Source organism: Pseudarthrobacter sp. NPDC092424, from assembly GCF_044754925.1.
Classification (GTDB): domain Bacteria; phylum Actinomycetota; class Actinomycetes; order Actinomycetales; family Micrococcaceae; genus Arthrobacter.
The window spans coordinates 114,543-171,534 of sequence record NZ_JBIVQC010000002.1 but is presented as its reverse complement, the minus strand read 5'-3'; the positions used below and the strand labels follow the sequence as shown (position 1 = coordinate 171,534).

The 56,992-nt window shown below is 68.4% G+C and carries 49 protein-coding genes and 6 tRNA genes (2 of these 55 only partly in view); 26 read left to right on the top strand and 29 right to left on the bottom strand.

From position 1 onward, the window contains the following. The 4 genes from fmt to ACIQCN_RS03780 form a co-directional block, all read right to left on the bottom strand. Positions 1 to 359, bottom strand: the start of a protein-coding gene (fmt, locus tag ACIQCN_RS03795) for a methionyl-tRNA formyltransferase (RefSeq protein WP_400604124.1). It extends 562 nt beyond the left edge of the window; 359 of the gene's 921 nt are visible here — the first part of the coding sequence; the start codon lies at positions 357 to 359; its stop codon lies beyond the left edge, outside the window. Next, complete coding sequence (gene def / locus ACIQCN_RS03790) at positions 356 to 961, bottom strand: peptide deformylase (protein ID WP_400604126.1); 606 nt, start codon at positions 959 to 961, stop codon at positions 356 to 358. Before def ends, fmt begins: the two co-directional genes overlap by 4 nt. A gap of 48 nt (positions 962 to 1,009) precedes the next feature. Then, complete coding sequence (locus ACIQCN_RS03785; RefSeq protein WP_400604128.1) at positions 1,010 to 1,870, bottom strand: cytochrome; 861 nt, start codon at positions 1,868 to 1,870, stop codon at positions 1,010 to 1,012. A gap of 118 nt (positions 1,871 to 1,988) precedes the next feature. After that, positions 1,989 to 2,060: transfer RNA gene (locus tag ACIQCN_RS03780), tRNA-Val, on the bottom strand. A gap of 306 nt (positions 2,061 to 2,366) precedes the next feature. Here ACIQCN_RS03780 and ACIQCN_RS03775 point away from each other — a divergent pair. The 6 genes from ACIQCN_RS03775 (at position 2,367) to ACIQCN_RS03750 (ending at position 3,288) form a co-directional block, all read left to right on the top strand. Further along, positions 2,367 to 2,439 (top strand) — tRNA-Gly (locus ACIQCN_RS03775). A gap of 48 nt (positions 2,440 to 2,487) precedes the next feature. After that, positions 2,488 to 2,558 (top strand) — tRNA-Cys (locus ACIQCN_RS03770). Positions 2,559 to 2,600: 42 nt separating this feature from the next. Then, positions 2,601 to 2,672 (top strand) — tRNA-Val (locus ACIQCN_RS03765). A 55-nt stretch (positions 2,673 to 2,727) separates the two neighbouring features. Continuing rightward, a tRNA-Gly gene (locus ACIQCN_RS03760) sits at positions 2,728 to 2,800 on the top strand. A 36-nt stretch (positions 2,801 to 2,836) separates the two neighbouring features. Continuing rightward, positions 2,837 to 2,908: transfer RNA gene (locus ACIQCN_RS03755), tRNA-Val, on the top strand. Positions 2,909 to 3,033: 125 nt separating this feature from the next. Beyond that, a complete protein-coding gene (locus ACIQCN_RS03750) occupies positions 3,034 to 3,288 on the top strand; it encodes an antitoxin (RefSeq protein WP_400609466.1) in 255 nt (84 codons plus the stop codon). A gap of 120 nt (positions 3,289 to 3,408) precedes the next feature. Here the strand turns inward: ACIQCN_RS03750 and zapE are convergent, their stop codons facing one another. Beyond that, a complete protein-coding gene (zapE, locus tag ACIQCN_RS03745) occupies positions 3,409 to 4,452 on the bottom strand; it encodes a cell division protein ZapE (RefSeq protein WP_400609464.1) in 1,044 nt (347 codons plus the stop codon). Between the two features lie 214 nt (positions 4,453 to 4,666). Between zapE and ACIQCN_RS03740 the strand changes: the two genes are divergently transcribed. The 3 genes from ACIQCN_RS03740 to ybaK are packed head-to-tail and all read left to right on the top strand — an operon-like array spanning position 4,667 to position 6,603. Further along, complete coding sequence (locus tag ACIQCN_RS03740; protein ID WP_400604309.1) at positions 4,667 to 5,584, top strand: sulfurtransferase; 918 nt, start codon at positions 4,667 to 4,669, stop codon at positions 5,582 to 5,584. Positions 5,585 to 5,627: 43 nt separating this feature from the next. Beyond that, a complete protein-coding gene (locus tag ACIQCN_RS03735; RefSeq protein ID WP_400604134.1) occupies positions 5,628 to 6,089 on the top strand; it encodes a SufE family protein in 462 nt (153 codons plus the stop codon). 7 nt (positions 6,090 to 6,096) lie between these two features. Continuing rightward, a complete protein-coding gene (ybaK, locus tag ACIQCN_RS03730) occupies positions 6,097 to 6,603 on the top strand; it encodes a Cys-tRNA(Pro) deacylase (RefSeq protein WP_400604135.1) in 507 nt (168 codons plus the stop codon). A gap of 4 nt (positions 6,604 to 6,607) precedes the next feature. Here the strand turns inward: ybaK and ACIQCN_RS03725 are convergent, their stop codons facing one another. Next, positions 6,608 to 7,900, bottom strand: a complete 1,293-nt coding sequence (locus ACIQCN_RS03725) for an alpha/beta hydrolase family protein (RefSeq protein ID WP_400609463.1) — start codon at positions 7,898 to 7,900, stop codon at positions 6,608 to 6,610. A gap of 75 nt (positions 7,901 to 7,975) precedes the next feature. On the opposite strand from ACIQCN_RS03725, the gene ACIQCN_RS03720 reads away from it, so the two are divergent. The 9 genes from ACIQCN_RS03720 to ACIQCN_RS03680 all read left to right on the top strand — a co-directional run bounded on the left by ACIQCN_RS03720 (position 7,976) and on the right by ACIQCN_RS03680 (position 17,936). Further along, a complete protein-coding gene (locus tag ACIQCN_RS03720; protein WP_400604139.1) occupies positions 7,976 to 8,467 on the top strand; it encodes a hypothetical protein in 492 nt (163 codons plus the stop codon). A gap of 14 nt (positions 8,468 to 8,481) precedes the next feature. Then, positions 8,482 to 8,880, top strand: coding sequence for a peptide-methionine (R)-S-oxide reductase MsrB (gene msrB / locus ACIQCN_RS03715; protein ID WP_400604141.1), 399 nt, complete (start codon positions 8,482 to 8,484; stop codon positions 8,878 to 8,880). Positions 8,881 to 9,018: 138 nt separating this feature from the next. Further along, positions 9,019 to 10,386, top strand: coding sequence for a DUF6421 family protein (locus ACIQCN_RS03710; RefSeq protein WP_400609461.1), 1,368 nt, complete (start codon positions 9,019 to 9,021; stop codon positions 10,384 to 10,386). Continuing rightward, positions 10,383 to 11,168 (top strand): SDR family oxidoreductase, encoded by a 786-nt coding sequence (locus ACIQCN_RS03705; RefSeq protein ID WP_400609459.1) that lies wholly within the window; start codon positions 10,383 to 10,385, stop codon positions 11,166 to 11,168. Before ACIQCN_RS03710 ends, ACIQCN_RS03705 begins: the two co-directional genes overlap by 4 nt. A gap of 16 nt (positions 11,169 to 11,184) precedes the next feature. Then, on the top strand, positions 11,185 to 12,300 hold the full coding sequence (locus ACIQCN_RS03700; protein ID WP_400609833.1) for a threonine aldolase family protein: 1,116 nt from the start codon (positions 11,185 to 11,187) through the stop codon (positions 12,298 to 12,300). Between the two features lie 49 nt (positions 12,301 to 12,349). Continuing rightward, complete coding sequence (locus tag ACIQCN_RS03695; RefSeq protein ID WP_400609457.1) at positions 12,350 to 13,021, top strand: DUF3000 domain-containing protein; 672 nt, start codon at positions 12,350 to 12,352, stop codon at positions 13,019 to 13,021. Between the two features lie 50 nt (positions 13,022 to 13,071). After that, positions 13,072 to 14,406 (top strand): HRDC domain-containing protein, encoded by a 1,335-nt coding sequence (locus tag ACIQCN_RS03690; protein WP_400604149.1) that lies wholly within the window; start codon positions 13,072 to 13,074, stop codon positions 14,404 to 14,406. Between the two features lie 126 nt (positions 14,407 to 14,532). Further along, positions 14,533 to 15,786, top strand: coding sequence for a thiolase family protein (locus ACIQCN_RS03685; protein ID WP_400609456.1), 1,254 nt, complete (start codon positions 14,533 to 14,535; stop codon positions 15,784 to 15,786). After that, positions 15,783 to 17,936: a 3-hydroxyacyl-CoA dehydrogenase NAD-binding domain-containing protein gene (locus ACIQCN_RS03680; protein ID WP_400609454.1), complete on the top strand. Its 2,154-nt coding sequence runs from the start codon at positions 15,783 to 15,785 to the stop codon at positions 17,934 to 17,936. Before ACIQCN_RS03685 ends, ACIQCN_RS03680 begins: the two co-directional genes overlap by 4 nt. A gap of 47 nt (positions 17,937 to 17,983) precedes the next feature. Here ACIQCN_RS03680 and ACIQCN_RS03675 read toward each other — a convergent pair whose 3' ends face one another. The 11 genes from ACIQCN_RS03675 to ACIQCN_RS03625 form a co-directional block, all read right to left on the bottom strand. Continuing rightward, entirely contained in the window at positions 17,984 to 19,504 is a 1,521-nt protein-coding gene (locus ACIQCN_RS03675; RefSeq protein ID WP_400609452.1) for an ABC transporter ATP-binding protein, read from the bottom strand. A 1-nt stretch (position 19,505) separates the two neighbouring features. Beyond that, positions 19,506 to 20,249 (bottom strand): energy-coupling factor transporter transmembrane component T, encoded by a 744-nt coding sequence (locus ACIQCN_RS03670; RefSeq protein WP_400604156.1) that lies wholly within the window; start codon positions 20,247 to 20,249, stop codon positions 19,506 to 19,508. 9 nt (positions 20,250 to 20,258) lie between these two features. After that, the gene (locus tag ACIQCN_RS03665) at positions 20,259 to 21,077 is read right to left on the bottom strand and encodes an ECF transporter S component (RefSeq protein ID WP_400604158.1); all 819 of its coding nucleotides are present in this window, start codon (positions 21,075 to 21,077) and stop codon (positions 20,259 to 20,261) included. A 141-nt stretch (positions 21,078 to 21,218) separates the two neighbouring features. Then, positions 21,219 to 22,244: a nucleoside hydrolase gene (locus ACIQCN_RS03660; RefSeq protein WP_400609450.1), complete on the bottom strand. Its 1,026-nt coding sequence runs from the start codon at positions 22,242 to 22,244 to the stop codon at positions 21,219 to 21,221. Between the two features lie 4 nt (positions 22,245 to 22,248). Next, entirely contained in the window at positions 22,249 to 23,226 is a 978-nt protein-coding gene (locus ACIQCN_RS03655) for an aldo/keto reductase (RefSeq protein WP_400609448.1), read from the bottom strand. 9 nt (positions 23,227 to 23,235) lie between these two features. Beyond that, positions 23,236 to 23,796: a hypothetical protein gene (locus ACIQCN_RS03650; protein ID WP_400604162.1), complete on the bottom strand. Its 561-nt coding sequence runs from the start codon at positions 23,794 to 23,796 to the stop codon at positions 23,236 to 23,238. After that, positions 23,793 to 24,410, bottom strand: coding sequence for a DUF402 domain-containing protein (locus ACIQCN_RS03645; protein ID WP_400604164.1), 618 nt, complete (start codon positions 24,408 to 24,410; stop codon positions 23,793 to 23,795). Before ACIQCN_RS03645 ends, ACIQCN_RS03650 begins: the two co-directional genes overlap by 4 nt. After that, a complete protein-coding gene (gene dxs, locus ACIQCN_RS03640) occupies positions 24,407 to 26,380 on the bottom strand; it encodes a 1-deoxy-D-xylulose-5-phosphate synthase (RefSeq protein WP_400604166.1) in 1,974 nt (657 codons plus the stop codon). The genes ACIQCN_RS03645 and dxs overlap by 4 nt, the downstream gene beginning before the upstream one ends. Positions 26,381 to 26,508: 128 nt before the next feature. After that, entirely contained in the window at positions 26,509 to 29,334 is a 2,826-nt protein-coding gene (locus ACIQCN_RS03635; protein WP_400609446.1) for an aconitate hydratase, read from the bottom strand. A gap of 163 nt (positions 29,335 to 29,497) precedes the next feature. Then, entirely contained in the window at positions 29,498 to 30,922 is a 1,425-nt protein-coding gene (locus tag ACIQCN_RS03630; protein WP_400604170.1) for a class I SAM-dependent RNA methyltransferase, read from the bottom strand. Continuing rightward, the gene (locus ACIQCN_RS03625; RefSeq protein ID WP_400604171.1) at positions 30,919 to 32,895 is read right to left on the bottom strand and encodes an APC family permease; all 1,977 of its coding nucleotides are present in this window, start codon (positions 32,893 to 32,895) and stop codon (positions 30,919 to 30,921) included. The genes ACIQCN_RS03630 and ACIQCN_RS03625 overlap by 4 nt, the downstream gene beginning before the upstream one ends. Positions 32,896 to 33,014: 119 nt before the next feature. Here ACIQCN_RS03625 and ACIQCN_RS03620 point away from each other — a divergent pair, with 119 nt between their 5' ends. Both ACIQCN_RS03620 and ACIQCN_RS03615 read left to right on the top strand, forming a co-directional pair. After that, positions 33,015 to 33,689: a potassium channel family protein gene (locus ACIQCN_RS03620; RefSeq protein ID WP_400604173.1), complete on the top strand. Its 675-nt coding sequence runs from the start codon at positions 33,015 to 33,017 to the stop codon at positions 33,687 to 33,689. Continuing rightward, on the top strand, positions 33,686 to 34,423 hold the full coding sequence (locus tag ACIQCN_RS03615; protein ID WP_400604175.1) for a potassium channel family protein: 738 nt from the start codon (positions 33,686 to 33,688) through the stop codon (positions 34,421 to 34,423). The genes ACIQCN_RS03620 and ACIQCN_RS03615 overlap by 4 nt, the downstream gene beginning before the upstream one ends. Here ACIQCN_RS03615 and ACIQCN_RS03610 read toward each other — a convergent pair. The 4 genes from ACIQCN_RS03610 to dut all read right to left on the bottom strand — a co-directional run bounded on the left by ACIQCN_RS03610 (position 34,420) and on the right by dut (position 36,868). Next, complete coding sequence (locus ACIQCN_RS03610) at positions 34,420 to 35,073, bottom strand: DUF3159 domain-containing protein (protein WP_400604313.1); 654 nt, start codon at positions 35,071 to 35,073, stop codon at positions 34,420 to 34,422. The two genes, ACIQCN_RS03615 and ACIQCN_RS03610, sit on opposite strands and share 4 nt — an antisense overlap. Positions 35,074 to 35,168: 95 nt before the next feature. Further along, positions 35,169 to 35,546, bottom strand: coding sequence for a hypothetical protein (locus tag ACIQCN_RS03605; RefSeq protein ID WP_400609444.1), 378 nt, complete (start codon positions 35,544 to 35,546; stop codon positions 35,169 to 35,171). After that, entirely contained in the window at positions 35,539 to 36,252 is a 714-nt protein-coding gene (locus ACIQCN_RS03600; RefSeq protein ID WP_400609442.1) for a DUF3710 domain-containing protein, read from the bottom strand. Before ACIQCN_RS03600 ends, ACIQCN_RS03605 begins: the two co-directional genes overlap by 8 nt. A 91-nt stretch (positions 36,253 to 36,343) precedes the next feature. Continuing rightward, positions 36,344 to 36,868: a dUTP diphosphatase gene (dut, locus tag ACIQCN_RS03595; protein WP_400604180.1), complete on the bottom strand. Its 525-nt coding sequence runs from the start codon at positions 36,866 to 36,868 to the stop codon at positions 36,344 to 36,346. 114 nt (positions 36,869 to 36,982) lie between these two features. On the opposite strand from dut, the gene ACIQCN_RS03590 reads away from it, so the two are divergent. Together ACIQCN_RS03590 and sepH are read left to right on the top strand one after the other, a co-directional pair. Further along, positions 36,983 to 37,471 carry a DUF3093 domain-containing protein gene (locus ACIQCN_RS03590; RefSeq protein WP_400604182.1) on the top strand — a complete coding sequence of 163 codons (489 nt, stop codon included), beginning with the start codon at positions 36,983 to 36,985 and terminating at the stop codon, positions 37,469 to 37,471. A 114-nt stretch (positions 37,472 to 37,585) separates the two neighbouring features. Beyond that, positions 37,586 to 38,932, top strand: coding sequence for a septation protein SepH (gene sepH / locus ACIQCN_RS03585; RefSeq protein WP_400609440.1), 1,347 nt, complete (start codon positions 37,586 to 37,588; stop codon positions 38,930 to 38,932). 13 nt (positions 38,933 to 38,945) lie between these two features. On the opposite strand, the gene ACIQCN_RS03580 is transcribed toward sepH, so the two are convergent. From ACIQCN_RS03580 to ACIQCN_RS03565, 4 genes are read right to left on the bottom strand one after another with little or no spacing between them, the layout of a single operon-like run. Then, on the bottom strand, positions 38,946 to 39,656 hold the full coding sequence (locus tag ACIQCN_RS03580) for a thymidine kinase (protein WP_400604185.1): 711 nt from the start codon (positions 39,654 to 39,656) through the stop codon (positions 38,946 to 38,948). After that, positions 39,649 to 40,881 carry an alkaline phosphatase family protein gene (locus ACIQCN_RS03575; protein ID WP_400609438.1) on the bottom strand — a complete coding sequence of 411 codons (1,233 nt, stop codon included), beginning with the start codon at positions 40,879 to 40,881 and terminating at the stop codon, positions 39,649 to 39,651. Before ACIQCN_RS03575 ends, ACIQCN_RS03580 begins: the two co-directional genes overlap by 8 nt. A gap of 1 nt (position 40,882) precedes the next feature. After that, positions 40,883 to 41,626: a DUF5998 family protein gene (locus ACIQCN_RS03570; protein WP_400604188.1), complete on the bottom strand. Its 744-nt coding sequence runs from the start codon at positions 41,624 to 41,626 to the stop codon at positions 40,883 to 40,885. Between the two features lie 41 nt (positions 41,627 to 41,667). Next, positions 41,668 to 44,352 carry a GNAT family N-acetyltransferase gene (locus ACIQCN_RS03565; RefSeq protein WP_400609436.1) on the bottom strand — a complete coding sequence of 895 codons (2,685 nt, stop codon included), beginning with the start codon at positions 44,350 to 44,352 and terminating at the stop codon, positions 41,668 to 41,670. 76 nt (positions 44,353 to 44,428) lie between these two features. On the opposite strand from ACIQCN_RS03565, the gene ACIQCN_RS03560 reads away from it, so the two are divergent. Together ACIQCN_RS03560 and ACIQCN_RS03555 are read left to right on the top strand one after the other, a co-directional pair. After that, positions 44,429 to 46,930 (top strand): DNA topoisomerase (ATP-hydrolyzing) subunit A, encoded by a 2,502-nt coding sequence (locus tag ACIQCN_RS03560; protein WP_400609435.1) that lies wholly within the window; start codon positions 44,429 to 44,431, stop codon positions 46,928 to 46,930. Positions 46,931 to 46,939: 9 nt separating this feature from the next. Then, a complete protein-coding gene (locus ACIQCN_RS03555) occupies positions 46,940 to 47,458 on the top strand; it encodes a DinB family protein (RefSeq protein ID WP_400604193.1) in 519 nt (172 codons plus the stop codon). Here ACIQCN_RS03555 and cydD read toward each other — a convergent pair whose 3' ends face one another. Genes cydD through ACIQCN_RS03540 form a run of 3 tightly spaced genes read right to left on the bottom strand, consistent with a single transcriptional unit; the run spans position 47,459 to position 53,680 of the window. Beyond that, on the bottom strand, positions 47,459 to 50,992 hold the full coding sequence (cydD, locus tag ACIQCN_RS03550) for a thiol reductant ABC exporter subunit CydD (protein WP_400609433.1): 3,534 nt from the start codon (positions 50,990 to 50,992) through the stop codon (positions 47,459 to 47,461). Position 50,993: 1 nt separating this feature from the next. Then, a complete protein-coding gene (gene cydB / locus ACIQCN_RS03545; RefSeq protein WP_400604197.1) occupies positions 50,994 to 52,043 on the bottom strand; it encodes a cytochrome d ubiquinol oxidase subunit II in 1,050 nt (349 codons plus the stop codon). Between the two features lie 32 nt (positions 52,044 to 52,075). After that, positions 52,076 to 53,680, bottom strand: a complete 1,605-nt coding sequence (locus ACIQCN_RS03540) for a cytochrome ubiquinol oxidase subunit I (RefSeq protein WP_400609431.1) — start codon at positions 53,678 to 53,680, stop codon at positions 52,076 to 52,078. 207 nt (positions 53,681 to 53,887) lie between these two features. Between ACIQCN_RS03540 and ACIQCN_RS03535 the strand changes: the two genes are divergently transcribed. Both ACIQCN_RS03535 and ACIQCN_RS03530 read left to right on the top strand, forming a co-directional pair. After that, positions 53,888 to 54,271 carry a BlaI/MecI/CopY family transcriptional regulator gene (locus ACIQCN_RS03535; RefSeq protein ID WP_400604200.1) on the top strand — a complete coding sequence of 128 codons (384 nt, stop codon included), beginning with the start codon at positions 53,888 to 53,890 and terminating at the stop codon, positions 54,269 to 54,271. A gap of 6 nt (positions 54,272 to 54,277) precedes the next feature. After that, positions 54,278 to 55,255, top strand: a complete 978-nt coding sequence (locus tag ACIQCN_RS03530; protein WP_400609429.1) for a M56 family metallopeptidase — start codon at positions 54,278 to 54,280, stop codon at positions 55,253 to 55,255. Positions 55,256 to 55,264: 9 nt separating this feature from the next. Here ACIQCN_RS03530 and ACIQCN_RS03525 read toward each other — a convergent pair whose 3' ends face one another. Then, a protein-coding gene (locus ACIQCN_RS03525) for a type IIA DNA topoisomerase subunit B (RefSeq protein WP_400604204.1) crosses the window boundary here: on the bottom strand, positions 55,265 to 56,992 show its 3' portion. Its footprint extends 381 nt past the window's final position; the window shows 1,728 of its 2,109 coding nt (coding positions 382–2,109); its start codon lies off the right edge, out of view — the gene reads right to left on this strand; the stop codon is at positions 55,265 to 55,267.

Genomic DNA, 56,992 nt, shown 5'->3' with positions numbered 1-56,992 from the left:
TGGACGGGGGCCGCACCGCGCCAGGACGGCAGAAGGGAGAAGTGCAGGTTGATCCAGCCGTGACGTGGCACGGCCAGGGCAGCGGGCGGGACGAGCCCGCCGTATGCCACGATGGCCGCCACGTCGGGTTCGGCGGCGGCAATGGCCGCCGTCGCTTCGGCGTCCACCCTTGCGGCGCGGATCACCGGGATGTCCAGCTGGGCGGCACGGGCGGCAACGGGCGACGGCGTGAGCACCCGTTTGCGTCCCAGCGGCGCGTCGGGGCGGGTCAGGACGGCTACGACGTCAAAGCCGGCGCCGACCAGGGCGTCCAGGGAAGGGACCGCGACGGCGGGAGTCCCCGCAAAGAGCACCCTCACCCGGCGGCGCCTGCACCAAAAGCGGAGCCCGAGCCGGAGCCGCCAAAGCTGGAACCGCCGAAACTGGATCCGACCGATTTGGCGCGGGCCGACGTCGTGCGTTCCGTCACGGACTCGTAATTGGCGGCGCGGATGGCTCGCAGGGCCGCCTTGCGGTCCTCTCCCTCCAGCCGGTCCGTGTACAGGATGCCGTCCAGGTGGTCGTTTTCGTGTTGGAAGCAGCGGGCCAGCATCCCTTCACCCTCAACAGTGACGGGGTTGCCGTGCACGTCCACACCGGTAACGCGGGTGGAACGGAAGCGCCGCACCGGGAACGCCAGGCCGGGAATGGAGAGGCAGCCTTCGGACTGGTCCGGCTGGTAGTCCTCCGAGTTCTCGAGGACCGGGTTGATGATGTGTCCTTCGACGCCATCGATCCGGTAAGTGAAGACGCGCAGGCTCACGCCCACCTGCGGGGCGGCCAGACCCGCCCCTTCCACGTCCTCCATGGTCTCCGTCATGTCGGCGACCAGCCTGGCCAGCTCGGGCCCGAACTCCGTCACGGGATCGGCGACCGTGCGCAGCACGGGGTCTCCGATGATGCGGATATTCAGAATTGCCATGCGGGTTTTGTCCTCACGGTTGGCGGCAACAAGGGGAATGGCTCCAGTTTAGGCGGTGCGTGCCTGTGCCAGCGGCGGCGGTGCGACGGGCAGCAGCGCCGGGCCGGCACTGAGGGTGTCGGCGGAGAGCTCCCAGACCCGCCGCAGGGCGCAGAACTTCCACCAGTGGTGCTTGAGGACCTCCGGGTTGGCCCGCACCGGGCGCACTTCCGTTTCACCAATGGCGACGGCCAGGAGGACGGGGTCCGCGCCGTGCGCCCATGGTTCCCACGTCCCTTCCCGGGGATCCACCAGGCTTTCCTCGGCCTTCATGCCGGCCACCAACTGCATGACCACCTTGTCGTCCAGGGGCTTGACCTGGCCGTCCCGCGTGGTGCCCTTGGTCTTGTAGTCGATCAGGCAGGTGCGCCCGTTAATCCGGGCCACCAGGTCCAGGGTGCCGGCGTAGCCGACGGCGTCGTTCCACACCGTGATCTCGGGGGCGATGGGCTCCACCCGGTAGAGCTCCCACCATTCGTCGAACCGGACGGCGAAGGCCTCTTCGCCGTTTGCTGCGAGGGCTTCGCGGGCTTCCTTCATGCTGTGCGGACGGCCCAGTGCCCGCAGGGCCACCTGCTCGCAGTAGTTATGGACCCGGTCCCCGCGCTGCGCTGCCTCATCGCGGTAGGCCTCTGCCGCCTTGGCGGCACGGTTCACGGCCTGGCGGATCTTTGCGGGGCTGCCCAGGCAGTCGGCCAGCAGCGGGTCCTTCGCCAGGCTGCTGGCGCCCATGTAGCCGAACCAGCCGTCCAGCCCGTGCGGCTGCTGGCTGATCACGGTGGTGATGGAAGGTACGGAGAACGGGGCGGTGGTGGACCGCGCGTACATCCGGCCGTATTCCGTGGCGTGGGCGAGCAGTGGATCGGTCATGGAAAAGACTCTTTCACAGAGGGCTGACAATCACAGGTCCGGCTGGTTCCCGGGAACGGCCGGACATGAAGAAAGGGTCTGTTTCCGCTGCTGATGAGCGGAAACAGACCCTTGTGCGTGGGCGATACTGGGTTCGAACCAGTGACCTCTTCGGTGTGAACGAAGCGCGCTACCACTGCGCCAATCGCCCCGATGCATTTGAATGCTAGCCCACGTTGCTGCCATTTCAAAAATCGGCCGCCGCGGCCCTGCGCACCCGGACGGCCGCCCCGGCGCCGTCCCCGCCCGGGGCGCCCCCGCCGTCGGAAGCCGCGCTCACGGCGTCGTGAATTACAGGCCTGTAACTTGGCCAAACCCTTGCCGTTACTGGGAAGCAGGGCCATTGGAACTGACGCCGAAGGAGCCGATTTGGAGAATCCCGGAACCTCCTATATTGTTTTTACTCGTTGGAACGCGAGGAAATGCCGGGAACGGCAGCGAATCAAGCCTCAACAATGCGGACGTAGCTCAGCTGGTAGAGCACCACCTTGCCAAGGTGGATGTCGCGAGTTCGAATCTCGTCGTCCGCTCGCAGGACACTGTCACGGCATAGGTTCTTTCGGGACCGACGCTAACACGGTGGGTTGGCCGAGAGGCGAGGCAGCGGCCTGCAAAGCCGTATACACGGGTTCGAATCCCGTACCCACCTCGGTGAAAACCATGGTTTTCCGGAGAGCATCCGGATAAAAATGGGCGATTGGCGCAGCGGTAGCGCGCTTCCCTGACACGGAAGAGGTCACTGGTTCGATCCCAGTATCGCCCACTCGGCAAGTTCACTTGCCTTCAGCAGTTCCCGGCATTGCCGGAATCCACTGCACGCGGACGTAGCTCAGCTGGTAGAGCACCACCTTGCCAAGGTGGATGTCGCGAGTTCGAATCTCGTCGTCCGCTCTCTTGTTTACCCCATAGCACCGGTCTTCCGGTTCCGGGCGATTGGCGCAGCGGTAGCGCGCTTCCCTGACACGGAAGAGGTCACTGGTTCGATCCCAGTATCGCCCACAGATACAGCAGCTCTCCGGAGCTGCTTTTTTGTTTGCCCGCCGTTTCCTTGGCAAGGAGGGCCCCGACGCATAGGATCGAATGCGCAAGGAGCGACCTGGCTCCGGGATTGAAGGGAGGTGCTCGTGGGACTGATTGACGATCTAAAGGGCAAGGCTCAGGGTCTGATCCACGGTAACGAGCAGGCCATCAAGGACGGCATCACCAAAGCCGGTGATTTGGTCGACACCAAGACCGGGGGCAAGTACTCCGGCCACGTCGACAAGGTCCAGGATGGTGCTTCCCGGCTCGTAGACCAGCACGGAAGCCAGGATCCCGCCGCAGTGCAGGATCCGCAGGCGCCTGTTAACCCGGTTCCGCCGGCAGACAGGGCTCCGTAACAGGATTCAGACGGGGTTTTGCCCCTACGCGTCAACGGGGCGCGGGTCCCGCCGGGAGGCGGCGCCCGCGCCTTTGGCACTTAAGGACGACGCCGGCCAAGGGCTGCGCGGTCGGGCGCTTCAGGACGGCTCGTGGTTCTGGCCTTCGCGGGCCAGCGCCGTGAGCCGGGACACGGCGCGGAAGTACTTCTTCATGTAGCCGCCCGTCATCATTTCCTCGGTGAAGAGTTTGTCGAATGGAACACCGCTGGCCAGGATGGGCACGTCCTTGTCGTACAGCCGGTCGGCGAGGACCACGAAGCGCAGGGCCACCGCCTGCTCGGTGATGGTTTCCACGTTGCGCCACACTACGGCGTCGATCCCGTCGATCAGCTGGCGGTAGCGGCTGGGGTGCACGCCGGCAAGGTGGTGGATCAGGGTGCCGAACTCGTCGTGCGCCACGGTCCTGCCGTCAAACTCTGCCTTCATGCGGCCCGGGAGGTCGCTGTCCTTCAGCGGCGCGGGCGCCGCCGGCAGGCCGCGGTGGCGGAAGTCCTCGCCGTCGATCCGGATCACCTCGAACTGGTCGGCAAGGACCTGGATTTCCCGCTGGAAATCGACGGCGGCGAACCGGCCGTCGCCCAGGGAACCGGGCAGGGTGTTGGAGGTGGCAGCCAGCTTCACGCCGGCGTCGGCCAGTTCCCGCATCAGCCGGGACATCAGCACGGTGTCCCCTGGATCGTCGAGTTCAAATTCGTCGATGCACACGAGCTTGTAGCTGCTGAGCGCGTCAACGGTTTTCCGGAAGGACAGTGCACCCACCAGGTTGGTGTATTCCACGAACGTGCCGAACGCCTTGGGGCCCGGAGCAGCGTGCCACAGCGACGCCAGGAGGTGCGTCTTGCCGACGCCGAAGCCGCCGTCCAGGTAGATGCCGGCCCGCCCGGCGTCGTCCTTCTTACCGAACAGCTTCCTGAAGAGGCCGCCGCCCCCGTTGCCGGCTCCCACGCCGCCGGCAAAATGCTCCAGGGCACGGACGGCGGCAGCCTGGCTGGGCTGCTTGGGGTCGGGCCGGTAGCTGGCGAAGGAGACCTGGCCAAACCGCGGCGACGGGTAGAAACCCTTCAGGAGCTCATCCACCGAGACTGCCGGGGTGCGGGCGGCAAGCTGTTCGATCTGTACCAAGGTGGTCCGTTCTGCTGGGGGTTGGTCCCCAGAAAGGATACCGGGAAAGGAGCGGGGGCCCGGCTTTCCGGCGCCGCCGGAGCCGCCCGGCGTGAGGAACGCAACATTTCCTCCTGTTAACGGAATACGGACATCCTCCCGGGTGCTGGCTAGGGTGGGAGCAGTTCCCTGCCCGCCCCGCGGCTGCCCGCGCACCCAATGAAAGGCCATGACCATGCCCTACCCGGTTGAACAGAACGAGAAGTTCGCTGCCTACGCCCATCCGGAGCGCCTGGTGTCCACGGACTGGCTGGCCGCCGCGCTTGAGAGCGGCGCGGTGGAAAACGGCGGACTGGTAGTGGTGGAATCCGACGAGGATGTGCTGCTGTACGAAACCGGCCACATTCCCGGCGCCGTGAAGATCGACTGGCACACCGACCTCAATGACGAAGTGACCCGCGACTACGTGGACGGTGCGGCCTTCGCCGAACTGGCGGCGTCGAAGGGCATTTCCCGGGACAGCACGGTGGTCATTTACGGCGACAAGTCCAACTGGTGGGCGGCCTACGCCCTCTGGGTGTTCACCCTGTTCGGCCACGAGGATGTGCGCCTGCTGGACGGCGGCCGCGACAAGTGGATCGCCGAAGGCCGCGGCCTCACCACGGACAGGCCTTCCCCGGCACGCCGCGACTACCCGGTGGTTGAGCGCAACGATGCCCCCATCCGGGCCTTCAAGGATGACGTCCTGGCGCACCTGGGCAAGCCGCTGATCGATGTCCGCTCCCCTGAGGAATACACGGGCCAGCGCACCCACATGCCCGCCTACCCGGAGGAAGGCGCGCTCCGGGGCGGCCACATTCCCACCGCAGCCTCCATCCCCTGGGCCCGCGCCGCCGCCCCGGACGGCACCTACCGCAGCCGCGACGAGCTCGAGGCCCTCTACCTGGGCGAGGCCGGACTGGCGCCCGGCGACGACGTGGTGGCCTACTGCCGGATCGGCGAACGCTCCAGCCACACCTGGTTTGCGCTCAAGTACCTCCTGGGCTTCGACACCGTCCGCAACTACGACGGTTCGTGGACCGAATGGGGCAACGCCGTCCGCGTACCGATCGTCAAGGGTGCCGAGCGCGGCGCGCTCACCCTGCCGGCCTGAGCGCCCCGGCCCGCCGCAACCAGTTCCGCGTAGAATTGGACCGATGAGTACCCAAGCCCTGCCTTCCGCCCTGGCGGCCATCGTCGACGACTTCCAGGCCGTCTCCGAACCCGAGCGCCTGCAGCTCCTGCTGGAATTTTCCCAGGGGCTCCCGGAGTTGCCCGAGCGGCTCCGGGACCACCCGGAACTGCTCGAACAGGTGGTGGAATGCCAGTCGCCGCTGTTCCTCACCATCGAAGCGGAGAAGAACGACGACGGTTCCTCCCCGGCGGTCAGGCTCTACTTCAAGGCACCCGCCGAGGCGCCCACCACCCGCGGATTTGCCGGGGTGCTCCATGAAGGGCTGGACGGGCTCCCGGCGGAGGACATCCTCGCCGTTCCGGACGACATGCCCGAACTGCTGGGCCTGACGCGGGCCATCACGCCCCTGCGCATGCGCGGGATGACGGCAATGCTGGGCCGCATTAAGCGCAAGGTGGCCGCCATTCCGGCAGCGCACTCCTAGGCGAAGCATGGCACGCAGGAGCGCCAAAACATCTGCACATGGAACCCCGGCAACGGCCGCAGCGGCGGCCGCCGGGGTTCCCTTCGTGCTGCACCCCTACGACCACGACCCCGCGGCGGCCAGTTACGGTGCGGAGGCCGCGGCTGTCCTGGGCATCGACCCCGCACGCGTCTTCAAAACTCTCATGGTCGAGGTGGATGGCCGGCTTGCTGTTGGAATCGTCCCGGTCAGCGGCACCCTGGACCTCAAGGCCTTCGCCGCCGCCATGGGCACCAAGAAGGCGGCGATGGCTGACCCCGCGGCGGCGCAGCGGCGCACCGGCTATGTACTCGGCGGCATTTCGCCGCTGGGCCAGCGGCTCCCCTCCCCGACTGTCCTGGACGCCAGCGCGCTGGCGCTCGAGACCATGCTGGTGTCCGGCGGCCGGCGGGGACTGGACATCGAACTGTCGCCTGCAGACCTGGTCCGCCTCACCAACGCCGTCACGGCGGCGATCAGCTCCATCCAGCTGTGACGGCCTAGCGGGGCTCCCCGCCGGTCGACCCGACAGGCGCCATGACACCGCCCGGGTTTGCCCGGGGCGCCAGCCTGCCCCGCAGCCAGGCCTTGACCAGGCGTTCCCAGCGCTCGGGGTCGACGTTCCACTCCTTGGTATGCCGCGCGCGGTCGAAGGTTTCGAACGTGACCATCTCCGGGTTCCGCTGTGCAAGCAGCGCGGACGGTTCGTACGGCACGTACTCGTCATCCACGCTGTGGATGATCAGGGTGGGCGTGCGGAGTTCCACCGCACGGGACACCCAGTCCATGGCTTTCAGGTCCACCGGAGCGGAGAGTCCGGTGAGCCGGCGCCCCAGCGGGTGCCCCAGCATCAGCTGCCCGTAGCGTCCCACCAGGGAAGGGATACGGTTCAGTTGGGCGTGGTGGGCCAGGACGTTGACCCAGTCGATGACCGGCGCATCCAGCACCATGGCCCGGATCAGGTGCCGGTACCGGGACAGGTCCGCCGTCTGCAGGCAGATCGCTCCGCCCATGGACCAGCCGAAAAGGACGATTTCCTCGGCGCCGTTGGCCAGTGCGTAGGCGATGGCCGCTTCGACATCGCGCCACTCCGTGGAGCCCAGCCCATAGCGCCCGTCATCGGCGGACGGTGCCAGGCCGTCGTTGCGGTAGGACACCACCAGGCTGGTGAGCCCGAGCTCCAGCGCCGGCCCCACGGCGCGCAGCGCCTCCTGCCGGGTGGCGCCGCGGCCGTGCACCATGACGGCCCAGGTGCGCGCGGTCCCGCCGGCCCGCACCAGCCAGGCCGGAGCCTGCCCTCGTTCCACATCGATCAGCACGTCTTCGGCGGGAAGCCCGACGGCGGCCGGGTCCGGGTACAGCGCACCGCTCCACCAGCCCCAGCGGGCGGCCGAGAGGTCCCCGGCGTACACGGCCTCGACCTCGCGCTGCACTGTCCGGTCCGCCGGTGAGTAGGAAACGATGCGGCCGATGCGGGCGTGCCCCTTGCCGTTGTCGAAAAAGAAGCCATACGTCCCGTCCACCGTGGTGTCGTCGGTGGCAGCGAAAATGACCTGCAGGCTGCTTCCGTCACGGATCACGGCCAGGACCTCCTGGTCCGATGCGCGCTGGCGCGCCGGGGTAATCACGCGGCGGGCAAAATACACGGCCAGGGCGGATGATCCCGTGGCCAGGAGCCCGCCAATGCCGCCGCCCGCGATGGCGCCGACAACGGCCCACTTGGTGCGGAGGGACATCCGGCCCGGTTCCGGGACAGGGGCGGGCGCCGGGCGGGATCGCTGCAGGAATGCCATGGCACTATTCTTACCGCCGCGCACGGGGAAGCCCGAATTGGTGCGGCCGGGCAGGCGCGGGACTAGGCTAAGGCCATGAGTGATCCCATCGTCATCCTGACCGAAGAACCGCTGGGGGCGGACGACCGCCTGAACATCGAACGACTGGTGGACGGGACGGACACCCAACTGCTCGTCCTGGTTCCCGCCAACACCGAGCGGCACCTCCTGGTGGACTTCCTGGAAAACCTTTCCATGCTGGAAGTCGCCAAGGCCTTCCGTGACCTGACAGCCCACGCGCCCGATCCCACCACCGAGCGGGCCCACGCTGCCGAGACACTGGCCACCTCCCTCAGCGCCCTGGCCGGCCTTGGTTCAGGCGTGGCCGGAGAGGTAGTAGAAGGCGGGGCAGTGGACGGGCTCGTAGCCAAGGTCCGGGAGACCGGAGCATCCCAGGCGGTAGTGATCACCCGGCCGCACGCGGTAGCTGACACCTTCCACACAGACTGGGCCAACAAGGCGCAGGACCAGTTGGGCCTTCCCGTCCTCCATCTTTATGCCGGCTCGGGATTTATCGGCGACTCGTAGGCGTTGGAACAACCATGGACAGCAAGACAGATGCACAGTGGCGGGAAGAACTGACCCCTGAGGAGTACCACGTCCTCCGGCAGGCGGGCACTGAACGGCCGTTCACGGGGGAATACTGGGACACCCATACCGCCGGGGTGTACCAGTGCCGGGCGTGCGGGGCGGAACTGTTCACCAGCAACGAGAAGTTCGACTCGCACTGCGGCTGGCCATCCTTTTGGGCGCCGCTGGCCGAGGACAAGGTCCGCTACATCCACGACCGCACCCTCGGCATGGACCGGATCGAAGTCCGGTGCACCAACTGCGACTCCCACCTGGGCCACGTGTTCGAAGGCGAAGGGTACGGGACGCCCACAGACCAGCGGTACTGCATCAACTCGGTTTCACTCAGGCTGGTCCCGCGGGAGGACTGATTGCCAAGGGTGGTCCTCAACCTCGCCGGGGCCACCCTAAGCAACAGTCCTTCTTATGCTTACGTCGAATTTTAGTTAGTCATGCTGTTGGCTTGCTACGCTCGCAATCAGAGCACAGCAACAGAAAGGCAGCCGACGATGACCGCAACCCTGACCACCGCAGCTACCCGCATTTCCGCGGACAACAAGGACTGGCTCCGGCTCAAGTCCGCCGCCGCCGCACTGCAGCCGCTGCAGGCGCAGGACGGGTCCGTTCCGGACGCCGGCACCCATGCCGCAGCCGCAGCCCACGTTGGCGTGATCGTTGACAGCATCCGGGCCCTGGCCCCGGCTTTTCCGCACGATGCCGCCTACCTCGAGGCAGCCTGCGCCGACTTCCAGGCCTGGGCAGCCGCGGGCTTCGGCGTCCCCGATTTCCTGGCATCCCTGCTGGCCTTCCAACCGCAGGAGCAGCGCGTCAATGGCCTCCAGCACCTGGTGGTCTTTCCGATGTACACGCAGAACGGCAGCAGCAACCGGCTGGTCGAAGCGGTCCTCATCGAGGTGGTCTGGCCCGAATTCATTGCCGGGCTGGAGGCCGGTGACTACTCCAACAAGCTGTTCGTCCCCATCCGGTTCCTCGACTTCACGGCGGGCTACGACACCAACTCCGCTGTGCTCTTCCCCGAGACGGTGGCCGTGTCCAGCACCCCCACCTTCACCTGGGGCGCCATCTTCGCCGACCGCGAGGCGGCCCGGTTCCGCCGCGTGCTCAAGGCCGCCTCGGCCACAACGCAACTGGAGCTCCCCGGGGATGCCGCGGAAATGCTGGCAGACCAGGACCTCACGGAGTCCGTCTTCGTCATGTGGGACCTCATCCACGACCGGACGCACATGCGCGGTGACCTGCCCTTCGATCCCTTCATGATCAAGCAGCGGATGCCCTACTTCCTGTACTCCCTGGAAGAGCTCCGGTGCGACCTCACCGCGTTCCGTGAGTCGGTGCGGATCGAAAAGGACGAGGAGGCAGCCCCCGAGGCCAGGCGCCACGCCAGGCTGGTCCAGTACGCCATCATCTTCGACCGCATCTTCCGCTTCGCCATCACCGGCAGCCGTGTCCGCAACTACGACGGCCTCGGCGGACAGCTCCTCTTCGCCTGGCTGCACCAGCACCATGTCCTCCACTGGACCGATACCCGGCTCACCATCGACTGGGACGAGGTTGCCGACGCCGTCATCGCCCTGGGGGCCGAAATCGATGACCTGTACTGGCGTTCAATCGACCGGCCCAAGACCGCGCACTGGCTGGCGGCCTACCAGCTGATCGCCGCCACGGTCACCCCGAGTCCGGCATCAGTCTGGGCCAAAGGCCCGGACGCGCTGCCGCTGGCCGGTCCGCCGCGGGGACTGACTGACCAGGTCCTGGATGACGAGTTCCCGCTGTCCATGTTCTACGAAGCACTGGAGAAGAAAATGCGTCCCGTCATCGAGTCCACCGCCGGCATCACGGGCAGGTCCGCCCTGTGAGCAGCCTTCGGGCCGAAGAATCCCCGCTGAACGTCCTGGTCACGGGCGGCAGCGGGGCCTCCGGCGTGGCGGTGGCCCGTGCGCTTAGCGCGGCAGGCTGCCGGGTCTTCACGGTCGGTTCCGACCGGCAGCGGATCGAGGCAGCCGCACACCAGGCGGGCGACGGCGTCACACCCCTGGTGTGCGACCTTGCGGGCCTCGACGACGTCCGGCGGCTGCGGAAGGATGTTTCCACAGCCGCCGGGGCGGTGGACGCTGTTATCCACCTGGTGGGCGGCTGGCGCGGCGCCAAGGGCATTCCGGACCAGTCCGACGACGACTGGGAGTTCCTGGAACGCGGCTCCATAACCACGCTGCGCAATGTGTCCCGGACCTTTTTCGAGGACGTCGCCGCTTCCCCGCGTGGCCGGTTCGCCATCGTGTCCTCCACCATGGCGGAAAAGCCTACAGCCGCCGTGGCCAGCTACGCCGCGGCCAAAGCCGCGGCCGAGGCATGGACCATGGCCATGGCCGACGGTTTCCGACGTGCCGCCGAGTCCGGCGCCGGGGAAGCGGCCGCCGTCGTCCTGGTGGTCAAGGCACTGGTGGATGATGAATTGCGCCGCAGCCACCCGGAACGGTCCTTCCCGGGGGCGACGGACGTCGCCGACCTGGCGGGCGCCGTCGTGCGCCTGTTTGGCCAGCCCGCAGCGGGACTCAACGGGACACGCGTACGCCTGGAACCGTCAGCAGCGGCGCGGCGGGCCCCGCAACCCGCGGCCCCGCCGCAGTACCTACACTGAAAGTGTGAGCAAAACCATGACAACCACTGCCGAAGCCGGCACCGCCCTGCGCCTCCACGACCCGTCGGTGCGCGGATTCGCCTCCGACAACTATTCGGGCGTGCACCCGGAAATCCTCGCGGCGCTGGCAGCCGCCAACGAAGGCCACCAGGTGGCCTACGGGGAAGACCAGTACACCGCACGGCTCCAGGAGGTCATGGAGCAGCACTTCGGCCCTGGCATCGAGTGCTTCCCCGTTTTCAACGGAACCGGTGCCAACGTCTTGTCGCTGCAGTCGCTGCTCCCCCGCTGGGGTGCGGTGGTGTGCGCCGCCACCGCCCACATCAACATGGATGAGAACGGCGCGCCGGAGCGCATCGGCGGCATCAAGCTGCTGCAGGTCCCCACCCCCGACGGAAAACTCACCCCGGAACTGATCGACCGGGAGGCATGGGGCTGGGGCGATGAACACCGCGCCCAGCCGCTGGCCGTGTCCATCACGCAGACCACGGAACTGGGCACCTGCTACACGCCGGAGGAAGTCCGGGCCATCGCCGACCACGTGCACGCCAGGGGCATGAAGCTGCACATGGACGGCGCCCGCCTGGCCAATGCGGCGGCCCACTTGGACCTGCCGCTGCGGGCCTTCACGCGTGACGCCGGGGTGGACATCCTGTCCTTCGGCGGAACCAAGAACGGACTGCTTTTCGGCGAAGTGGTGGTGGCCCTGAACCCTGACGCCGCGCAGGGCCTCGTCTACCTTCGCAAGATGAATATGCAGCTGGCCTCGAAGATGCGCTTCATGTCAGCCCAGTTCATCGCGCTCCTCGAAGGTGATCTCTGGCTCCGGTCAGCGGCGCACGCCAATGCCATGGCCACGAGGCTGCGCGCCGCCGTCGAAGGCGTTCCGGGCGTCCGGCCCACCCAGAAGACCGAATCGAACGGCGTTTTCGCCATAGTGCCGCCGGGCGTTGCGGACAGGCTGCGCGAATCCTTCCGGTTCTACGACTGGGACGAGGCCACCGGCGAGGTGCGCTGGATGTGTTCCTTCGATACCACCGAAGAGGACATCGACGCCTTCGCCGCGGTGATCCGGCGCGAGCTCCAGGGCCGCGGCGCTGCAGACGGCACCCCGGGCAGTACGGCGGGCTGAGCCGACGGCGAGCCTTCCCCGCTTGCCCGGCGGATTTGCGTAATCTGCGATGGTGAACGCACTTGACCAGGTTCCCCCGGCGTTTCTGGACGCCTTGGGAGCCCTCAGGAAAGCCCAAAGCCGCCGGGAGCTCCGGCTTGCGGAAATTCCTGCGCCTGCGCGGCTGGCACCGTTCGCTGTCGCACTGGGCGCAGAGGTCCTCGCCCCGGGTGCGGGAACCCCCGCAGCGGCCGTCCATGGCCCGGCCAGGATGGCGCTTGCGGCCGCTTCTGCCACGGGCGACGATTCAGAATCTGAACTGGCCACTGGACGTTTCATCCTCCTGCACGATCCCGCCGGCTCGGAGGTATGGGACGGCGACTTCCGCATCGTCACCTACATCCGGGCCGAGCTCGAGCCGGACATGGGCAACGATGAAATGCTCGGTTCGGTGGCCTGGACCTGGCTCGTGGAAGCCCTGGAGAGCCACAGGGCCGCCTACCGGGCGGCCGGCGGAACCGCCACCCGCGTGCTCTCGGAAAGCTTTGGCACCCTGGCCGAGCGCCCGGGGACCATCGACATCGAGCTGCGCGCGTCGTGGACACCGGCATCCTCCGACGTCACCGCGCACCTGGAAGCCTGGTGCGACATGGTCTGTACTTTCGCCGGCCTGCCACCCCTGCCTGACGGTGTGACGGCACTCCCCCAGCGCCGCCGGAACCCGGGCACCCGCCCCGGATGACGGGCAGGAACGGAGCCCGGAAGCCGCCGCCGGGTAAACTGGAGGGCACCATGACCCCTGACATTCCGGAAAACACCACGGCCGGCGCTCCGGCTGCTGACACCGCACCCCACATAACCGTTGAGGGCTTCGACAGCCCCATCCCCGCCGTCATCGACCTCGACGCACCCCGCGACGGTGTGCCCCTGGTGATCGAAACCCAAACCGGCCTGGAACGCTGCGCCGCCGCCATCGCCGCCGGCACGGGCCCCGCCGGGGTGGATGCAGAGCGCGCCTCCGGGTTCCGCTACGGCCAGCGGGCCTTCCTGGTCCAGATCCGCAGGGAGGGATCCGGCACGTGGCTGATCGATCCCGAACCCTTTGAGAACCTGGACATCATCAACGATGCCCTCAGCGGCGTCGAGTGGATCCTCCACGCTGCCAGCCAGGACCTCCCGTGCCTCCTGGAGCTGGGCATGTGGCCGGACCGGCTGTTCGACACGGAGCTGGCCGCACGCCTCGCCGGCCTGCCCCGGGTGGGCCTCGCAGCCGTGATCGAACAGCTGCTGGGCTTCGGGCTGGCCAAGGAACATTCCGCGGCCGACTGGTCCACCCGGCCGCTGCCCGAACCGTGGCTGCGCTACGCCGCACTGGACGTTGAAGTGCTCACCGAACTCCGGGAAGAACTCATCGAACTCCTCCAGGCGGACGGAAAGCTGGAGTACGCAGAACAGGAGTTCGCGGCCATCCTGGCGGCCGGGGTGGCACCGCCCCGCGCCGATCCCTGGCGGAAGACGTCCGGGCTGCACCAGATCCGGGACCGCAGACAACTGGCCGCCGTGCGCGAACTGTGGCTCGAACGCGACGCCCTGGCGCAAAAGCGCGATGTGGCCCCCGGCCGGCTCATTCCGGACTCCGCACTGGTCGCGGCGGCCAAGGCGATGCCCACCACGGTGCCGCAACTGCTGGGCACCAAGGGGTTCCACGGCCGTGCGGCCCAGCGCGAGGCGCCCAGATGGCTGCGCTGCATTGCCGCCGCCCGGGACCTGGAGGACCTGCCTCCGCTGCACCTGCCCACCAATGCCCCGCCTCCGCCCCGGGTCTGGGCTGAACGGGATCCGGAAGCCGCAGCCCGCCTGGCCACCGCCCGCCCGCTGTTGCAGGAGAAGGCCGACCAGCTCAACCTGCCGCTGGAGAACCTCCTCACCCCGGACCACCTTCGACGCGTGGCGTGGCGGCCGCCCACGGAGTTGGGAGAGGCGTCCATTGCGGCCGAGCTGCGCAGCCTGGGAGCGCGCGAGTGGCAGGTTGAACTCACTGCACCGCTGATCACCCGGGCCTTCCTCGATCCGCAGCCTTTGCCCCCCAAGGAGCCGAAGAACCCGGAAGCGGCCGCCGGGGCGTAACCCGCGCGGCAACATTGGGACCGCCCTTGCGGGCTAAGTTACTCACGAGTAACATCGGGGTTACTGCCGCCCGCCTGCCGTACCGCTGCATGCACCCGGCGCCTACGTCTCAATGAGGAGTTACACGTGAGCCACCACGGAAGCGGCGCACCACTGCGCACGATCCGGGACGTCGTCTTCGTCGACGGCCTCCGCACCCCCTTCGGCCGCGCCGGTGAGAAAGGAATCTACGCCGGCACCCGCGCAGACGACCTGATCGTCAAATGCCTTCGCGAACTGCTCCGCCGCAACCCGTCACTGCCGCCCGAAAAGGTCGACGAGGTTGCCATAGCCGCCACCACGCAGACCGGCGACCAGGGCCTTACCCTCGGCCGCACCGCGGCACTGCTGGCGGGGCTGCCCCGCACGGTGCCCGGATTCGCCGTCGACCGCATGTGCGCCGGCGCCCTGACAGCGGTCACCTCAACGGCCGGAGGCATCGGCTTCGGCGCCTATGACGTGGTGATTGCCGGCGGCGTGGAACACATGGGCAACCACCCTATGGGCTCCGGGGCGGACCCGAACCCGCGGTTCATGTCCGAACGTCTGGTGGATCCGGCCGCGCTGAACATGGGCAACACGGCCGAAAACCTGCATGACCGGTTCCCCTCCATTACCAAGGAACGCGCAGACGCCTATGCCGTGGCGTCGCAGCAGAAGCTGGCGGCAGCCTACAGCGCCGGCCGGATCCAGCCGGACCTGGTCCCCGTCGCGGCCCGCAAGCCGGGCCAGGGCTGGACCGTCCACAGCGTGGACGAGCCGCCCCGGCCGGACACCACGATGGGAGACCTGGCGTCCCTCCGGACTCCCTTCCGCGCCCACGGCCGGGTCACCGCAGGCAACGCCGCGGGCCTCAACGACGGCGCCACGGCAGCGCTGCTGGCCTCCGCAGACACCGCCATGGCCATGGGCCTGCCGGTGCGGATGCGGCTGGTCAGTTATGCCTACGCCGGCGTCGCGCCGGAAGTCATGGGCATCGGTCCGGTCCCGGCCACGGAGAAGGCACTCAGGAACGCCGGCCTCTCCATCGGGGATATTGGACTGTTCGAGATCAACGAGGCGTTCGCCGTCCAGGTGCTCAGTTTCCTGGAGCACTTCGGCATCGACGACGACGACCCCCGGGTCAACCGGTACGGCGGCGCCATCGCCGTGGGCCACCCGCTGGCATCCTCCGGTGTCCGGCTGATGATCCAGCTGGCCCGCCAGTTCGAGGAAGATCCGTCGGTCCGGTACGGCATCACCACGATGTGTGTTGGACTGGGCATGGGCGCCACCGTCATTTGGGAAAACCCGCACCACCCCGCCTACAGCGGAACCGCCACCGAAGGAGCCATGGCATGAGCGCAGCAGATTTCACCACATTCGCCGGCCTCTTTCCCGGCGAGACGGTCACCCACTCGTACGTCCAGGATATTCAGCTTCCCGCTGCGGCCGGCGGCACCTTCGCCCTTATCACCCTGGACAACGACCTGGACCACACCAAACCCACCACCCTGGGGCCGAACACCCTGGTGGAACTGGGCACGGTCCTGGAGGGACTGCGCGAACGTGCAGCCCGCGGCGAAATTGTCGGCGTCGGCATCACGGGCAAGCCGTACTACCTGGTGGCCGGGGCCGACCTCTCCGCAGTGAAGTCGCTGGAGGAACGCGAACAAGGCCGCCTGATGGCGCAGCTGGGACACGACGCCTACTCAACCCTCGCGAACCTGGGGGTCCCCAGCTTCGCATTCATCAACGGCGCCGCGCTGGGCGGCGGCCTGGAGGTTGCGCTGCAGTCCACCTACCGGACCGTCTCCTCCGGCGCCGGCGCCCTGGCCCTGCCCGAAGCATTCATCGGGTTGGTCCCGGGATGGGGCGGCGTCTATATCCTGCCGCGCCTCATCGGTCCGGAAAACGCGGTGCGGGTAATGATCGAGAACCCGCTCAGCAACAACCGCACCCTCTCCGGCCCCCAGGCCTTTGACCTGGGCATCGCGGACGCCCTGTTCGAGCCCGCGGACTTTTTGGAACAGTCCCTGGCATGGGCCGCGAAGGTCATCTCCGGCGAGGTGGTCCCGGAGAGGGCCAAGGCCGTGGACCCGTTGTCCCCGGAGGTGGCCGCCCGCTGGTCCGCCGCCATTAAGGCCGGCCGTGCCTTCGTTGAGGCCAAGACCTCCAACGCCGCGCCGGCACCGGCCAAGGTGCTGGATGTCATGGAAGCCAGCCGCACCCTGAGCCAGGCCGAATCCGCCGCCCTGGAGTGCGAAACGCTGGCAGACCTCATGCAGACGGACGAATTCAGGTCCACGGTCTATGCCTTCCTGGACCTGGTCCAAAAGCGCGCCAAGCGTCCGGCGGGGGCTCCTGACCGCAAACTCGCCCGCCCGGTCACCAAGATCGGCGTAGTGGGTGCCGGGCTGATGGCCGGCCAGCTGGCGCTCCTGTTCGCCCGCCAGCTTATGGTTCCCGTGGTCCTCACGGACATCGACCAGGAACGCGTGGACAAGGGCGTGGCATATGTCCACGCCGAGGTGGACAAGCTCCTGGCCAGGAAGCGCATCAGCCAGGACGCAGCCAACCGCACCCGCGCACTGGTCACCGGTTCGGTGTCGAAACAGGCCTTCGTGGACGCGGACTTCGTGATCGAGGCCGTCTTCGAGGAACTGGCCGTCAAAAAGCAGGTCTTCGCCGAGCTGGAAGCAATCGTGGCCGAGGACTGCATCCTGGCCACGAACACGTCCTCGCTGTCCGTTACCGCCATGGCAGAGGACCTGCGGCACCCGGAGCGGCTGGTGGGCTTTCACTTCTTCAACCCGGTGGCCGTGATGCCGCTCCTGGAAATCGTCCGCGCCCCGCGCACGGACGACCCCGTCCTGGCCACGGCCTTCGAACTGGCCAAGGCACTGAAGAAGACCGGTGTACTGGTCAAGGACGCGCCGGCTTTTGTGGTCAACAGGATCCTGCTGCGGCTGATGGGTGAGGTCACGGCGGCGTTCGACGAGGGAACCCCCGCCGAGGTGGCGGACAATGCCCTGCGTCCCATGGGCCTGCCGATGACACCGTTCACGCTGCTCGCCATGGTGGGCCTTCCCGTAGCGCAGCACGTCCAGGAGTCCCTGCACGACGCGTTCGGCGACCGCTTCCCGGTCAGCACCAACCTGCAGAAGCTCATCGACAACGGCGTGCGGACCCTGTGGGTGGAGGGCCAGGACGGGACGCGGTCCATTCCGGATTCCACCATGTCCCTGCTGTCCTTGGGCAGCTCCCCGTCCACCGCGGACCAGGTGCTGCGGCGGACCCAGGACGCCTTGGCGGAGGAGATCGGGCTGATGCTCTCCGAAGGAGTGGTGGCCGGTCCGGAGGACATCGACCTATGCATGATCCTGGGCGCCGGCTGGCCCATGTTCCTGGGCGGCATCACTCCATACCTGGACAGGGTGGGCGCCTCGGAACGCGTCAACGGCAAGCGCTTCCTGCCGCCCGGCACCGCATCCCGGCCCGGCGCGGTGTAACCGGGGCCACCCGGCACTGGCGGGGTGGCGTGCCGGCCGGCGGGGACCTAGCTGCCTGCCAGCCGGCCGTCGTCGAGCGCCACGACACGGTGGGCCGCCGTCCGTGCGTAGTCCAGGTCATGCGTGACCAGTACGACGGCGGCGCCCTCCGCCGCAGCGGACCGCACCGCCGCGTCCAGGACGGCCAGGCCATCCGCGTCCAGCGCCACGGTGGGTTCGTCAAGGGCCAGCACCGCCGGCCGGCGGGCCAGGACGGTGGCCAGGGCGAGCAACCGCTGCCGGGACCCGGGGAGCTCGGCCGGGTGGAGATGCGCCGCCGCCAACAGGCCAACGGCCTCCAGCGCGGCGCGGGCGCGCCGGTCCGCTTCCGCGGCCGGGAAAAGCCGCTCCAGGCCGAATCTGACCTCGCGCAGGGCGGACCGTTCGAACAGCTGGTGGCGCGGATGCTGGAACAGGAATCCCACGGACGCCGCCACCTCCCCTACGGGTTTGCCGGTAATGCCGCGCCCCTGCACCAGGACGGTGCCCCGGTCCGGCTGCAGCAGCCCGTTGGCATGGCGCAGCAGCGTGGATTTTCCGGCGCCGTTGGCGCCCGTGACAGCCACGATTTCGCCCGGCCGCACCGTCAGGTCAACGCCGTCAAGGACACGACGTGCCGGACTTTTGGTGCGCGCGCCGGGATAGCTGAACGCCACGGCCCGGAATTCCAGCGCGGCTGCGGACGGCTTCCCGGATTCCGCATGATGGGCAGCGGGGACTGCACGGGGCGCAGAGCCGGGCCTGCCAAACAGCGGCCTGCGGACCGCGGCGGGCAGCAACGCCTCCCCCTGCAGGAATTCATCCCGGTGCCCGCGCGCGGCGGCCGTGCCCGCCGACAGGACAACCCAGTCGGGGGCGGCCAGGACCAGTTCGTCCACCGCCTGGCTGAGGATCACGACGGCGGTGCCCGCCGCTGACAGGTCCCCTACCAGCCGCACCAGTTCTGCAAGGCCCTCGCTGTCCAGCGAGGCGGCCGGCTCGTCCAGCACCAGCACGGGCGGTCCGCTGATCACTGCGCAGCCGATGGCCAGGCGGCGGAGTTGTCCGCCGGAGAGGGTGGCAGGGTCCTGTTCCAGGAGGGCATCCAGGCCCACCAGCGCCGCCGTGCGGTCCACGGCCGCGGCCATTGCTGCCCGCTCCACGCCGGCGTTCTCGAGCCCGAAGGCCAGTTCCTCCGCCACGGTGGCGCGGACGGTGGACACGGCCGCGGCGGCGTCCTGCGGAACGAAGCCCACCAGCCGGCCCCACGCGGCGGGGTCGATCCGCGGGTCTTCGGGGCCGCCGTCGAATTCCAGCACGGTGCCTGCCGCGGCCAGGTGGCCGTGCAACGTGCCGTGGCTGCCGGGGCTGAGCCAGCCGGCAAGGAGCCGGCCCAGGGTGGATTTGCCGCTGCCGGAGGCCCCGATGATCGCCGTGCAGGAGCCTGGCGCAAAGGAAACGTCCACCCCGTTCAGCGCGGGCGTGCCCTCCCCATGGAAGGCAAAGGACCGGATCCCGGCGGCAAGGGCCGGGACGGGAGTGGCATGCATGCTAGCCTCCAGCCGCGGTAGTCCAGAGCCGGGCGGCCACGGCGGCCGCCGCCGCCAGAACCAGGCCGGCGCGCAGGATTCGCTGCCCGTTGGAGTCCGGCACTTCCCGGTAGCTGGTGCGCGGGCCGGTGCTGCTGAAGCCGCGGGCGTCCAGGGCTGCGGCGCGGACGCCGGCTTCCTCGATGAGCGACAGAACCAGTGGTACCGCCTGCAGCCGGAACGCCGGCACCCGGTGCAGCAGCCCCCGGCGGATCACCAGGCCCCGGGCCTCCTGGGCCTGCCGGATCACTGCGGTCCTGGCCGTAATGGCCGGCAGCAGTGTCAGCGTGGAGGCCAGGACAAAAGCAACCCGGCCCCGGACGCCCCGGGCGGACAGGGCAGCCACAAGGTCCGGCATTTTGACGGTGAAGGAAAACAACAGCAGGCACACCACGACGGCGCCCAGCAGGGCAGTCCGCTCCAGCGCGAAGGCCAGGCCCTCGGCGGTGATGAGCACAGGTCCCCAGTGCGCCAAAACGGTACGTCCTTGCGGGAAAAAGAGCCCGTGCACCATCAGCAGCGACACCGCCAGCGGCAGCAGGACGGCTGCCGCCGCGGGAAGGACCCGGCGCGCTGTCCCGCCCCGCAGGGCAAGGGCAGCGCAGCCGGCGGTCACGGCCAGTGAGAGCGGCAGGCTCGCCGCCGCCGTCGTAATGGCCGCGGTGCTGCCGGCCGCTGCCAGTGAGGTCAGCGGGTGAAGGCGCATGCAGGTGGCCTAGGCGTCCTGTCCGGGCACCTTGCCGGCCAGCACGCGGTGGCGGCGCACGAACGGGAACTGCAGGCGGGCCCGGCGTGGCAGCGCGTATGCCAGGACTGCCACGACGGTGAACACGATCGCCTTGTCCATCGGGTCCGAAATCAGGGCCTGCTTGGTGATGGCGGTCAGCAGCGAATCGCCCATGGCGCGGAAGGCACTGACGATGGCACCGGTGGCAACGCCGGAGGTGCCGCCGAATACGAAGGCGGCTACCGGGGCCGAGACCACGCCGGCCAGGATGCCGGTGACGAAGCCGGCCACGGGGGCCAGGTAGAAGCGGCGGAAGAGTCCGTAGCGGGCGGCGAGCCCGGCCAGGCAGCCGATCAGCGCGGCGCCGGCGGCGAAGGGCAGGACCGTGGGGTTGAAGAAGGACCAGACGATGCTGCTGAGCACACCCGTGGCAGCACCGGCGGCGGGGCCGGCGAGGACCGCGATGAGCACGGTGCCTATCGCGTCGAGGTAGAACGGCACCAGGGTGCTGCCCACGAACTGGCCCAGCACGATGTTCAGGACCAGCGCAACCGGGATCAGCACCAGCGTGGAGGTGGGCAGGGTGGGCAGGACGGCGATGATCAGCAGGACGGCCCCGGCCAGGAAACCGGAGAGCGCAATCAGCGCCGAGGCGCTGCCGGGGCCCCCTGTGATATCTGCCGGCTGGTTCAGGACGAGGTAGATGTAGGTGCCGGCGATGGCCACGGCGCCGAGGATCTCGAGCAGGCGGCGCCGGCGGGCGGCGGCGGGTGCCGGGGACGGCAACGTCAGGGAGGGCGATGACATGCGGTTTCCTTTGGGTGCAGGCGCGGGAGGCCCGGAGGTTCCGGGCCCTGGGGAACGCCGCCTATGTCACCTCGGCAGCGGCGGCCGGGCAGCAGTGCCTGGCCGGACCGCCCCCATTCTACCGCCGGCTCCGGCCGCCGCTCAGCCGCGTTCCCGCGCCAGGCGGCCGACCGTTGACACCAGTTCAGCGAAGGCCTGACGGGGATTGTTGCCCGTTACGATCCGGGCGTTCGGCGGGATTCCCCACAGGCCGCGGAAGTCAGCCACCGTTGTGCCGGCCAGGAGCGGCGAATCCGCCTCCACATCCACCGTCGCGGGCCGGGCAGAATACTCCAGGGTGCCGGCTGCCACGCCCGCAGCGAAGAAGTCGTGGACATGGGCCAGGTAGCCCTGGTCGTAGAGCCGGTGGAACTCGAAGTAAAACCGAAGGGCGTCCGACAGGTGGCGGATAACCATGTTGTCCGAGGTGCTGCGCTGCCCTTCGGGTTGCTCCGGCAGGACCAGCTCAGGTACCGAGGCGCCCGCGGCTTCGGCCAGCAGCCGGAGGTGTTCCGGGCGAAGTTCCATGCGCTCCGTGGTGTCCAGGGAGCAGACGACGGGCAGCCTGTCCACGGGCCGGCCGCGGTACGCGGCGTAGACTTCCTTGGCCGCGTGCGGGTCCACGTGGGTGTTCCATTCCGCTGTGGGCGTGGTGTTGCCCTGGTAGTAGAAGGATCCGCCCATGATGACCACCCCCGCGAGCAGTTCCGGCAGGTCCGGCTCCTGCCGCAGGGCCAGGGCGAAGTTGGTCAGCGGCGCGGTGATGAGCGCCGTCAGCTCCCCCGGGCGCGCCCGGGCCTTTTCAATCCAAAGGTCGACGGCGTTTCGCGGCGAGAGCCTTCCCTGCGGTTCCGGCAGGACGGCATGGCCGATGCCCTGCGGCCCATGGGTTTCGGGGGTGGTGAGCAACGGGATGGACAGGGGGGCGCGGGCCCCGATGGCCACCTCCACGTCCGGCCGCCCGCAAAGCTCCAGCAGGGCAAGGGTGTTGCGGGCCACCTGGTCCGCGTCCACGTTGCCGGGCGAGGCCGTGACGGCGGCGAATTCGGTGTCCGGCAGCGCGGCCAGGTACACCAGGGCCAGGGCATCATCGATGCCCGTGTCCACGTCCAGCAGGAAGGCGGCCACCGGGCTAGAAGGGGGCCACTTTGGGAACGGCCGGGAAGATCGTGTCCAGTTCCGCGAGGTCCTCCGCCGACGGTGTCCACCCTGCGGCGGCCGCGTTCTCCCGCACCTGCCCGGGGCTCGTGGCGCCGGCGATGACGCTGGCCACGGACGGCCGGGCCGCGAGCCAGGAGAAGGCCACCTGCACCTCGGTCAGCCCTCGTTCCCGTGCGAACAGGCTGAACCTGCCAAGCTGGTCCCAGTCGGCGTCTTCCACCATGTGGGTCCGGGTGTGGCTGAGGCGGGATCCCTCCGGAGCCCGGCCCGGAGCGTATTTCCCGGTCAGCAGCCCGTTGGCCAGCGGGAAGTACGGCAACACCCCGAGGCCGAATTCCTCCGCGGCCGGTGTGACCTCCAGTTCGGCGCGCCGGTCCAGGAGGTTGTAGTGGTTCTGCGTGGAGATGAAGCGGGTGGTGCCGAGTTCGCGGGCAACGTATTCGGCCTGCGCGATCTGCCAGCCGGCCCGGTTGGAGTGGCCGATGTAGCGGACCTTGCCGCTGCGGACCAGGCCGTCCAGGGCTGCGAGGGTCTCGTCGATGGGCGTGAGCGGATCCGGCGTATGGAACTGGTAAAGGTCGATCCAGTCTGTCGCCAGCCTGCGGAGGGAGGACTCCACGGCCTGGATGATGTACCGCCGCGAACCCCGCGCGCCGTAGTCGGCGCCGTTGGCCCCCTTCATGTCCATGCCGAACTTGGTGGCCAGCACCGCTTCGGCCCGGCGTCCGCCCAGGGCCCTGCCCAGCATCGTTTCGCTCAGGCCAGGCTCGCGGCCGTAGGTGTCAGCGACGTCGAAAAGTGTAATGCCGGCGTCCAGGGCTGCGTGGACCACCGCATCAGTGCCGGCCTGGGATTCGGTGGCCGTGTTGGCACGGCCCAGGTTGTTGCAGCCCAGGCCCACCGCGGAAACAGTAAGTCCGGATTTGCCGACGCGTCGGTACGAGGTCACGGAACCCTCCTAAAGGCTGAAGCTGTTTGCCGGTTTGGCCGAGTGCTTGAGCTTGAACCGGTCCGGCTGCCCGAACGGTGCGGCGCCGATGCTGAGCTTGGTGAAATCCAGGTCCTCGCCGCGGATGCACACCTTGATGGCGTTCACGGCCTTGTTCACCTCCGGAGACAGGCAAAAGATGTTCAGCTTGTAGTCCGTGAATTCCGAACGTTCCACGGTGCCCAGGCCACGCCAGGCCAGGTGGCTGATAAGCGCATCGGTGGCCTTTTCCTGGAGGTAGCGGTCGCGGTCCGTGCCCTCCCGGGTCTTCAGGGCGAACTGGGCAACCACCCAGGACTGCTCCTCGTCCGGGATTTCGGCATAGCCGTCCTCCGCGCACTGTGCCGCGAATGCGTCCAGCAGGCCCTCCGCGGCGCCGGAATCGGGCACGTCGGTCTCTTCGGTCTTGCTCTGGTGGCCCACCACGCCATAGTTCATCACGAACTGGCTGTAGTCCTCATCGAACCAGGCCTCCCGGAAGTGGAGGACACCTTCGTCGTCGCGCCGGTAAACCCTGATGATGCCGCTCATGTGCGTCCTTTGGTAAACCATTCGGCGTCACTGCCGTCGAACGGTGCGTGTTGTGCCTTGACGGCGTGTAAAAGCTGGTCTGCTGCGGCCTCGAGCTGTCCGGCCAGCGCCTGCGGGTAATCCATGGCCACCCGGTGCTCGGCGAATTCGTCCTCATCGTCGATGAAGACGCCGCGGTCCGCGGTGCGCACCACGTCAAGGTCCATGTCGATCACGTGGAATTCCGTGACGTCCCGCCGGATGGGGTGCCATTCGTGGGCGACTGCAAGGTCGATGTAGACGCGGACTCCGCCGGGGTGGGCGTCATCGTAGAACGTCGCCACCCATTGGCCCTCGCGGGGGATCAGCAGCACGGCATCTGACCGCGTGTAGAACGCGGCGCCCGGTCGGGAACAGAACTCGTTGGTGCCCTGGAAGATCCACCAGCCGTGCCGGTCCTCCCCCAGGTAGCGGCCCGGTACCACCCAGTGCGCCTTGCCGTTCCACTTGCGGTTCCGTGCCACCACCAGCTGGCCGGGCCGCAGGCCCTCCGGAACCCGCGTGGCGCCGGGGTGCCCGGGGCCGGCGGGCTCGCCCAGCACCCCGGGGTATTTGAGTTCCGCCTCGCCCCTCACAGGATGGGAAGGCTGCCGGTGGTGGGGTGCTGCTGGCCGGGCAGGGGACGCGCAAAGGGGACCTTTGTTCCCAAAACCTGTGCAACGACGTCGTGCGTAATCTGCTGTGCGGTGACGCCGACGCGCTCCAGGACCTGGCTGCGCGTGCCGTGGTCCAGGAACTCGACGGGGAGGCCCACCTCGTTCAGGGCGGTGTCCACCCCGGCGGCACGCATTTCCTGCCGGATGCGCGACCCCACTCCACCGGCACGCACGCCGTCCTCAATGCAGACCACCAGGCGGTGGTGCGAGGCCAGCGCCACGATGGAACGCCGCACGGGCAGGACCCAGCGGGGGTCGACGACGGTGGTGCTGATGCCCTGAGCGCCCAGCCGGTTGGAGACATCCAGCGCCAGCTCGGACATGGCGCCCACGCTGACGATCAGGACGTCGTTGTCGGTGGAGCCGGCGGGACGGCGGGCCAGCACGTCCACGCCGTCGCTGAGCCGCTCGAGCGCTTCGACTTCTGCGCCGACCGATCCTTTGGAGAAGCGGACCACGGTGGGGGCGTCGTTGATGGCCATCGCCTCGCGGAGCTCTTCCCGAAGCCGGCTGGCGTCACGCGGCGCGGCGAGGTGCAGGCCGGGCACGATCTGGACCATGGCCATGTCCCACATGCCGTGGTGGCTGGCGCCGTCCGGTCCTGTGACGCCGGCCCGGTCCAGGACGATGGTCACGCCGGCCTTGTGCAGCGCGACGTCCATGAGCAGCTGGTCGAAGGCCCGGTTCAGGAAGGTGGCGTAGACGGCCACCACGGGGTGCAGTCCGCCAAATGCCATGCCGGCAGCTGAGGTGAGGGCATGCTGTTCGGCGATGCCGACGTCGATCACCCGGTCCGGGTGGCGGGCGGCGAACTTGTGCAGGCCCACCGGGATGAGCATGGCACCGGTGATGCCGACGACGTCTTCGCGCTCATCTGCGATGTCCGCGATTTCGTCTGCGAAGACGGACGTCCAGGACTGGGCGCCGCCGCTGCCCGTGGGTTCACCGGTTTCGGGGTCGATGATGCCGACGGCATGGAACTGGTCAGCCTCATGGGCGCGGGCCGGAGCGTAGCCGTGGCCCTTCTCGGTCATCGCGTGCACGATGACCGGACCGTTGTAGTTCCGGGCCGTGGACAGGGCATGCTCCATGGCCTGGAGGTTGTGCCCGTCCACGGGGCCAATGTACTTCATGCCGAGGTCCTCGAACATGCCCTGGGGAGCCCACCAGTCCTTGATGCCCTTCTTCATGGCATGCAGGCTGCGGTAGGTGAACTGGCCGACGGGGCCGCCGTTCTGGAGTTTCTTCTTCCACCAGTCCAGGGCCACCTCGTACGCCGGAGCGGCACGGAACGAATCAATGGTGGGGCGCAGCGACGCGAGGTAGTCGGCGAAGCCGCCCACGGTGGGAGCGTAGGAGCGGCCGTTGTCATTGACCACGATCACTACGCGGCGCTTCTTGTCCGCCGCGATGTTGTTGATCGCTTCCCAGGCCATGCCGCCGGTGAGGGCGCCGTCGCCCACAACTGCCACCACGTGCCGGTCGCCCTGGCCGGTGAGCTGGCGGGCGCGGGAGATGCCGTCTGCCCAGGAGAGAGAGGAGGAGGCGTGCGAGCTTTCCACGATGTCGTGCTCCGACTCGGCGCGCGAGGGGTAGCCCGAAAGGCCGCCTTCCTGGCGGAGGGTGCTGAAATCCTGTCGTCCGGTCAGCAGTTTGTGCACATAGGACTGGTGCCCGGTATCAAAGACGATGCTGTCCCGCGGGGAGTCGAATATGCGGTGCACGGCCAGCGTCAGTTCCACCACGCCCAGGTTGGGTCCGAGGTGCCCGCCCGTCTGGGAGACGTTCGTGATCAGGAACTCCCTGATCTCCGAAGCCAGCTGCGACAGCTGTTCTTCGGTCAACTCGTTCAGGTCCTGCGGATTCCGGATGGTGTCCAAGATTCCCAATGACCCCTCCTTCGGGTGGTAGACGTGCCGTTTAACTCTAACGCGTTGATCTGGGTGCAAAGCCGAAGCCCCGGCTGGTCACTGACCGGCCGGGGCTTCGGTGAAATGGTGCCTGCTGGCAGGACCCGCTAGTTGGCGGAGATCTGCCGGAGCACGTACTGCAGGATGCCGCCGTTGCGGTAGTAGTCCGCTTCACCCGGGGTGTCGATGCGCAGGACGGCGTCGAACGAGGTGGCGGAACCGTCTTCGGCGGTTGCCGTGACCTTGAGCGTCTTCGGGGTGGTGCCTTCGTTCAGGGCGGTGACGCCCTCAACGGAGAACGTCTCCGTGCCGCTCAGGCCGAGGCTGGCTGCAGACTCGCCGGCCGGGAACTGCAGCGGCAGGACGCCCATGCCGATGAGGTTGGAGCGGTGGATGCGCTCGTAGCTCTCGGCGATGACGGCCTTGACGCCCAGGAGCGCGGTGCCCTTGGCGGCCCAGTCACGGGACGATCCGGAACCGTACTCCTTGCCGGCCAGGACCACCAGCGGGGTGCCGGCTGCCTGGTAGTTTTGCGCGGCGTCGTAGACGAACGCCTGCGGGCCGCCTTCCTGGGTGAAGTCGCGGGTGTAGCCACCTTCGACGCCGTCCAGGATCTGGTTCTTAATGCGGATGTTCGCGAACGTTCCGCGGATCATCACCTCGTGGTTGCCGCGGCGGGAACCGTAGGAGTTGAAGTCCTTGCGCTCCACACCGTTGGCCAGCAGGTACTGCCCGGCGGGGGTGTCGGACTTGAACGAACCGGCCGGGGAGATGTGGTCGGTGGTTACAGAATCGCCGAGCTTCAGCAGGACGCGGGCACCGGTAATGTCCTTGACCGGTTCGGGCTGCGCCTGCATGCCCTCGAAGTACGGGGGCTTCCGGACGTAGGTGGAGTTCGGATCCCAGGCGAAGGTGTCACCGGCAGGGGTGTCCAGCGCCTTCCAGCGCTCGTCACCCTCGAAAACGCCCTCGTAACCCCTGGTGAACATGTCCTTGTCGATCGAGGAGTCGATGACCTGCTGGACCTCAACCGGGTTGGGCCAGATGTCCTTCAGGAAGACGTCGTTGCCGGCCTCGTCCTTACCGAGCGCATCGGTCTCGAAGTCGAAGTCCATGGATCCGGCCAGGGCGTAGGCGATGACCAGCGGCGGGGAGGCCAGGTAGTTCATCTTGATGTCCGGGTTGATGCGTCCTTCGAAGTTGCGGTTGCCCGAGAGGACGGCCGAAACGGCAAGGTCGTTGGCCTGGATGGCCTCGGAGATCTCGGCTTCCAGCGGCCCGGAGTTGCCGATGCAGGTGGCGCAGCCGTAGCCCACGATGTAGAAGCCCAGCTTCTCCAGGTAGGGGGTCAGGCCGGACTTCTCGTAGTAGTCGGTGACAACCTTCGAGCCCGGGGCGACGGAGGTTTTGACCCACGGCTTGGCGGTCAGGCCCTTCTCGACGGCGTTGCGGGCCAGCACTGCGGCGGCCAGCATGACAGAGGGGTTGGACGTGTTGGTGCAGGACGTGATGGAGGCGATGGTTACCGCTCCGTGGTCCAGCTCGAACTCGCGCCCGTCCGCCATCTTGACCGGCACGGGCTTGGAGATGCGTCCCGCGCCGCCGTGCGCTGCCGAATACTTCGGCGGTTCACGGTCGGTGTCGGAGATATGGGTGGCTCCGGCGGTGAAGGACGGTGCATCGGAAGCGGGGAACGATTCCTCAAGTGACTCGTCCAGGGTGCCGGCGTCCGCTTCGTGGGAAACGTAGTTCTTGAGGTCGTGGCGGAACTCGTCCTTGGCCTCGGTCAGTTCGATGCGGTCCTGCGGGCGCTTGGGGCCGGCGATGGACGGAACAACCGTGGACAGGTCCAGCTCGAGGTACTCGGAGAACTTGATGTCGCGGGAAGGATCGTGCCAGAGGCCCTGTTCCTTGGAGTAGGCCTCGACGAGGGCCACGTTCTGCTCGGACCGGCCGGTGAGGCGCAGGTAGTCCAGGGTGACGTCGTCGATCGGGAACATGGCAGCGGTGGAACCGAATTCCGGGCTCATGTTGCCGATGGTGGCGCGGTTGGCCAGCGGCACAGCGGCGACGCCTTCGCCGTAGAACTCCACGAACTTGCCCACCACACCGTGCTTGCGCAGCATTTCGGTGATGGTCAGCACTACGTCGGTTGCGGTGGCGCCTGCGGGGATGCTGCCGCTGAGCTTGAAGCCCACGACGCGCGGGATCAGCATGGAGACGGGCTGGCCGAGCATGGCCGCCTCGGCTTCGATGCCGCCGACGCCCCAGCCGAGCACGCCCAGGCCGTTGACCATGGTGGTGTGCGAGTCGGTGCCCACGCAGGTGTCGGGGTAGGCGCGGAGGGCGCCGTCCACTTCACGCGTCATGACGGTACGGGCCAGGTATTCGATGTTGACCTGGTGGACGATGCCGGTTCCCGGGGGAACCACCTTGAAGTCGTCGAACGCGGTCTGTCCCCAACGCAGGAACTGGTAGCGCTCCCCGTTGCGCTGGTATTCGATCTCCATGTTGCGCTCCAGTGCGCCGGAGTTGCCGAAGGCGTCGATCTGGACCGAGTGGTCGATAACCATCTCGGCCGGTGCCAGCGGGTTGACCCGCTTGGGGTCGCCGCCCAGTTCCTTGACCGCTTCACGCATGGTCGCCAGGTCCACCACGCAGGGGACGCCGGTGAAGTCCTGCATGATCACGCGGGCCGGCGTGAACTGGATTTCTGTATCGGGCTGGGCGTTGGGATCCCAGCCTGCCAAGGCGCGGACGTGATCGGCAGTGATGTTCGCGCCGTCCTCGGTCCTCAACAGGTTTTCAAGCAATACCTTGAGGCTGAACGGAAGGTTTTCTGCACCTTCAACGGAGTTCAACCGGAAAATTTCGTATTCGGTTCCGGCTACATTAAGTTTGCCTTTTGAACCGAAGCTGTCCACAGTGCTCATCGCAGGACTCCTCTCGCAACAGTTTCATCTTTGTCGCGCGGTTGACCGCCTGCTAGTTAGGACGCCCTAATTAGTTCGGGCCCGAAAATTGCACACGGCCGGCCGTGATTACGGGCGCGACGTGGGACTACTAGGGCCATCGTAGTCGAAAACCATCCCGGCATCATGGCGCCGGAGTCAGCAGCGCCACGGTCTCCAGGTGGTGGGTGTGCGGGTACAGGTCAAAGGCGCGCAGCCCACGCAGCTCCCAGCCCGCCTGCCGGAAGTATCCGACGTCCCGGGCAAATGAGGCCGGGTCGCAGGACACGTAGGCGATGGCCCGCGGCTGCGAGGCCACCAGCTGCCCCACCACGGCCTTGCCCGCTCCCGCCCGGGGCGGATCCAGGACGAGGGCGTCAAAGTTCCGCGGTTTCTGGCGGAGGACCCGCTCCACGCGGCCCTGGACGATATCCACCTGGGGTGCGGCGTGAAGGTTTTTCCGCGCGTCGCGGCTGGTTCCGGGTGACCCTTCAACGGAAAGGACGGAGCCGGTTTCCCCTACTGCGTCCGCCAGCACGGCGGTGAACAGCCCGGCGCCGGCGTAGAGGTCCGCCACCACCGAGCCGGGGTGCAGGAAGCCGCCGCTGCCGAGGAAATCTGTGACCGCACCCACAAGTGTCCCGGGCGCGTCGCGGTGGATCTGCCAAAACCCTGCGCCGGTGACCCGGTAGTCGTGTCCTGCCGCGGATTCCTGCACCCATGTGCGGCCCCTGACCTGGCGCACCTCCTCGGTGGCTGGATCGAACGTTGCCACGGACACGTCCTGCGGAAGGGACGCGGCGACGGCGCTGAGCCGCTTGCCCCTGGTGCCTTGGGCAGGTGCCAGCAGGACCAGCGGCCGGCTCCCGTTGGCGGGCGCCGCCACCTCGACACGTTCGATGCCCTGCAGGTCTACGTCCCACAGCCGCAGCGCGTTGATGGCACTGCCGGCCAGCGGCATCTCCCGCACGGGAACTATGTGGTCGGAGCGGTGGGCATGCATGCCAAGCCGCCCGGACGGGGTCACCGAGAAGCTGGCGCGCGTGCGCCACCCGAGTCCGGCGCCGGCGTCGGACATCCCTTCCTCCCGGTGTGCCCCTCCCACGGCCTCCACGGCGATCCCGCCGTCGGCGGAAAGGTCCGCGCCGGATGGCAGGCGGTCCACGCCGGCCAGCCGCCGCAGCTGCTCGGCCAGCACCTCGGCTTTCAGGCGCCGCTGCCGGGGCAGGGCGATATGGCCGAATTCGGCGCCGCCTACCGGCGGATGCCCGTGGGACCAGGCGCGCCCGGAGTCCGCGGGATGCCAGAAGTGCTCCACGCGGTCCGGCGAGCCCTCCAGGACTTCCACGACGTCGGCGCGCCAGAATTTGGCGTTCTCCGCGGCGTCCGTGAACCGGACTCTGGCCTTTTCGCCCGGGATGCCGTGCCGGACGAACACCACCCGGCCGCCCTCGCGGGCGACGCAGTGCCCGCCGTGGGCCACGGGCCCGATGTCCAGGATGGCTTCACGGTGTTCCCGGGCGGGAGATTCCGGCCGGGCGCCGGCGGGCTGTGGGCTGTGGGAGGTCATTGCACGTCCTGCATGTTCTTGGCTTCTTCGGATGATTTGAGCTGCCAGGGAACGCTGGCCACCATGACGCCGGGTTCAAAGTGCAGCCGGGTCTTGATGCGCAGTGCAGTCTGGTTGTGGACCAGCTGCTCCCACCACTTGCCCACGACATACTCGGGGATATAGACCACGATCAGGTCGCGGGGCGAATCGCGCCGCATCTGTTTGATGTACTCCATGATGGGCGTCACCGTTTCCCGGTACGGGCTGGCGAGTACCGTCAGAGGCACGGGAATCTCCAGCTTTTCCCAGTCAGCCACGGTGCCGGCTGTTTCCTCCGCATCAATGTCCACCGTGATTGCGTCCAGCCTTGAGGGCCGCGAGGCGCGGGCGTAAGCGAGGGCGCGCAGCACAGGCTTGCGCACGTGCGAGACGAGCAGCACCGCGTGCACCCGGGTAGGCAGGGCCCGCGGGGAGGAATCCTCGTCCACGGCCAGTTCCTTGGCCACGTTGTCATAGTGCGCCCGGATGCTCCACATCACCAGGAACAGGCCCAGCATGACGATCAGCGCAATCCACGCGCCCTGCTCGAACTTGGTGACAACGACGATCACCAGGACCAGCGCAGTCATGCCGAAGCCCACGCTGTTAATCGCCCGCGACTTTGCCATGCGCAGCCGGGCGGCCTTGTCCCGGGCCAGCTTGAGCTCCCTGCCCCAGTGCCGGATCATGCCCAGCTGGCTGGCTGTGAAGGAAATGAAGACTCCCACGATGTACAGCTGAATGAGCTTGGTGACGTCGGCGTTGAACACCAGGATCAGGAGCAGCGCTCCGGCGGCAAGGGCAAGCACGCCGTTGCTGAAAGCCAGGCGGTCGCCGCGGGTGCGGAGCTGGCGGGGCAGATAGCCGTCCTGGGCCAGGATGGAGGCCAGGACCGGGAAACCGTTGAAGGCAGTATTGGATGCGAAAACCAGGATGAGGCCGGTGGCGGCAACCACCAGGTAGAACGGGAGGGATCCCGCGCCGAAAATGGTCTGCGCGATCTGGCTGATGGCCGGGTTCTGGATATACCCCTCGGGCAGGGGTTTGCCGTCCAGCAGGAACTCCGTGGCAGGATCCAGGACGATGTGGACCTTGGTGGCGTTGGCCAGGTAGATGACACCGGCGAACATGGCGGCGCTCAGCAGTCCCAGCAGCAGCAGGGTGGTGGCGGCGTTCCTGCTCTTGGGCGGACGGAAGTTGGGCACCCCGTTGCTGATCGCTTCCACTCCCGTCAGCGCCGCGGCGCCCGAGGAAAAGGCGCGCAAAAGCAGGAAGGCCCCCGCCAGGCCCACCAGCCCCTCGTCAAAGCCTGGGGCGGGAACAATGGTGAAGGCGGCCGACGGCGCCTCCCCCAGCGTGCCGGTGGAGGCCTGGAAAAGCCCTACCGCCGTCATGCCCAGGATGGCCACCATGAAGATGTAGGACGGGGCCGCGAAGAGCGTGCCGGCTTCCTTGACGCCGCGCAGGTTTACCAGCGCCAGGCCCGCCACGCCGGCTGCCGCCACGAGAGCCTGCTGGCCGTGGAGCGCCGGAATCGCGGTCGTCACGTAGGAGGCGGCCGAGGCCATGGATACCGCCACTGTCATGACGTAGTCCACCAGCAGCGCGGACGCCACCGTCAGGCCGGCGTACCTGCCCAGGTTCTCGTTGGCAATCTGGTAATCGCCTCCCCCGGAGGGGTAGGCGTGGACGTTTTGGCGGTAGGAGGCCACCACCGTGAGCAGCACCACCATGACGGCCAGGCCCACCCAGGGCGAGAAAGCGACAGCGCTGACGCCGGAGAGTGCCAGGGTCAGGAGGATTTCATCCGGGGCGTAGGCTACGGAGGACCAGGCGTCGGAGGAGAACACCGGGAGTGCGATCCGCTTGGGCAGCAACGTGTGGGTCAGGCGGTCATTCCTGAACGGCCTGCCCACCAGCACCCGCTTGGCGGCATTGAATATTGTCAGCACCCCACAAAGCTAGTCTGATTCCCGGGGGATGTCATGACGGCCCGCCCCGGGCGCGATGAGGGGACGGGCCGGTAGAGTTTCGTGCTGCAGCACGTTGTCGGTGATGAAGAGGAGAAACGGTGGCGCACTTCGTGATCATGGGATGCGGCCGGGTGGGTGCAACCCTGGCGCACACGCTCGAAGATGCCGGCCATTCCGTGGCCATCATCGACCAGGACGACCGGGCCTTCCGCCGGCTCCGGCAGGGCTTCACGGGCCGCAAGGTGACCGGCGTGGGCTTCGACCGCGATACTCTGCGGCAGGCCGGCGTTGACGAGGCCTACGCCTTCGCCGCCGTTTCCAGCGGCGACAACTCGAACATCCTGGCCACCAGGGTGGCGCGCGAAACCTTCCACGTCCCGCACGTGGTAGCCCGGATCTATGATCCCGGCCGGGCCGAAATCTACCAGCGGCTGGGCATTCCCACGGTCGCGGCAGTCCGCTGGAGCGCAGACCAGGTCCTGCGCCGGATCCTGCCCGAACAGCACCTGGCCGGCGACTTCCGCGAACCGTCCGGCCGGCTGGTCCTGGCCGAACTGGACCTGGACGCCGCCTGGGTGGGGCACCGGATCAGCAGCATCGAGGCGGCCGCGGGTATCCGCGTGGCGTATCTGACCCGCTTTGGCGAGGGCATGCTGCCGGACGCCGGAACCGCCTACCAGGACGGCGACACCGTCCATGCCATGCTGCATGTGGACCGCAGCGCCCAGGTTGCCCAGGTCCTGGCCAAAGCACCCGCCAAGGAGTTCCAGTGAAAGTCGTGATTGTTGGCGCCGGCAGCGTCGGCTCGTCCATCGCCAGGGAACTGCTGGCCCACCGCCACGAGATCCTGCTGATCGACCAAAAACCGGAGGTCATCGGCCGCAGCGGGCTGCGCGGCGCACACTGGCTGGTTGGTGATGCCTGCGAACTGAGCACCCTGCAGGGCGCCAAGGTCGAGGAAGCGGACGTAGTGGTTTCCGCCACCGGTGACGACAAGGTCAACCTGGTGGTCTCGCTGCTGGCCAAGACGGAGTTCGGCGTGGGCAGGACCGTGGGGCGGGTGAACAACCCCAAGAATGACTGGATGTTCAACGACTCCTGGGGTGTCGACGTCGCAGTCAACACGCCGCAGCTCATGACCGCACTGGTGGAGGAGGCCGTCGAGATCGGCGACCTTGTCCGCCTCCTCACTTTGCAAACCGGCGTGTCATCGCTGGTGGAGTTCACCGTCCCGCACGATTCGCACGTGATCGGGAAGACGGTAGGCGACATCCGCTGGCCGGAGGATTCCACCCTGGTGGCCATCCTCCGCGACCATGCGCCCATCACCCCTAGCCGGGACGACGTCATCGACGGCGGCGACGAGCTGTTCTTCGTGACCACCATCGCTGCGGAAGACGAGCTGCGGGCGCTGTTGTCAGCGGAACCGGCTGAAGCCGCAGCTCCCGGCACGGCGGTTCAGGCGGCGCCGCAGCAGGCCCTGGAGGATGACGGTTTCGACGGTTAGGCGGCGGCAGGTGCCGGCTTGGTGACCAGCCAGGCCACCCACACGCCCAGGATGTACAGCGGCGCGCCCATGATGAGCCGCGTCGTGGCCAGGGCGGTGAGTCCGTCCGGGCCCATCAGGTAAAGCGGCACCTGCACAGCGAGCCGCAGCGCCAGGACGGCAACGATGATCCAGGTGCCCAGCCGGTAGGCCTTGAGCCGCGCCGGGTCCTTCCGCCAGTCGAGGCCTTCGTTCCGGATGAAGCCGAAAAGCAGCCCTGCGACCGGCCACTTGGCCAGGATCGAAATCACCATCGCCACGATGTAGCCGGCGTTCGTAAAGAAGCCGGGCAGGTAGAAGTCCTCGGCCTTGCCCGTGGTGTTGGCCAGCCACGCCGAAATTCCCACGCCCAGCACACCGGCCAGGGCCTGGGTCAGGGGTCGCCGCTGGATGAGGCGCACCACGGTGAACACCGCGGCGCCTGCCAGGGCCGCCACCAGTGAGGGGGTCAGCTCCCGGGTGACCGTGAAGACCACCAGGAACACCAGGCCAGGCAGGATGCTCTCGGCGATGCCCTGGACACCGCCGGCGCTGCGCAGCACATCCACGCGGCCATCGTGGGTGCGGTGCAGGCCGGCCTTGGCTGCGTAGCCTGCGGCAATGTCCGCCATGGGAGTCCCTTCCTGTTGGTCACCGGCGCCCGTGTGGTTGCCTCCCGATGCGGCATTGCGGCGTTGGCCGGGCGTCGGCCCGGGCTGGGACGGTGTCATTCATTCTCCTGGCGGGACAGTATTTCGTAGCGCGGATTGAACATGGTGGGCAGGCCGCGGCTGTGGGAGAGCATGCCCTCGAGCCGCAGTTCCGTGCCGGGCCCGATCCCGGCGACCCGGCGGCGGCCCAGCCAAACGACCCGAAGCCGGCCGTGCTCCCCGCCCGGCCGGGCTGGCCTGCCGGTCCTGCCGGCTGCGGTGTCCGTCACGATGGCGGTGAACGCCGGGGCTTCACCCGACGGAACGTACGTCACCGACTCGATCCGGCCGCGGCACAGCACCCGGCCCTTGGCCGGCAGCCGGTTCGGGGACAGGCAGCCGGCGTCGCCGTCCGGCGGCGCGGCTCCCCGTCCGGTGCCCATCGGGTCAGCCAATCTGTGTGGTTTCCGGACCGCGCTCGGGCTCCTGCAGGGCAGGAGCGGCGGCCGGAGGTGTTGCGGTTGCGTCCTTGGGAAGCCGAAGCTGCAGCAGGTCACGCGGCGGCATGGGGTTGTCGCCCCGGACTACCACCACTTGGCGGAACAGCGCCTCGAGCGGTTCCGCAGCGGGGCGTTCCAGTGCAGCGGCACCGCCCAGGACACCGCGGAGGAACCAGCGGGGGCCGTCTACGCCGACGAAGCGGGCCACGCGGTAGCCCTGGCTGCCGTCGGCGGCCGCTGCGGGCAGCCTGGCGATGAGCTCGGTGCCGAATGGCCCCTCGATTTCTTCGACCTGTCCGCCCTGCGCGCCGACGGACTGGCCGATCTGGCCACGGATCTCATCCCAGAGCCCCTCGGTCTTGGGCGCGGCGAAGGCCTGCAGCTGGAGGCTGGAGCCATTGAGGTCAAGGGTCACGGCCACCACGCGCTGGGTTGCTTCCTCGACTTCGAGGCGCAGCTGCAGGCCTTCGGAGGGTGCAACCAGCAGTGCGCCCAGGTCCACGTAGCCATCCCGGCCCGTCACCTCGGACTCGTCGAACGGGCCGCCGGCCCGCCGGTGGTCGCCTTCGGCCGCCGTGTCCGAAAGCTCCGCGGCGGTCAGGGACTCCTCCGGCTCAGTGACCTGTTCCTTCTTGGTTTTCCTGCCGAGCCCAAAGACCATGGGGCTGTCTCCTTAGTGTGAGGTGCGCGGGCCCGCCCGTGGCGGGTGCCGCCGTCGTGCGTTGCTGCCGCCGTAACGAAAACCGGGATAGTCAGGTCCCGGGCTGGATGAATCCGCCCGTGGAGCCGAATCCGCCGGTGCCGCGCACCGATCCGCTTAATTCATCCACGGGAACAAACTGTGCGTACTCCACGCGCTGAATGACCATTTGGGCAATTCTATCGCCGCGGCGGAGTTCTATGGCCTGCGAGGCGTCCGTGTTCAGGAGGGTGACCGCGATTTCGCCGCGGTATCCGGCATCCACTGTTCCCGGGGCGTTGACGATGGTGAGGCCGTGCTTGGTGGCCAGGCCGGAGCGGGGGTGGATGAGCGCCACGTAGCCAAAAGGAAGGGCGATCGAAACACCCGTGGGGACCATCCTGCGCTCCCCCGGCTGGAGGACGACGTCCTCGCGGGCGCGGAGGTCGGCTCCGGCGTCACCGGGATGCGCATAGGAGGGCGCTTCCAACCCGGGATCCAGCATTTTCAGCCCGACCTGAAGGGTAGGTGCCCATGCTTCGTCTCCGGCGGGGGTTGCGTTGATAACGGTGCCTGGTGCGGCGGAAAGGTCAGTCACAGTCACTCACTCTAACCCGCGCCCCTGCGCCTGACCTAGGCGCGGGGGCGGCCATCGGATCGGTCAGGCGGGAGCCGGGATGAAATAGCGGGCCAAAGATGAAAAGCTGTCCCCATGCCCGAATCCAGCCCTGCCGCGCCCGTTCCCAGCACTCCGCCAGCCGGCACCCGGGTGATCTACCGGGAGAAGCTGTGGCCCGGCGTGTGGATCTGGATCATCGCGGCCGGCATCTCCGGGGCAGGGATCCTGGTGTTTGCCCCCATCAGCATGGCGGCAGGCTTTACCGCCGCCGGAGTGCTGTTCGCCATCATCAGCGTGCTCCTGCTGACGTCCACACCCGCCATCGAGGTCACCGGGGACACGCTGACGGTAGGGCGGGCCACCATCGAACGCCGCTTCGTAGGCGAGGCGGAGGCCTTCCGTGGTTCCGAAGCAACAGCCGAACGCGGGACCCGGCTCAACGGGCTTGCCTACCTCTGCATCCGTGGCTGGATCGATCCGGTGGTCAGGATCCGGATCACGGACCCCGCCGACCGCACGCCCTACTGGCTCACGTCCACGCGGCACCCTGAGCGGCTGACCGCCGCACTCTCGCGCCGCTAGCACCTCCCCGCCCGGACTGCCGCTAATTCGCGGCGCGCCCTGTACCTTGAGCCAATTCCCGGCGCGAGGGTGGCAGAGTTTCGATTGATAGTAATGCCAGGGTGGAGGATTTGCATGCAGGATCTACGGCTTGTAGGCGTACACGACGACGGGACGCACCTCCTGTTGAGCGGTGCCGGCGGCGAGATGTTCCAGCTGCCGATCGACGAAGCACTCCGGGCGGCGAGCCGCGCTCCTGCCAGGAAGGCGGCCGAGCGGCCGTCCGTCCCGATGTCTCCGCGTGACATCCAGGCCCGGATCCGGGCCGGTGCCACGGCAGCGGACGTTGCGGAACTTTCCGGGCTGCCGCTGTCCAAGGTGGAACGCTACGAGGGGCCGGTGCTGGCCGAACGGGAGTACGTGGCCCAGCAGGCCCGCAAGGTCGAGGTGGCGGCTCCCGCTCCCGGACATGATGCCTACCGTGCGGCGTTCGGCGACAGCCCCGCCACGTTGGCCGACATGGTGGGGCACCGCCTTTCCGCCCACGGCATCGACCCCTCCGGCGTGGAGTGGGACTCCTGGCGCCGCCAGGACGGAACCTGGACCGTGTCCGCCAGCTTCGAAGCCGGCACCGGCACCGCCGGAATCGGCGAAGAGCCGCCGGCCCTGTGGACCTTCATCCCTTCCCGTAAATCCCTGCAGAATGCCAACCGCTGGGCGCAGCAGCTGAGCGAGCTGGAGCCGCTGGACGGACCGCTTCCGGCCCGCCGGCTGTCCGCCGTCTCGGACCGGCCCTTCGATTTCGAGACGGACGCAGACGCCGCCCGTCCTGCCCGAGGCCCGCACCCTGTCCCCGCAGCCGGGGAGGAGCCGGCAGCCGGAGCGGAACCGGATGAGCTGCTGGATATGCTGCGCTCACGCCGCGGCCAACGGCTGGGTGTCGACGAGGATTCGGACGACGCCCTGGCGCTCCTCCTGACCCACGGGGTTCCCGCCGCCCACCCGCGGCCCTCCGAAGTGGTGGCTGAGGAAGAAGAGGAAGAGGAGCCGGACCTTCCGGAAGAACCGGAAGAAGTTCCGGCGGGCCGCGGCGAATCCTTCATTCGCCGCCGCGACGCGCGGCCGTCCATGCTGTCCCGGTTGAGCCTCATCCCGCCGCTGCGCGACACGGCGGAGGACGACGGGCTGGACGATTCGCTGCGGCTGCACGACGGCGTCAGCACCGCCACGCGCGAGATCACCATCGTGGCGTCCCCCCAAAAGGGTTCCCCGGGAGGCGGCGCGGGCCGCAGTTCCGGCGGCGCGGGGCTGGATGAGCTGCTCGGCGGCAGCCAGCGCAGGCCGGCTCCACGAAACGACGACGATTCCTCCGGCGCACCGTCCCCGCTTGACCCTGAGGTGCCGGAGCGGCAGCCGGCCCGGCCCAAGCGGTCCAGCGTCCCGTCCTGGGACGAGATCGTCTTCGGTACCCGCAGCGACTAGGCCTGCTTTCGCCTTAAAGCGCGCCGGAGCCCCGCCACAGGCACGCGTCGACGTCGAATGGCAGCAACTGGTCCTGCCCGGCCATGAGCGTGGCGCCGTGCGCGGTCACGCGGCGCATGTAATGCCGGCGGCACAGCGTTTCGTATCCCACCACCGGAACGTGCTCCGCGGCTGTCCGCGCCGCGGGGCCGTCCATGTCCACATCGCCCACCACCACCTGGGCTCCTTCGGTGACCATGACGCCGTCGACCGTCCTGGCGTTGTGCGTGGCCCGGCGGCCGCACCAGCACAGCGCCTCCACCTGGAGCACCTGCACCCGGTCCGCCAGTTCGACGAGCCTCTGGGAGCCGGGAAACAGCCGGGTGCGGAAATCGGCAGTGATCCCGAACGCGAAGACATCAACGTCGATTTCGTCCACCACCTTGGCCAGCTGTTCAATCTGCGCCGGCGAGTAGAACTGCGCCTCGTCGCAGATGAGGTAGTCCACCCGCTGTCCCTGGGTGCGGCGGCGCATGACCTCATCCCAGAAATCGGTGCCGTCCAGGACCTCCACCGCGTCCGTCTGCAGGCCCAGCCGGCTGGAAATCCGTGATTCGCCTGCGCGGTCGTTGCGGGTGAACCGCACGCCGCCGCGCCCGCGGGCACGGTGGTTGTGGTCCATCTGCAGTGCCAGCGTGGACTTGCCGCAGTCCATCGTTCCAGAGAAGAAAACCAGTTCAGCCACGCCGCGCAGTCCTGCCCGGGACCTGGAAACAGAGCAGGGGGACCTCGCGTTCAGCCTTGGTCAGCGAGCCGTGCTGGCCCACCACTTCCATGGCGGCGGGCCGGACGCGTCGGGTGTCGTAGAAGGCCAACGCGTCCCGGGCCGCCACCAGGACGTCGCCGATCCTGCCGGCGGCTTCCGGTCGCACTGGTCCAAAGAGGCCCGCGGCCAGGGCATCGGCCCGGGTGAACGCCCAGATCCGGTCTCTGAAGCGGGCACGCCATGCCTCCGCGAGGCGGGCGGCCGCGCCCGGGCGGGCGCCCGGTTCCAGGTAGAGGTGCACCATGCGCGGCTCCCCTGCCGTGTGCCGGACGCCTTCGATCAGGGCGGGGTCGGTGGAGTAGTCCAGCCGCTGCTGCTCCGGCACGTCCAGCATCCCGTGATCCGCGGTGAGGAGGACCGTGGTACCGGCGGGCAGGGTGGCGTGGAGCCGCTTGAGGGTGGCATCAAGCTCCTCCAGCTGGTGTTCCCACTGGGCGGACTGGCAGCCGTAGCGGTGCCCCGCCTTGTCCAGCTCGTTCACGTAGAAGTACATCAGTGATGGACCCGGAGCCGCCATCGTTTCGGCGGCGGCTGCTGTCCTGGCATGGGCGGTGGTCCCTGGCACGAAGGCGCCCCCGCGCAGGACGGCGCGGGTCATGGGAGAGTCCCCGAACTGGGGAAGGCTGACCGTGGTAACGGCCACGTGTTCAGCGGCCCGTTCCAGGACGGTGGGAAACGGCTGCCAGTCCAAGGGGTCCACGCCGGGGTCCCAGTTGCCCAGGAGGTTGACCACCTTGTCCTGGGCCGGGTCAAGGACGTCATAGCCCACCATGCCGTGCTGCCCGGGGGGAAGCCCGGTGCCCAGGCTGGCCAGCGCCGCCGCCGTAGTGGTGGGAAAGGCCGAATCGAGCCAGACCGGAACCTCCCCCTGGCCGCCCTGCATGATGGAGCGCAGGAACGGGGTATGGGCGGTCTTTTGCTTTAGGAGGTTCCGCCCCAGCCCGTCCGCCACCACAACGCACACCCGGGAGGCGGCGGGCAGGCCCAGGACGTTGGCGAACCCGGGCACGCCCACGCTGGCGGCGGAGCTGGAGAGAACCTCGGCGACCGAGCGCCGTCCGTAGGCGGGGGCGGGAGGCAGGGCCGGAGTATGGTTTTTCGCCGCAGCAGTGGCGCCGCCGGCAACGTGTTGGTCTGCGGGCATCTCAGCGCTGCTGGTGGCCGCGGCTCAGGCGGTTGCCGAATACTCCGGCGCGGGGCCGCGGCGGCAGGGACTGCGGCCGCGGTGCCGGTGCGGCCGACCCGGTGTTGACTGCACGGAGGGCCCGGGCAAACAGCTTGGCGTCCTGGACAGCCTGCAGGCCGTCCGCTTCGGCGCTGATCCGCAGGACGATGTCCTCCTGGCTGATGGTGCCGCTGTAGCCGTGGTCCGCCTCGCACTGCGGGTCGCCGCAGGTGGCAGGGCCCATGTCCAGGCGCTGCCCGCCCGACCACGCGATGGAAAGGGTCATCTCCCGCACGGGATCGGACGGCTTGTAGTCCTGGGGCTGGGCGTACATGTAGCTCAGGACAACGGAGCGGATCTGCGCCACCGGCACCGATTCGGTGGAGATCTGGGCGACGATCTGCTCGCCTGCCTCGTCGAGCTGCTGGTCGTCCACGTGCGTGATCACCAGCATGTCGGCGGTAAGGACCAGGACGGTGATGTGGCGGCGCACCTCGGCGCGGTCGAAGTGTGTTTCCAGGTGGACCAGGTGAGCCACGCAGTCCCGGCCGTCCAGCGCATCATCCACGACGTCGGCCACCAGGCGCGGGTAGAAGCCTGCCTTCTGGAGGGCGCCGTCCAGGCTTTGGCCCTGTTCACTGTGGCTGTGTGAGCTGTGGTGGCGGACTGCCTGGTTTTCGTGGCCGGGCGTTTGCGGCGCCGATGCTGGAGGCTGGGAGCTCATTCCCCCATTTTCACAGATCGGCCGGGGACTTGCTAACCGCTTCAGCCCAGCATGGCACGCCTGGCACTGTCCGTCCGCTGGGCGGCATTGCCGATCCGGACGTCTGCGGCCAGGATGGTGGCCCCCGAGGTGCCGCACAGTACCGGGTTGAATTCCACCAGGGCGATCTCCGGATGGTTGTCCTTGAGCCAGGCCAGCCGGCCTGCCAGGTCCTCCAGCGCCGCGATGTCCACCGCGGGCAGCCCCTGGTAACCAAAAAGCTTCCGGGCAGCCCGCGGCGCCCGGACAAAGTCGTGGACATCGGCCGCGGACAGCGGCGGCACCCGGTGCGCCCAGTCGTCCAGCAGGTTGACGGCGTCACCGGCGAGCCCGAAGGAGATCACCGGCCCCAGCAGCGGGTCCTCGATGGCCCGGAAGGTGCAGGCCTGTCCCACCGGCGCCATGCTTTGGACTTCCAGCGCAGCCTCCCCGTAGGACGCCAGCGCGCGGCGCATCTGCACCACGTTCTGCCGCAACGAGCCGGCATCCTGGATGTCCAGGCGGACGCCTCCCAGGTCCAGCCGGTGCCGCAGCGCCGGTTCCGTGGTCTTGAGCGCTACCGGCCAGCCGAGCGCGTTGGCGGCTTCCACCGCTTCATCCGGGGTGGTGAAGCCTTTGGAGGGCAGCACGGTGATGCCGTAGTGGCCAAGGAGGGAGGCCGCCGCCGCGGGGTCCAGCTGCTTGAGCTGCTCGCCCTTGACGTCCCGCAGCAGCAGCTGCAGTTCGTCCCACGCGGCGGCGGGGTCGCAGCCGGCCGGTTCCACGAAGTGTCCGTGGTCGCGGGCGGACCACTCCGCGTACCGCACCACGGATGCCAGCGCGGCCACGGCCGCGCCGGGGTTGGAGAAGCACGGGATGGCATTGCCCGCCGGACCCACCATGCCTTCCACGTATACGGACGGGTCAAGGATGCCGGTGAAGGCCGCCAGGACAGGCTTGCCGGCGGCCTTGGAACATTCGGCAAGGACCCCGGCAATGCTGTCCACGGTGAGGCCGCGGGCAGGCAGCAGCGCGGCCACTACCGCGTGCACGGCTGGATCCGCCAGGGCGCCGCTGAGCGCCGCGCGCAGCGCAGGCAGCGCCACGGACTGTCCGGCGTCGAGGTCGATGCCCGCGAGCAGCCGGGCCACGGTGAGCCCGTGCGCGGCCGCGCTGTCCGCCACCACCTTGCCCAGAGCGTCCGAGTTGCTGAAGAGCGCCAGACCGGGGCCCGCCGGCAGCGGCTGCCCGGAGACCACCTGTGCAACGTCCACGAGCTGTTCAATGGTTTCCACCCGGATCACGCCGGACTGCCGGAGCATGGCGTCCAGGGCGCCGGCCGGTGCCTGCGTGGTGCGCACGGCATGTCCGGGCGGCAGACGCAGGCCCATGGCATCGGACTTGGCCACGATGACCGGCTTTGTGCGGGCCAGGCGGCGGGCCAGCCGGGAGAATTTACGCGGGTTCCCGATCGACTCCAGATAGAGCCCCACGGCGGTGGTATCGGCGTCGTCCTCCCAGTACTGCATCATGTCGTTGCCGGAGACGTCCGCCCGGTTACCCGCGGAGAGCAACGTGGACAGCCCCAGCTGCCGGCGGCTGGAGGCCGCGTACAGCGACACCCCGATGGCAGCGGACTGGCTGAACAGTCCCAGGCCGCCGCGGGCGGGCAGTGCCGGGGCCATGGACGCGTTCAGCGAGACGTCGGGATGGGTGTTGACGATGCCCAGCGACGCCGGACCGATCACCCGCATGCCGCTGGCCCGCGCCTGCCGTACCAGGTCCCGCTGCCGGGCGAGGCCCCGTTCGCCGTCCTCGGCAAAACCGGCGGAGGCGATGACCAGCCCCTTCACGCCGGCCGCCGCGCACTCGGCCACCACCTGGGCGACCTCTTCGTAGGGCACCGCAATCACGGCCAGCTGGACCGGTTCGGGAACCTCTGCCAGCTTGCCGAAGGAGAGCATGCCGGCCAGTTCCAGCGCTTCGGGATTGATGGCGTAGATCCGGCCGGGGAAGTGCCCTTCGATGATGTGCTCGAGCAGCTGGTACCCCACAGTGCCCCATTTGCGGCTGGCACCGATTACTGCGACGGACGACGGCGTCAGCAGGTCCCGTACGCTCCTGGCCTCGGCGCGGTGCTCGCGTGCCTCCATGACGGCCCGGGATTTCTCCGTGGGGTCGATGTTGAACTCCAGGCTGACGACGCCGTCGTCGAAATGGCGCTTGACGTCGTAGCCGGCATCGGCGAAGACCATCAGCATCTTGCGGTTTTCCGGCAGCACCTCCGCGCTGAACCTCCGGATCCCGTTCTCGTGCGCCGCCGCGGCCAGGTGTTCCAGCAGGATGGAGCCTATTCCGCGGCCCTGGTGGGCGTCGGCGATGTTGAAGGCCACCTCCGCCTCGGTTGGATCGTCGAGGCGGTCGTAGCGGCCAATGCCGATGATGGCGCCGCCTATGGTGATGACGAACGCCACCCGGTCCCTGTAGTCCACTTCCGTGAAGCGTTTGAGCTCCTTGCTGGACAGCCGGGCCTTGAAGGCGAAGAACCGCATGTAGATTGAGTTCTGCGACTGCCCGGCGTGGAATGCCTGGACGGCGTCCGCGTCCGATGGATGGATGGGCCGCAAGTGGGCCGTGCCGCCGTCACGCAGGACGACATCGGCCTCCCAATGTTCCGGATATTCGCCGTCCCCGGGCCGATCCACCATAGGCTTAGCCTAGCCAAAAACTTCCGCAGCGCACCCGTGGCCTGCACAGCTCCCCCAAGAAGGATTTACCAGCCCCATGGCACGCCGCCAATCTTCAGCCCCTCCCGTGGACAGCACTCCCTACACGGAGAACATCGTGGACATCGATGTCACCTCCGAAATGGAAGGCTCCTTCCTGGAGTACGCCTACTCGGTGATCTACTCCCGGGCGCTGCCGGATGCCCGGGACGGCCTGAAGCCGGTGCAGCGGCGCATCCTCTACATGATGAGCGACATGGGACTGCGGCCTGACCGCGGGCACGTCAAGAGCGCCCGCGTGGTGGGCGAGGTCATGGGCAAGCTGCACCCGCACGGCGACACCGCCATCTACGACGCCATGGTCCGGATGGCCCAGGACTTCTCCCTCCGCCTCCCGCTGATCGACGGGCACGGCAACTTCGGGTCGCTCGACGACGGCCCGGCGGCTCCCCGGTACACCGAGGCAAGGCTTGCGGCTGCCGCGCTGACGCTGACGGACCACCTCGACGAGGACGTGGTGGACTTTGTCCCCAACTACGACAACCAGCTGACCCAGCCGGATGTCCTCCCGGCGGCATTCCCCAACCTGCTGGTCAACGGGGCCACCGGCATTGCCGTTGGCATGGCCACCAACATGGCACCGCACAACCTCGTGGAAGTGATCAATGCCGCCCGGCACCTGATCGCCCACCCGGATGCCACGCTGGACGACATCATGCGCTTCGTGCCGGGGCCGGACCTGCCCAGCGGCGGCCGGATTGTCGGCCTCGACGGGATCCGCGACGCGTACGCGACCGGCCGGGGCTCGTTCAAGACCCGCGCCAAGGTGGAGATCGAGCAGCTCTCGGCCCGCCGCACCGGCCTGGTGGTCACCGAACTCCCCTACATGGTGGGTCCGGAGAAGGTGATCGAGAAGATCAAGGACGCCGTCAACGCCAAGAAACTGACCGGCATCAGCGACATCGTGGACCTGACCGACCGCAAGCACGGCCTGCGCCTGGTCATCGAGCTGAAGAACGGCTTCAACCCGAACGCGGTCCTGCAGCAGCTGTACCGGTACTCGCCGATGGAAGACTCGTTCGGCATCAACAACGTCACGCTGGTGGACGGGCAGCCGCAGACCCTGGGGCTGGTCCAGCTGCTCACCGTCTACGTCAACCACCGCCTTGACGTGGTCCGCCGCCGCACCGTTTTCCGGCTAGGGAAGAAGAAGGACCGCCTGCACCTGGTGGAGGGCCTCCTCATTGCCATCGTGGACATCGACGAGGTCATCCAGATCATCCGGTCCTCGGACGAGGCCGCCGCCGCCCGCGAGCGGCTGATGTCCATCTACGACCTGTCCGAGGTCCAGGCGAACTACATCCTGGAGCTGCGGCTCCGGCAGCTGACCAAATACTCCCGGATCGAGCTGGAGAAGGAACAGGACGAACTGCGGCGGGAAATCGCTGAACTTGAGGCGATCCTGGGCTCCGATGAACGGCTGCGGACCCTGGTGTCCGACGAGCTCGCCGCCATCGCCGAAGCCCACGGCAGCCCGCGGCGCACCGTGCTGCTGGAGTCCGAAGCTGTCTCCCCCACCGTCGCTGCCGAGGTTGCCGGTGCCAAGAAGGGCAAGGCCACGCCGCTGGCCCTGGAGATCGCCGACGATCCCTGCTGGGCAATCCTCACCGCTTCGGGCCAGGTGGCCCGCACCAGCAACCGGGAACCGCTGGCTGAGGCCGGCCCGCGCGGCAAGCATGATGTCTATGCCTCCGTGGTGAAGACTACGGCGCGCGGCGAAATCGCGGCCGTCACCTCCCTGGGCCGGATGCTGCGCCTGCAGGTCATGGACATGCCGGTCCTGCCGCCGGTGGCCGGGCTGCCCAACCTGGCCGGGGGCGTTCCGGCCAAGGAGTTCCTGACGCTGCTCAAGGGCGAGTCGCTGGTGGCGTTCGTTCCGCTGGATGAGGTGCTGGCCATCGGCACGGCCCAGGGCGTGGTGAAGCGCGTCCAGCCCGACTATCCGCTGAACCGCGAGGACTGGGAGATCATCTCCCTGAAGGACAAGGACTTCGTGGTGGGCGTGGCTCCGGCCGGGGCGGATGATGCGGAACTCGTGTTCGTCACCGCCCAGGCGCAGCTGCTGAAGTTCCCGGCCGCCGTCGTCCGTCCGCAGGGCCGCACCGCCGGGGGCATGGCCGGCATCAAGCTCGCCGCCGGTGACCGCGTCATCTCCTTCGGTGTGGTGGCGGCCAATGACGGGACCGCCGTCGTGGTCACCATCGCCGGCACCGTGGGCGCCCTGCCGGGTACCGCCCCGGGAACCGCCAAGGTGACCGCGTTCGCGGAGTATCCGGCCAAGGGCCGTGCCACGGCCGGGGTCCGCGCGCACCGGTTCCTAAAGGGCGAGGACACCCTCCTGCTGGCCTGGGCCGGACACGGTCCTGCCAAGGCGTCCTCGGCCGCCGGGGTGGCCCGCTCGCTGCCCCAGGAGCACGGCCGGCGGGACGGTTCGGGCGTACCGCTCTCGCAGGCGGTGGATGCGGTGGGGCCCGCCATGGCGTGGCCCGATCAGGCCTAGACTGCTGGCATGCCTATCGTTCCTGATGAGAAGGACTGGACCTGGGTCCTGACGCGGCCCTGCCCCGAATGCTCGTTTGATTCCGGCACGGCCACACCGTCCACCGTTCCCGGCACCATTGCGAACATGCTGCCGCGCTGGCGGGCGGTCCTGCGCCGCCCGGGGGCCACTGAACGCCCGGATGACCGCACCTGGTCGCCGCTGGAATACGCCTGCCATGTCCGGGATGTGTTCAGCCTTTTCGACCAGCGGCTGAACCTGATGCTGGAACAGGACGACGCACGGTTCGCTGACTGGGACCAGGACCGCACCGCGGTGGAGAAGGACTACGCCTCTGCCGATCCCGCTGTGGTCAGCGCCGAGCTCACCGCAGAAGGCCAGCAGGTGGCGGACTCCTTTGCCGCCGTGCGGGAGTCCGACTGGGGCCGCACCGGCCTGCGCAGCAACGGTTCAGAGTTCACGGTGCTCACCCTTGCCCGCTATTTCCTGCACGACGTGGTCCACCACCTGCACGACGTGGACGGCTGACTATCCCGCAGCGGCTCCTGCCCAGCCGCGGACGCCCGTGTTTTCTGCGGCCGTATCCTCAGCACCGGAGTCAAGGACCAGCCGGGCGTCCTCCGGCCTGATGTCCGCCGCGTGGTGGGTCACCAGGACCACGGTCCGGTCCCGGAGGCCCGCCCGCAGGTCCGCCATCATGGCCGCAGCGGATTCGTTGTCCAGGTGCGCGGTGGGCTCGTCGAGCAGGATCACCTCAGCGCCCGTCATCAGGGTCCGGGCCACGGCCAGGCGCTGGCGTTCCCCGCCGCTGAGGAATGCCCCGCCGGGGCCGATACGCGTGTCCAGCCCGGCCGGCAGCCGGTCCACCAGCGGGGCGAGTCCGACGGCGGCGAGGGCCTGGCGCATGTCCGTGTCCCCGGGCGCATTTCCGCCCTGCACCTGTCCTGCCCGTGCCCTTCCATCCTGCGGCCTTCCCAGTAGCAGGTTTCCCCGGATGGTTGAATCGAACAGGTGCGCCTCCTGCGGGCACCACGCCACATTGCCGGTGGCCCGGACCGCGCCTCGGGCTGCGGGCAGGAAGCCCAGCAGGACGGACAGGAGCGTGGACTTTCCGGAGCCGGACGGCCCGGTCACGGCGAGCCAGCGTCCCGGCTCCCCAGCCGCATCCAGTGCTGAAAAGACTTCCGGTCCACCCGGCCACGCAGCGGCGAGGCCGACCAGTTCGACGCCGGCCCGGCCGCCCGCGCGCTCCGGCACGGGGATGCGGCCGTCACAGGCCGATTCGGACCCGGCACTTTTCCGGCGCGCGGCCGGTTCTTCCGCGCCGCCGTTTTCCGTGCTGCCGAGCACTCCGGACTCCCCTATCCGCCCCATCACGGTGCGGAGCGCCGGGAACTGGCGCACCGCCGTCGTCATCGCTGCGTAAGGTTCCACCAGCGCCAGCAGGAGAAGGACGACGACGGCCGCCGTGGCGGGTGCCGTCGCTCCGGAGAGGATGCCGGGAGCCGCGAGGCAGGCAGCGGCGAGGGCCGCAGTGCCGCAGGCGGCGGTGGCTGCCGCATGGCCCAGCCCGTCCGCCCAGGCGGAGCGGCGGGACGCTGCGGTGGCCTGGCGGTCGCGCCGCCGAAGGCCGGCCAGCACGCGGGCCGCCACACCGTTGGCGTGGAGGTCCGCCCGGGATTCAAGTGCTGCCGCAGCGCGTCCCAGGACGTCCCGGCGCAGTGCCTGTTCGGCGGAAGCGGACGCACGGTCGGCCCACAGCGCCAGCAACGGGGCCAGCAACAGGCTGGCGGCTCCTGCGGCGACGACGGCCGGCAGTGCGGCCGGGACGAGGACTCCGGTGGCGCCCAGGGCCAGTGCGGTCACTGCAACAGCCGTAACCGGGGGCAGGAGCACCCGGGGCAGCAGGTCGCGCACGGTATCAACGTCGTCGATGACGGTTCCCAGGACGTTCCCGCCCTGCAGCAGGCGCCGCACGGCGAGGGCCCTGCGGCTCAGCGATTCCCAGAGGCGCCCGCGCAGCCGGGTCAGGGCGGCGAAGACGGCATCGTGGAGCAGGAGCCGTTCCCAGTAGCGCAGCACCGCACGGCCGATGCCGAAGAAGCGGACGCCAACGATCGCGGTCAGCAGGTACAGGATGGGCGGCTGTTCGCTGGCCCGGATGATGAGCCAGCCGGACAGTCCGGACAGTGCCACGGCGAACACCGCGGCCAGTGTCCCCGCCCCCGCTGCGGCCAGGAACGTGCCCCGGACCGGGGACAGGATGCCTGCCAGCAGGCGGCCCGGTGCGGGCGGGACGGGCATGTCCTGTCCGCCGCTTGCGCCGGTCGTGGCCGGGGCCCCCGCAGTCCCGGGGGTTTCAGGGGCCACGGGCGTCGGCAGTCCCCCGGCCGTCCCGGACTTGCCTGCCGTGAGCGGGGCCGCGGCGGTCCCCGGCGCAGCCTGGGTAACCGGAACGATGTGGTCGGCGAGCGCGCGGGTGCGGTCCTCGTGGGCCACCAGGATCACGGTGACCCGGCCGCGCAGCCGCGCCACTGCCTCTTCGACGACGACGGCGGAGGCCTGGTCCAGGTGTGCTGTGGGTTCGTCGAGCAGCAGGACGGTGGCTCCGGCCGCCACCCGCGCGAGGCCCCGCGCCAGGGCAACCCGGCGCAGTTCTCCGGGGCTCAGTTCGGCGGGGCGCCTGCCTGCAAGGTGCCCTGCCGCCGCTTGTTCCAGGCATTCCCGTGCGACGTCGGCAGCCGGCCGCACCACCGCATCCTGGTCCGGACCTTCGGGTGCCGCGGGGCAGTAGAGCTCAACCTCGCCGAGCACTGAGTCGGCCACCGTTGCCGGATGCTGCGGCACCCACGCCAGCGCGTTCCGGTCCAGGCCGGTGATGGCGCCGGTGACAGTGGCGCCTCCCCCGTCGCCCACGGTCCCGGCAAGGACACCCAGCACGGTGCTCTTGCCCGTTCCGCTGGGTCCGGCCAGGGCGGTGATCCTGCCGGCGGGCGCCACGAAGGAGAGCGGGCCGACGGCGGCCCTCCCTCCGTAGGTGACCGTAAGGCCGCTGACACGGACCGTCCCGGCCGGCGTGCCGCCGTCGCACGTTGCTGCGGTGGCCCTTGGTACGGCCAGCGGAGCCGGCTCCGGGGCGTCCAGCACGGCGTTCGCTTCGGCGAGCGCCACCCGTCCGTCGTCGCTCGCGTGGTGGGCCGTGCCGAGCTCACGCAGCGGAAGGTAGCAGTCCGGCGCCAGGATCAGGGCCAGCAGTCCGGCTTCCAGCGGCATGTCGCCGTGCACCAGCCGGACGCCAATGAACACGGCCACGACGGCCACGGAGATGGTGGCGATGAGTTCCAGCGCCAGCGCGGACAGGAAGGCGGTCCGCAGTGTTCCCATGGTGCGCGAGCGGTATTCCCCGGAGATCTCCTCCAGGGCCTTCCGCTGGGCAACGGCACGGCCCAGCCCCACCAGGACCGGCAGGCCCCTGGCCAGCTCCAGCATGTGCGCGGACAGCCTTGCCAGCGCCCCCTGGGCCTCGCGGACGCGGTCCTCGGTGTACCGGCCGATGAGGACCATGAACAGCGGCACCAGCGGTACGGTGAGCACCACCACCAAGGCGCTTACCCAGTCCGCGAACAGGATCCTGGCGCCGAGCAGCAGCGGAACCACCGCGCAGTTCACCAAGGCCGGCAGGAACTGGGTGTAGTAGCTGTCCAGCGCGTCCAGTCCACGGGTGGCCAGTACGGCCAGCCCGCCGTCCGCCGGTCCCGCGCTGCGGACACCGTTGCGCAGCGCCCGCTCCAGCAGTTGGGAGCGCAGTTCCTCCTTGACCCCCAGCGCCGCACGCCGGGCGGCCACCGCCTGCCCCCACACCGTGAGGGAACGGAGGACGACGCCGGCAGCGCCTGCCGCAATGCCCTCGCCCCAGGCGGGGTCCCCGGCGGAGAGGCCGGCCAGCACGGATGCGAGCGCCCCTCCGATCAGTACTAGGGACAGGGCCTTAAGCGCGGCGAGGAGACCCAGCAGGTACAGGGCGGCGCGGGTCGACGGGCCGGAGGGGAACTCGGGGCGCATGTCAGCCCCTCGTGGTCAGGGCCCTGGCGGCCACCGCGGGCAGGAAGCTGTGCGCATCCGGAATGTGGGCTGCGCTGACCCTGCGCCGGAACACCCAGTACGTCCAGGCCTGGTAGGCGATGACCAACGGCAGTCCCATGGCGGCCACGACGCTCATGAGGCCCAGGGTGTAGTCCGAGGAGGAGGCGTTGGTGACCGTAAGGTTGAAGGCCGTGTCGATGGTGGAGGGCAGCACCACGGGAAACACGGCGCCGAAGATGGCAGTGGTCCCCAGTACCAGGAAGGTCCCCAGCGCCAGGAATGCCCGCCCTTCCGCACCGGCACGCGCCAGCAGCCAGGCAGCCGCGGCGGCAGCAACGGCCAGGATCACCGCTGCCCAGGTCCAGGTCTTGCCCGCCTGCCACTGGATGGCGAGCGCCCAGGCGGCGATCGGCAACAGCAACACCGGAAGCAGCTGCACGAACCAGCGCCGCGCCCGGTGGCGGATGCCGCCGTCGGTCTTCAGGGCGATGAAGGCGAGCGCGTGGAGCAGGGAGAAGCCCACCACTGCCAGCCCGCCCAGCACGGCATAGCCGCTGAACCAGGACATCGGCCCGCCCACGCGGTCGCCGTTGGCGTTCAGGGGCAGGCCCGTCGTGGTCAGCGCCAGCGCGGCGCCTACCCCGAAGGCTGCGAAGAAGGAGCCCAGGCCGATGGCCCAGTCCCAGGTGGAGCGCCACCTGTCCGTGTCCACCTTGCCGCGGTATTCGAAGGCCACGGCGCGGAAGATCAGCGCCACCAGGACCACCAGCAGCGGAAGGTAGAGGGCGGAGAAGAGGGAGGCGTACCACAGCGGAAAGGCCGCAAAGGTAGCGCCGCCGGCCGTCAGCAGCCACACTTCGTTGCCGTCCCACACCGGGCCGATGGTGTTCAGCAGGACGCGGCGTTCGGTGTTATTGCGGGCGAAGGCCTTCATGAGCATTCCCACGCCGAGGTCGAAACCCTCCAGGAAGAGGTACCCCGTCCACAGCACCGCGATGGCGACGAACCAGATGGTTGGCAGCAGTTCCATTTTTCGATTCCTCTGCTTTTTGTTCTGTGCGCCTAGTAGGCGAAGGCCAGGACGTCGTCGGCGTGCGTCGTGCCGCCTGGTCCGTCATCGCCGGCTGTCGCGTCTTCTTTCTCGTCCACGGGGGCGTGGGCAAGTTCAGGCATGGCCGAGGCAACTCCGCCGCGGATGTACTTCACCAGGAGCCTGACTTCCACCACCAGCAGGACAGCGTAGACGGCGGTCAGGGTGACCAGGGAACCCAGCAGCTCCCCTGCCGAGACCCCGGGGGATACTGCCGCGGCCGTGAACATGAAGACCTGGTCGATGCCGTTGGGGTCCGGGTTCGGGGCCACCACGAACGGCTGGCGGCCCATCTCCGTGAAGATCCAGCCGGCTGCATTGGCTCCGAAGGGTGCCAGGATCCCGAAGACGGCCAGGCGCATGAGCCAGCGGGACTGCGGCACGGTGCCCTTCCGCGTCAGCCACAGTGCCACCAGTGCGGCCAGGGCCGCGAGGGCTCCAAACCCGATCATCATCCGGAAGCCCCAGTACGTGACCTCCATGACCGGCAGGTATTCGATTTCCTGGCCGGCGCGATCGCCGTAGATGGGGTTGTCCGGCAGGTGCGTGCCGTACTTCTCCTGGTACTGCGGCAGGAGCGTGTTCACACCAGGGACTTCGGTGCTGAAGTCGCCCTTGGCGAGGAAGGAGAGGATGCCCGGCACTTCCACCACGGCCACGATGTCATCGCAGTCCTGCGAGCCCAGGTTGCCGATGCTCAGGACGGAGAACCCGGTGCCGTCGTGGCACGCTGCCTCCGCTGCCGCCATCTTCATGGGCTGCTGTTCGAACATCAGCTTGCCTTGGATGTCTCCGGTGACGGCGGTGCCGGCGAACGAGATCATCGCCACCGCGGCGCCGATGCGCAGGGAGCGGATCCACACGCGGTGGTCCGTGCGGTCGCGGCCAGGGATGTGTGGTGCGGCCCCGGGAACCACCATGCCGTCCGGATCCACGGTGTCGATGCCGTCGCGCCGCCGCCGCCACAGGTGGTACCAGGCGATGCCCAGGAGGAAGCCGCCGGCGACGGCCAGAGCGCCGAACAGGGTGTGCGGGACCGCCACCAGCGCGGTGTTGTTGGTGAACACGGCCCACGCATCGGTCATCACCGGGCGCCCGTCCACCATTTCCACGCCGACGGGGTGCTGCATCCAGCTGTTGGCCACGATGATGAAGTACGCGGAGAACATCGAACCCGCCACCGCCACCCACAGGCAGGCCAGGTGGATCTGCGGCTTGAGTTGCTTCCACCCGAAGATCCACAGCCCCAGGAACGTGGATTCAACGAAGAAGGCAAGGAGCGCCTCCAGCGCCAACGGGGCGCCGAACACGTCCCCCACAAACCGGCTGTACTCGCTCCAGGCCATGCCGAACTGGAACTCCTGGACGATGCCGGTGGCCACCCCCATGATGAAGTTGATCAGGAACAGCTTTCCCCAGAATTTGGTCATCCGGAGGTACTCCGGGTTACCGGTGCGGTGCCAGACGGTCTGCATGACGGCCACCACCAGACCCAGCCCGATGGTCAGCGGGACCATCATGAAGTGGTAGACGGTGGTGATGCCGAATTGCCAGCGTGCGATTTCCAAGGCGTCCAAGGCGGTCCCTACTGTTGGCCGAAGGGTTTTTCTACGTGCGGTAGAACAGTAACTTCTACCGAGTGTAGAACACGACGCGCCACGTGTTCTACCTGACGTAGAAACTCGCGCGTTTTCGGGGTAAATTGGTAGGCGTAGTTGAAGCAGCACCGCACGTAAACCGGCTCTATGGCGGGTAACGCGGGAAAACGACAAAGGAAAAGTGCAATGGCGAGTCTTGGTGAACTGGAACGGGCAGTGATGGACCTGCTCTGGGCGGGCCAGGAAGCAGCCACGGCCAACACCCTTCGGGACCAGTTGGCCCGGACCTCGGGCGCACAGGACGGCGCCGGGCACGAGGGCAAGGAGCTGGCGGTCACCACGGTGCTGACCGTCCTGTCCCGGCTGGAAAAGAAGGGGCTCGTGGAGCGCGAACGCGGCACACGCCCGCACCGCTATCAGGCCGTCTCCAGCCGCGAAGAGCACACTGCTGAACTGATGCACGAGGTCCTGGGGTCAGCCCCGGACCGCGAGGCCGTGCTGGCCCGCTTCATCGGTTCCGTCTCCGAGGGTGAAGCAGCGACGCTGCGCAAGCTGCTGGGCCACTCCTAGCAGCCCATGTTCTGGGCCTCGTACCTCCTGGCGCTCCTGGCGATCATCCTGGCGTGGCCGGTGCCGGTCCTGCTGTCGCGGGCCCGGTGGCCGGCCCGCTCCCCCTTCACTGCCATGGTCCTGTGGCAGGCCATCGCGCTCGCGGGCGGGCTCTCCATGATCGGGGCCATGCTGGTGTACGGACTGGAGCCCATAGGCGAGAACCTCATAGCCGGCCTTCGGGCCCTGACCGGCATGGTCCTTTTCAACGCGCCCACCACCGCCCTGGGCTTCTGGCACATCTTCGCGCTGTCCACTGCCGCATTGCTCACCGCGCACCTGGTGTTCACGCTGCTGCTGACCTACTACCGGATTGAGCGCCAGCGCCGGCGGCACCGTGAGCTCCTGGCGCTCCTGGCCTCCCCGTCAGGGCAGAATGCCGGAACCCTGGTGATCAACCACGATTCCCCGGTGGCCTACTGCCTTCCTGGCGGCGCCCGCTCGGTCACGGTGCTTTCGGACGGACTGATGGCCGCCCTGGAACCCGCCGAGCTCCGGGCCGTCGTGATCCACGAGAACGCACACCTCAGCCAGCGGCACCATCTGCTGCTGTGGGCGTTTGCCGCGTGGCGCCAAGCCCTCCCGTGGCTCCCCACCACCCGGCTGGCCCAGGAATCGGTGAGCTCGCTGATCGAGATGCTCGCGGACGACGCCGCCTTGAAGACCGAGGGAAAAGCAACGCTGATCAAGGCAATCGCCATCGTGGCCAGCGGCTCCCGGCCCGGCCCAAAGGACCAGGGGTTCCAGGAGGCAGCTGCCGGGCCCGATGCGCTGTCCGGCACCTCCGGGGCGGACTCCGCCCGCACTACCGCGTCCCGGGTCAGCCGGCTGCTCTCCTCGGAACCGGAACTTCCGGCGCCGGTCCGCGGACTCGTCCTGGCCGGTTCGCTGCTGCTCCTGGCGCTTCCCACCGCACTGCTGGTGGTGCCGGGACTTTTGTCCTGAGCCCGGCCGTCAGGCGTCGATCCGTTCCCGGTCCAGGCTGGAGGCTCCGGCGATGATGAAGTCCTTGCGCGGGGCCACGTCGGACCCCATCAGGAGGTCGAAAATCTCCTCCGCCTGTTTGGCGTTGTCGATTCCCACCTTGCGCAGGGTACGGTGCCGCGGATCCATGGTGGTCTCCGCGAGCTGCTCCGCATCCATCTCCCCCAGGCCCTTGTAGCGCTGGATCGGCTCTTTGTAGCGCTTGCCCTCCTTCACCAGGCGCGCCAGCAGCGTATGCAGCTCCGCCTCGGAGTACGTGTAAATCATCTCGTTGGCCTTCTGGCCAGGGTTGATGACTTCCACGCGGTGCAGCGGAGGAACCGCGGCGAAGACCCGGCCCTCGTCGATCATGGGACGCATGTAGCGGAAAAACAGCGTCAGCAGGAGGGTGCGGATATGGGCGCCGTCGACGTCGGCGTCGGTCATCAGGATCACCTTGCCGTACCGGGCGGCCGAAATATCAAAACTGCGGCCGGAGCCTGCGCCCACCACCTGGATCAGGGCGGCACACTCCGCGTTGGAGAGCATGTCCCCCACGGATGCCTTCTGCACGTTGAGGATCTTGCCGCGGATGGGCAGCAGCGCCTGGAAGTCCGAGGACCGGGCCAGCTTGGCCGTCCCCAGCGCTGAGTCGCCTTCCACGATGAACAGCTCAGAACGTTCGACGTCGTCCGTCCGGCAGTCGGCCAGCTTGGTGGGCATGGACGAGGTTTCCAGCGCATTCTTGCGCCGCTGGGTCTCCTTGTGGACCCTGGCAGAGATGCGGGACTTCATCTCGCTGACGATTTTTTCCAGCAGCAGGGCGGACTGGGCTTTGTCATTCCGGTTGGACGAGGTCAGCTTGGCCGAGATCTCCCGTTCCACCACCTTGGCGACGATGGCACGCACGGCAGAGGTGCCCAGGATCTCCTTGGTCTGGCCCTCGAACTGCGGCTCGGCCAGCCGCACGGTCAGCACGGCGGTAAGGCCGGCGAAGATATCGTCCTTTTCGATCTTGTCGTTGCCGGCCTTGAGCTTGCGCGCATTGGTTTCCACGGCTTTGCGGAAGGTCTTCACCAGCGCCTGCTCGAAGCCGGACTGGTGGGTGCCGCCCTTGGGCGTGGAGATGATGTTGACGAAGCTGCGGACGGCGCTGTCGTAGCCGATCCCCCAGCGGAGTGCCACGTCCACCTCGCAGTCGCGCTCCACCTCGGCGAGCTGGCTGTGTCCGCGCTCGTCCAGGACGGGGACTGTCTCCTTGAACTTTCCGGAGCCGTGCAGCCGCCACACATCGGTGACGGCGGGATCCGCGGCGAGGAATTCAACGAACTCGGAGATGCCTCCGTCGTGGTGGAAGACTTCCTCGTGGGGACCGGCCTCGCCGGGTGTCCCCGGCAGCTTGCGCTCGTCCCGGACCGTGAGCTTCAGCCCGGGCACCAGGAAAGACGTCTGGCGGGCACGGGCGGCGAGCTCTTCGTAGGAAAACCTGGCGTCCGGGGTGAATATCTGCCGGTCAGACCAGTAACGGATCCGGGTGCCGGTGACGCCGCGCTTGGCCTTGCCCACAACGTCCAGTACGGAATCGTCCACAAACGGCGTGAAGGGCGCGGCGGGGTCGGGCCGAGAACCGGTGTCCTTGAATCGGCCGGGCTCCCCTCGCCGGAAAGACATCCGGTAGGTCTTGCCGCCGCGGTCCACCTCCACATCTAGGCGGGCGGA

Coding starts and splice junctions, on each gene's coding strand:
- ACIQCN_RS03565 (WP_400609436.1), bottom strand. CDS start 44,352: ATGGTGGATCGGCCCGGGGACGGCGAATATCCGGAACATTGGGAGGCC.
- ACIQCN_RS03610 (WP_400604313.1), bottom strand. CDS start 35,073: ATGGCGGACATTGCCGCAGGCTACGCAGCCAAGGCCGGCCTGCACCGC.
- ACIQCN_RS03700 (WP_400609833.1), top strand. CDS start 11,185: ATGACAACCACTGCCGAAGCCGGCACCGCCCTGCGCCTCCACGACCCG.
- ACIQCN_RS03665 (WP_400604158.1), bottom strand. CDS start 21,077: ATGTCATCGCCCTCCCTGACGTTGCCGTCCCCGGCACCCGCCGCCGCC.
- ACIQCN_RS03560 (WP_400609435.1), top strand. CDS start 44,429: ATGGCACGCCGCCAATCTTCAGCCCCTCCCGTGGACAGCACTCCCTAC.
- ACIQCN_RS03740 (WP_400604309.1), top strand. CDS start 4,667: ATGCCCTACCCGGTTGAACAGAACGAGAAGTTCGCTGCCTACGCCCAT.
- ACIQCN_RS03630 (WP_400604170.1), bottom strand. CDS start 30,922: ATGACCTCCCACAGCCCACAGCCCGCCGGCGCCCGGCCGGAATCTCCC.
- ACIQCN_RS03570 (WP_400604188.1), bottom strand. CDS start 41,626: ATGAGCTCCCAGCCTCCAGCATCGGCGCCGCAAACGCCCGGCCACGAA.
- ACIQCN_RS03785 (WP_400604128.1), bottom strand. CDS start 1,870: ATGACCGATCCACTGCTCGCCCACGCCACGGAATACGGCCGGATGTAC.
- ACIQCN_RS03575 (WP_400609438.1), bottom strand. CDS start 40,881: ATGCCCGCAGACCAACACGTTGCCGGCGGCGCCACTGCTGCGGCGAAA.
- ybaK (WP_400604135.1), top strand. CDS start 6,097: ATGGCACGCAGGAGCGCCAAAACATCTGCACATGGAACCCCGGCAACG.
- ACIQCN_RS03535 (WP_400604200.1), top strand. CDS start 53,888: ATGGCGAGTCTTGGTGAACTGGAACGGGCAGTGATGGACCTGCTCTGG.
- ACIQCN_RS03720 (WP_400604139.1), top strand. CDS start 7,976: ATGAGTGATCCCATCGTCATCCTGACCGAAGAACCGCTGGGGGCGGAC.
- ACIQCN_RS03555 (WP_400604193.1), top strand. CDS start 46,940: ATGCCTATCGTTCCTGATGAGAAGGACTGGACCTGGGTCCTGACGCGG.
- ACIQCN_RS03710 (WP_400609461.1), top strand. CDS start 9,019: ATGACCGCAACCCTGACCACCGCAGCTACCCGCATTTCCGCGGACAAC.
- ACIQCN_RS03635 (WP_400609446.1), bottom strand. CDS start 29,334: ATGAGCACTGTGGACAGCTTCGGTTCAAAAGGCAAACTTAATGTAGCC.
- ACIQCN_RS03735 (WP_400604134.1), top strand. CDS start 5,628: ATGAGTACCCAAGCCCTGCCTTCCGCCCTGGCGGCCATCGTCGACGAC.
- ACIQCN_RS03530 (WP_400609429.1), top strand. CDS start 54,278: ATGTTCTGGGCCTCGTACCTCCTGGCGCTCCTGGCGATCATCCTGGCG.
- ACIQCN_RS03725 (WP_400609463.1), bottom strand. CDS start 7,900: ATGGCATTCCTGCAGCGATCCCGCCCGGCGCCCGCCCCTGTCCCGGAA.
- msrB (WP_400604141.1), top strand. CDS start 8,482: ATGGACAGCAAGACAGATGCACAGTGGCGGGAAGAACTGACCCCTGAG.
- ACIQCN_RS03690 (WP_400604149.1), top strand. CDS start 13,072: ATGACCCCTGACATTCCGGAAAACACCACGGCCGGCGCTCCGGCTGCT.
- ACIQCN_RS03650 (WP_400604162.1), bottom strand. CDS start 23,796: ATGAGCGGCATCATCAGGGTTTACCGGCGCGACGACGAAGGTGTCCTC.
- ACIQCN_RS03670 (WP_400604156.1), bottom strand. CDS start 20,249: ATGCGCCTTCACCCGCTGACCTCACTGGCAGCGGCCGGCAGCACCGCG.
- ACIQCN_RS03675 (WP_400609452.1), bottom strand. CDS start 19,504: ATGCATGCCACTCCCGTCCCGGCCCTTGCCGCCGGGATCCGGTCCTTT.
- ACIQCN_RS03695 (WP_400609457.1), top strand. CDS start 12,350: ATGGTGAACGCACTTGACCAGGTTCCCCCGGCGTTTCTGGACGCCTTG.
- def (WP_400604126.1), bottom strand. CDS start 961: ATGGCAATTCTGAATATCCGCATCATCGGAGACCCCGTGCTGCGCACG.
- ACIQCN_RS03590 (WP_400604182.1), top strand. CDS start 36,983: ATGCCCGAATCCAGCCCTGCCGCGCCCGTTCCCAGCACTCCGCCAGCC.
- ACIQCN_RS03680 (WP_400609454.1), top strand. CDS start 15,783: ATGAGCGCAGCAGATTTCACCACATTCGCCGGCCTCTTTCCCGGCGAG.
- cydD (WP_400609433.1), bottom strand. CDS start 50,992: ATGCGCCCCGAGTTCCCCTCCGGCCCGTCGACCCGCGCCGCCCTGTAC.
- cydB (WP_400604197.1), bottom strand. CDS start 52,043: ATGGAACTGCTGCCAACCATCTGGTTCGTCGCCATCGCGGTGCTGTGG.
- ACIQCN_RS03600 (WP_400609442.1), bottom strand. CDS start 36,252: ATGGTCTTTGGGCTCGGCAGGAAAACCAAGAAGGAACAGGTCACTGAG.
- sepH (WP_400609440.1), top strand. CDS start 37,586: ATGCAGGATCTACGGCTTGTAGGCGTACACGACGACGGGACGCACCTC.